This window comes from Mesorhizobium sp. B3-2-1 (assembly GCF_006439515.1).
GTDB lineage: Bacteria > Pseudomonadota > Alphaproteobacteria > Rhizobiales > Rhizobiaceae > Mesorhizobium.
Genome location: NZ_VFTI01000014.1, coordinates 54,721 through 112,251 on the forward strand (window position 1 = coordinate 54,721; position 57,531 = coordinate 112,251).

49 protein-coding genes, 3 pseudogenes and 1 other annotated feature (2 of these 53 cut by a window edge) are annotated in these 57,531 nt (G+C 62.5%); of the genes and pseudogenes, 23 read left to right on the plus strand and 29 right to left on the minus strand.

From position 1 onward, the window contains the following. From FJW08_RS16160 to FJW08_RS16170, 3 genes are all read left to right on the plus strand, one after another. Window positions 1–887: the 3' portion of a LysR substrate-binding domain-containing protein gene (locus FJW08_RS16160; protein WP_140811430.1), read on the plus strand. It extends 40 nt beyond the left edge of the window; only the last 887 of its 927 coding nucleotides appear in the window; its start codon lies off the left edge, out of view; its stop codon occupies window positions 885–887. Window positions 888–995: 108 nt separating this feature from the next. Then, window positions 996–3,020: an amidase gene (locus FJW08_RS16165; RefSeq protein WP_140811431.1), complete on the plus strand. Its 2,025-nt coding sequence runs from the start codon at window positions 996–998 to the stop codon at window positions 3,018–3,020. 52 nt (window positions 3,021–3,072) lie between these two features. Further along, window positions 3,073–3,420 (plus strand): VOC family protein, encoded by a 348-nt coding sequence (locus tag FJW08_RS16170; protein WP_246682368.1) that lies wholly within the window; start codon window positions 3,073–3,075, stop codon window positions 3,418–3,420. Between the two features lie 85 nt (window positions 3,421–3,505). Here FJW08_RS16170 and FJW08_RS16175 read toward each other — a convergent pair whose 3' ends face one another. The 3 genes from FJW08_RS16175 to FJW08_RS16185 are packed head-to-tail and all read right to left on the minus strand — an operon-like array spanning window position 3,506 to window position 5,610. After that, window positions 3,506–3,841, minus strand: coding sequence for a hypothetical protein (locus FJW08_RS16175; RefSeq protein WP_246682370.1), 336 nt, complete (start codon window positions 3,839–3,841; stop codon window positions 3,506–3,508). A gap of 53 nt (window positions 3,842–3,894) precedes the next feature. Then, complete coding sequence (locus tag FJW08_RS16180; protein WP_140811434.1) at window positions 3,895–4,539, minus strand: ThuA domain-containing protein; 645 nt, start codon at window positions 4,537–4,539, stop codon at window positions 3,895–3,897. Between the two features lie 48 nt (window positions 4,540–4,587). Then, window positions 4,588–5,610: an LLM class flavin-dependent oxidoreductase gene (locus FJW08_RS16185; protein WP_140811435.1), complete on the minus strand. Its 1,023-nt coding sequence runs from the start codon at window positions 5,608–5,610 to the stop codon at window positions 4,588–4,590. 121 nt (window positions 5,611–5,731) lie between these two features. On the opposite strand from FJW08_RS16185, the pseudogene FJW08_RS16190 reads away from it, so the two are divergent. Next, window positions 5,732–6,247 (plus strand): annotated as a pseudogene (locus tag FJW08_RS16190) (CaiB/BaiF CoA-transferase family protein); the annotation flags it as partial. 120 nt (window positions 6,248–6,367) lie between these two features. Here FJW08_RS16190 and FJW08_RS32940 read toward each other — a convergent pair. From FJW08_RS32940 to FJW08_RS16205, 3 genes and pseudogenes are all read right to left on the minus strand, one after another. Next, entirely contained in the window at window positions 6,368–6,646 is a 279-nt protein-coding gene (locus FJW08_RS32940; protein ID WP_140763821.1) for a hypothetical protein, read from the minus strand. Between the two features lie 115 nt (window positions 6,647–6,761). Then, window positions 6,762–7,121, minus strand: a complete 360-nt coding sequence (locus FJW08_RS16200; protein ID WP_140811436.1) for a hypothetical protein — start codon at window positions 7,119–7,121, stop codon at window positions 6,762–6,764. A gap of 19 nt (window positions 7,122–7,140) precedes the next feature. After that, window positions 7,141–7,357: pseudogene (locus FJW08_RS16205) on the minus strand (phosphoketolase family protein); the annotation flags it as partial. 282 nt (window positions 7,358–7,639) lie between these two features. On the opposite strand from FJW08_RS16205, the gene FJW08_RS16210 reads away from it, so the two are divergent. Beyond that, the gene (locus FJW08_RS16210) at window positions 7,640–7,933 is read left to right on the plus strand and encodes a hypothetical protein (RefSeq protein ID WP_246682371.1); all 294 of its coding nucleotides are present in this window, start codon (window positions 7,640–7,642) and stop codon (window positions 7,931–7,933) included. A 65-nt stretch (window positions 7,934–7,998) separates the two neighbouring features. Then, the gene (locus tag FJW08_RS16215) at window positions 7,999–9,189 is read left to right on the plus strand and encodes an NADH-quinone oxidoreductase subunit D (RefSeq protein WP_140811437.1); all 1,191 of its coding nucleotides are present in this window, start codon (window positions 7,999–8,001) and stop codon (window positions 9,187–9,189) included. A 61-nt stretch (window positions 9,190–9,250) separates the two neighbouring features. Here FJW08_RS16215 and FJW08_RS16220 read toward each other — a convergent pair whose 3' ends face one another. Continuing rightward, complete coding sequence (locus FJW08_RS16220) at window positions 9,251–13,453, minus strand: autotransporter outer membrane beta-barrel domain-containing protein (RefSeq protein WP_181182945.1); 4,203 nt, start codon at window positions 13,451–13,453, stop codon at window positions 9,251–9,253. Window positions 13,454–14,202: 749 nt separating this feature from the next. Next, window positions 14,203–14,258, plus strand: a sequence feature (sul1 is cis-regulatory element that is thought to sense ions involved in sulfur or methionine metabolism; They are found in Alphaproteobacteria). Window positions 14,259–14,323: 65 nt separating this feature from the next. On the opposite strand from FJW08_RS16220, the gene FJW08_RS16225 reads away from it, so the two are divergent. Then, window positions 14,324–15,814 carry a SulP family inorganic anion transporter gene (locus tag FJW08_RS16225; RefSeq protein ID WP_140811439.1) on the plus strand — a complete coding sequence of 497 codons (1,491 nt, stop codon included), beginning with the start codon at window positions 14,324–14,326 and terminating at the stop codon, window positions 15,812–15,814. A gap of 37 nt (window positions 15,815–15,851) precedes the next feature. On the opposite strand, the gene FJW08_RS16230 is transcribed toward FJW08_RS16225, so the two are convergent. Continuing rightward, the gene (locus FJW08_RS16230; RefSeq protein ID WP_140811440.1) at window positions 15,852–16,613 is read right to left on the minus strand and encodes a DUF4336 domain-containing protein; all 762 of its coding nucleotides are present in this window, start codon (window positions 16,611–16,613) and stop codon (window positions 15,852–15,854) included. Next, complete coding sequence (locus tag FJW08_RS16235) at window positions 16,600–17,151, minus strand: MarR family transcriptional regulator (protein ID WP_246682373.1); 552 nt, start codon at window positions 17,149–17,151, stop codon at window positions 16,600–16,602. The genes FJW08_RS16230 and FJW08_RS16235 overlap by 14 nt, the downstream gene beginning before the upstream one ends. A gap of 226 nt (window positions 17,152–17,377) precedes the next feature. On the opposite strand from FJW08_RS16235, the gene FJW08_RS16240 reads away from it, so the two are divergent. Further along, the gene (locus FJW08_RS16240) at window positions 17,378–19,153 is read left to right on the plus strand and encodes a chloride channel protein (RefSeq protein WP_140811442.1); all 1,776 of its coding nucleotides are present in this window, start codon (window positions 17,378–17,380) and stop codon (window positions 19,151–19,153) included. A gap of 215 nt (window positions 19,154–19,368) precedes the next feature. Here the strand turns inward: FJW08_RS16240 and FJW08_RS16245 are convergent, their stop codons facing one another. The 6 genes from FJW08_RS16245 to FJW08_RS16270 form a co-directional block, all read right to left on the minus strand. Continuing rightward, window positions 19,369–20,283, minus strand: coding sequence for a dihydrodipicolinate synthase family protein (locus FJW08_RS16245; protein ID WP_246682374.1), 915 nt, complete (start codon window positions 20,281–20,283; stop codon window positions 19,369–19,371). Between the two features lie 34 nt (window positions 20,284–20,317). Next, window positions 20,318–21,202 carry an NAD(P)-binding domain-containing protein gene (locus FJW08_RS16250; protein ID WP_140811444.1) on the minus strand — a complete coding sequence of 295 codons (885 nt, stop codon included), beginning with the start codon at window positions 21,200–21,202 and terminating at the stop codon, window positions 20,318–20,320. Further along, window positions 21,199–22,494 (minus strand): TRAP transporter large permease, encoded by a 1,296-nt coding sequence (locus FJW08_RS16255; protein ID WP_140811445.1) that lies wholly within the window; start codon window positions 22,492–22,494, stop codon window positions 21,199–21,201. Before FJW08_RS16255 ends, FJW08_RS16250 begins: the two co-directional genes overlap by 4 nt. Then, entirely contained in the window at window positions 22,491–22,988 is a 498-nt protein-coding gene (locus FJW08_RS16260) for a TRAP transporter small permease subunit (protein WP_140763794.1), read from the minus strand. The genes FJW08_RS16255 and FJW08_RS16260 overlap by 4 nt, the downstream gene beginning before the upstream one ends. Before the next feature lie 14 nt (window positions 22,989–23,002). Beyond that, window positions 23,003–24,001 (minus strand): sialic acid TRAP transporter substrate-binding protein SiaP, encoded by a 999-nt coding sequence (locus FJW08_RS16265; RefSeq protein ID WP_140811446.1) that lies wholly within the window; start codon window positions 23,999–24,001, stop codon window positions 23,003–23,005. Between the two features lie 142 nt (window positions 24,002–24,143). After that, window positions 24,144–24,839 carry a GntR family transcriptional regulator gene (locus FJW08_RS16270; RefSeq protein WP_140760811.1) on the minus strand — a complete coding sequence of 232 codons (696 nt, stop codon included), beginning with the start codon at window positions 24,837–24,839 and terminating at the stop codon, window positions 24,144–24,146. Window positions 24,840–25,263: 424 nt separating this feature from the next. Here FJW08_RS16270 and FJW08_RS16275 point away from each other — a divergent pair, with 424 nt between their 5' ends. Continuing rightward, window positions 25,264–25,692: a hypothetical protein gene (locus tag FJW08_RS16275; RefSeq protein ID WP_140760813.1), complete on the plus strand. Its 429-nt coding sequence runs from the start codon at window positions 25,264–25,266 to the stop codon at window positions 25,690–25,692. 189 nt (window positions 25,693–25,881) lie between these two features. Continuing rightward, window positions 25,882–26,448, plus strand: a complete 567-nt coding sequence (locus tag FJW08_RS16280) for an SH3 domain-containing protein (protein ID WP_246682376.1) — start codon at window positions 25,882–25,884, stop codon at window positions 26,446–26,448. A 75-nt stretch (window positions 26,449–26,523) separates the two neighbouring features. Here FJW08_RS16280 and FJW08_RS16285 read toward each other — a convergent pair. Continuing rightward, window positions 26,524–26,741, minus strand: a pseudogene (locus tag FJW08_RS16285) (GntR family transcriptional regulator); the annotation flags it as partial. A gap of 351 nt (window positions 26,742–27,092) precedes the next feature. Here FJW08_RS16285 and dctP point away from each other — a divergent pair. The 4 genes from dctP to FJW08_RS16305 all read left to right on the plus strand — a co-directional run bounded on the left by dctP (window position 27,093) and on the right by FJW08_RS16305 (window position 31,166). Then, window positions 27,093–28,211 carry a TRAP transporter substrate-binding protein DctP gene (gene dctP, locus FJW08_RS16290; protein ID WP_140811448.1) on the plus strand — a complete coding sequence of 373 codons (1,119 nt, stop codon included), beginning with the start codon at window positions 27,093–27,095 and terminating at the stop codon, window positions 28,209–28,211. A gap of 58 nt (window positions 28,212–28,269) precedes the next feature. Next, a complete protein-coding gene (locus FJW08_RS16295; RefSeq protein ID WP_140811449.1) occupies window positions 28,270–29,373 on the plus strand; it encodes a TRAP transporter small permease subunit in 1,104 nt (367 codons plus the stop codon). Window positions 29,374–29,376: 3 nt separating this feature from the next. After that, on the plus strand, window positions 29,377–30,747 hold the full coding sequence (locus FJW08_RS16300) for a TRAP transporter large permease subunit (protein ID WP_140760820.1): 1,371 nt from the start codon (window positions 29,377–29,379) through the stop codon (window positions 30,745–30,747). 119 nt (window positions 30,748–30,866) lie between these two features. Next, window positions 30,867–31,166: a hypothetical protein gene (locus tag FJW08_RS16305; protein ID WP_140811450.1), complete on the plus strand. Its 300-nt coding sequence runs from the start codon at window positions 30,867–30,869 to the stop codon at window positions 31,164–31,166. Here the strand turns inward: FJW08_RS16305 and FJW08_RS16310 are convergent. From FJW08_RS16310 to FJW08_RS16325, 4 genes are all read right to left on the minus strand, one after another. Beyond that, entirely contained in the window at window positions 31,163–33,769 is a 2,607-nt protein-coding gene (locus FJW08_RS16310) for a TRAP transporter permease (RefSeq protein WP_140811451.1), read from the minus strand. The genes FJW08_RS16305 and FJW08_RS16310 overlap by 4 nt on opposite strands. 87 nt (window positions 33,770–33,856) lie before the next feature. Next, on the minus strand, window positions 33,857–34,825 hold the full coding sequence (locus tag FJW08_RS16315; RefSeq protein WP_140811452.1) for a TAXI family TRAP transporter solute-binding subunit: 969 nt from the start codon (window positions 34,823–34,825) through the stop codon (window positions 33,857–33,859). A 48-nt stretch (window positions 34,826–34,873) separates the two neighbouring features. After that, complete coding sequence (locus FJW08_RS16320; protein WP_140811456.1) at window positions 34,874–36,220, minus strand: aspartate aminotransferase family protein; 1,347 nt, start codon at window positions 36,218–36,220, stop codon at window positions 34,874–34,876. Beyond that, on the minus strand, window positions 36,217–37,101 hold the full coding sequence (locus FJW08_RS16325) for a MurR/RpiR family transcriptional regulator (protein ID WP_140760831.1): 885 nt from the start codon (window positions 37,099–37,101) through the stop codon (window positions 36,217–36,219). Before FJW08_RS16325 ends, FJW08_RS16320 begins: the two co-directional genes overlap by 4 nt. Window positions 37,102–37,190: 89 nt before the next feature. Between FJW08_RS16325 and FJW08_RS16330 the strand changes: the two genes are divergently transcribed. Together FJW08_RS16330 and FJW08_RS16335 are read left to right on the plus strand one after the other, a co-directional pair. Further along, on the plus strand, window positions 37,191–38,033 hold the full coding sequence (locus FJW08_RS16330) for a 3-keto-5-aminohexanoate cleavage protein (protein WP_140811457.1): 843 nt from the start codon (window positions 37,191–37,193) through the stop codon (window positions 38,031–38,033). A 304-nt stretch (window positions 38,034–38,337) separates the two neighbouring features. Continuing rightward, window positions 38,338–38,586, plus strand: coding sequence for a DUF982 domain-containing protein (locus tag FJW08_RS16335; RefSeq protein ID WP_140811458.1), 249 nt, complete (start codon window positions 38,338–38,340; stop codon window positions 38,584–38,586). A 30-nt stretch (window positions 38,587–38,616) separates the two neighbouring features. Here FJW08_RS16335 and FJW08_RS16340 read toward each other — a convergent pair whose 3' ends face one another. The 4 genes from FJW08_RS16340 to FJW08_RS16355 form a co-directional block, all read right to left on the minus strand. After that, complete coding sequence (locus FJW08_RS16340; protein WP_140811459.1) at window positions 38,617–39,315, minus strand: ABC transporter ATP-binding protein; 699 nt, start codon at window positions 39,313–39,315, stop codon at window positions 38,617–38,619. Then, the gene (locus FJW08_RS16345) at window positions 39,315–41,165 is read right to left on the minus strand and encodes a branched-chain amino acid ABC transporter ATP-binding protein/permease (protein WP_140811460.1); all 1,851 of its coding nucleotides are present in this window, start codon (window positions 41,163–41,165) and stop codon (window positions 39,315–39,317) included. The genes FJW08_RS16340 and FJW08_RS16345 overlap by 1 nt, the downstream gene beginning before the upstream one ends. A 13-nt stretch (window positions 41,166–41,178) precedes the next feature. Next, window positions 41,179–42,054, minus strand: a complete 876-nt coding sequence (locus FJW08_RS16350; protein ID WP_140811462.1) for a branched-chain amino acid ABC transporter permease — start codon at window positions 42,052–42,054, stop codon at window positions 41,179–41,181. A gap of 202 nt (window positions 42,055–42,256) precedes the next feature. Beyond that, window positions 42,257–43,531, minus strand: coding sequence for a substrate-binding protein (locus FJW08_RS16355; RefSeq protein ID WP_224613538.1), 1,275 nt, complete (start codon window positions 43,529–43,531; stop codon window positions 42,257–42,259). A gap of 341 nt (window positions 43,532–43,872) precedes the next feature. On the opposite strand from FJW08_RS16355, the gene FJW08_RS16360 reads away from it, so the two are divergent. From FJW08_RS16360 to FJW08_RS16385, 6 genes are all read left to right on the plus strand, one after another. Next, window positions 43,873–44,565 (plus strand): Crp/Fnr family transcriptional regulator, encoded by a 693-nt coding sequence (locus FJW08_RS16360; protein WP_181182946.1) that lies wholly within the window; start codon window positions 43,873–43,875, stop codon window positions 44,563–44,565. 189 nt (window positions 44,566–44,754) lie between these two features. Further along, window positions 44,755–45,966 carry an amino acid ABC transporter substrate-binding protein gene (locus FJW08_RS16365; RefSeq protein WP_181178697.1) on the plus strand — a complete coding sequence of 404 codons (1,212 nt, stop codon included), beginning with the start codon at window positions 44,755–44,757 and terminating at the stop codon, window positions 45,964–45,966. A 31-nt stretch (window positions 45,967–45,997) separates the two neighbouring features. Further along, the gene (locus tag FJW08_RS16370) at window positions 45,998–46,861 is read left to right on the plus strand and encodes a branched-chain amino acid ABC transporter permease (RefSeq protein ID WP_140811465.1); all 864 of its coding nucleotides are present in this window, start codon (window positions 45,998–46,000) and stop codon (window positions 46,859–46,861) included. Continuing rightward, entirely contained in the window at window positions 46,858–47,805 is a 948-nt protein-coding gene (locus tag FJW08_RS16375; protein WP_140760849.1) for a branched-chain amino acid ABC transporter permease, read from the plus strand. Before FJW08_RS16370 ends, FJW08_RS16375 begins: the two co-directional genes overlap by 4 nt. Continuing rightward, on the plus strand, window positions 47,802–48,536 hold the full coding sequence (locus FJW08_RS16380; protein WP_140760851.1) for an ABC transporter ATP-binding protein: 735 nt from the start codon (window positions 47,802–47,804) through the stop codon (window positions 48,534–48,536). The genes FJW08_RS16375 and FJW08_RS16380 overlap by 4 nt, the downstream gene beginning before the upstream one ends. Beyond that, entirely contained in the window at window positions 48,533–49,267 is a 735-nt protein-coding gene (locus FJW08_RS16385) for an ABC transporter ATP-binding protein (protein ID WP_140811466.1), read from the plus strand. Before FJW08_RS16380 ends, FJW08_RS16385 begins: the two co-directional genes overlap by 4 nt. 78 nt (window positions 49,268–49,345) lie before the next feature. Here FJW08_RS16385 and FJW08_RS16390 read toward each other — a convergent pair whose 3' ends face one another. From FJW08_RS16390 to FJW08_RS16410, 5 genes are all read right to left on the minus strand, one after another. Beyond that, window positions 49,346–50,560 carry a virulence factor family protein gene (locus FJW08_RS16390; protein WP_210241196.1) on the minus strand — a complete coding sequence of 405 codons (1,215 nt, stop codon included), beginning with the start codon at window positions 50,558–50,560 and terminating at the stop codon, window positions 49,346–49,348. Window positions 50,561–50,687: 127 nt separating this feature from the next. Next, window positions 50,688–53,312: a bifunctional lysylphosphatidylglycerol flippase/synthetase MprF gene (gene mprF / locus FJW08_RS16395; RefSeq protein WP_246682378.1), complete on the minus strand. Its 2,625-nt coding sequence runs from the start codon at window positions 53,310–53,312 to the stop codon at window positions 50,688–50,690. Between the two features lie 49 nt (window positions 53,313–53,361). After that, window positions 53,362–54,321: an ABC transporter permease subunit gene (locus FJW08_RS16400; protein WP_140811467.1), complete on the minus strand. Its 960-nt coding sequence runs from the start codon at window positions 54,319–54,321 to the stop codon at window positions 53,362–53,364. Continuing rightward, the gene (locus FJW08_RS16405) at window positions 54,305–55,246 is read right to left on the minus strand and encodes an ABC transporter ATP-binding protein (protein WP_140811469.1); all 942 of its coding nucleotides are present in this window, start codon (window positions 55,244–55,246) and stop codon (window positions 54,305–54,307) included. Before FJW08_RS16405 ends, FJW08_RS16400 begins: the two co-directional genes overlap by 17 nt. Further along, entirely contained in the window at window positions 55,243–56,391 is a 1,149-nt protein-coding gene (locus FJW08_RS16410) for an NEW3 domain-containing protein (RefSeq protein ID WP_246682380.1), read from the minus strand. The genes FJW08_RS16405 and FJW08_RS16410 overlap by 4 nt, the downstream gene beginning before the upstream one ends. A 416-nt stretch (window positions 56,392–56,807) precedes the next feature. On the opposite strand from FJW08_RS16410, the gene FJW08_RS16415 reads away from it, so the two are divergent. Then, on the plus strand, window positions 56,808–57,531 hold the 5' portion of the coding sequence (locus tag FJW08_RS16415; protein WP_246682381.1) for an FAD-binding domain. It continues 458 nt past the right edge of the window; only the first 724 of its 1,182 coding nucleotides appear in the window; its start codon is at window positions 56,808–56,810; its stop codon lies off the right edge, out of view.

Here is a 57,531-nt window from a genome sequence, read left to right on the forward strand (position 1 = left end):
GCGTCGAGGCCTTCCTGAGCGTCGCCCGGCATCGCAATTTCCGCAAGGCGGCGGCCGAGCTCAAGGTGACGCCGTCGGCGATGAGCCAGGCGATCCGCACGCTCGAGGCGCGCATCGGCGCAGCTCTCTTCATCCGTACGACGCGCAGCGTCGGCCTGACCGAAGCCGGGGAGCGCTTTCTGTCGCGCGCCGGACCCGCATTCGAGGAACTGGTCGCCGCCAGCGAGGTGGCGCGCGATCTCGGCCAGCGGCCGACCGGGCTGCTGCGCCTCTCGGTGCCGCCGTCGGTGGTGCCGATCCTGCTGGAGCCGATCATCGCATCCTTCTGCCAGGCCTATCCGGAAATCGAGCTGGAGATCGTGGCCAGTGGCGAACTCGTCGATCTTGCCGCCGAGGGCTTCGACGCAGGCATCCGGCCCGGCGAGTTTATCGCCGCCGACATGATCGCGGTGCGCTTGACGCCGCCGCTGCCATTCGTGGTCGTCGCCAGTCCTGATTATCTGAGCCAGCGAAACGTGCCGCAACGCATCGAGGATCTGCGCGGCCATGCCTGCCTGCGCATGCGCCGGTCAAACGGATCGATCGCGCCCTGGCCCTTTATCGATGGCAACAAGTCGGTCGAGGCCATCGTCTCCGGACCGCTGATCGCGCATGATTATCCGACGCTTCTGGGCGCGGCGATGCGAGGCGCCGGGCTTGCCCAGGTACCCCAACCGCTTGCCAGCGTGCCGGTCGCTGACGGCCGGTTGCGGGAGGTGCTGGGACCCTTTGCCGTGACCTTGCCTGGGCTTTTCCTGTACTACCCGGGAAAGCGTCAGGTCCTGCCCAAGCTGCGCGCGTTCATCGACCATGTCAGGCGCCGGAGCGATGCCGAGGCGCGCGCCTGAGCCTACCTGGCCCGCAACGAATTGCGATTGGCGCTTGCCGAAGCCGGCGGCCTCGCTCATCCATGGCGTACAGACACATGGCGTACAGACAGTAGCCTGGGAACAATGATGACCGACGCCAGCTTTCATCTCGTCGAAGCAACGATCGAGCAACTGCGCCGCGCACTGGATGACGGCCTCGTCACCTCAGTCGAACTGGTCGCCGCCTATGTCAGGCGCATCGCGCATTTCGACCGGCACGGCATCGCGCTGAACGCCGTGCCCGTGCTCAACCCTGATATGTTCGAGGAAGCCGCCGCTTCCGACCAGCGGCGGCGCGCCGGCACCCTGCTCGGGCCGCTCGACGGCATCCCCTACACCGCCAAGGACAGCTACAAGGTCAAGGGCCTGACGGTCGCCGCCGGCTCGCCGGCCTTCGAGCATCTCATCGCCAACGAGGACGCCTTCACCATCGCCAGGCTGCGTGCCGGCGGCGCGGTGCTGATCGGCCTCACCAACATGCCGCCGATGGCCAATGGCGGCATGCAGCGCGGCGTCTATGGCCGCGCCGAAAGCCCCTACAGTGCCGGCTACCTGACCGCCGCCTTCGCGTCGGGCTCCTCCAATGGCTCGGGCACGGCGACGGCGGCCAGCTTCTGCGCCTTCGGGCTCGGCGAGGAGACCTGGTCGTCCGGCCGCGCGCCGGCCACCAACAACGCGCTCGTCGCCTACACGCCTTCGCGCGGCATCATCTCCGTGCGCGGCAACTGGCCGCTGGTGCCGACCATGGACGTGGTGGTGCCGCACACGCGCAGCGTACCCGACATGCTGGAATTGCTCGACGTCATCGTCGCCGACGATCCGGAAACGAGAGGCGATTTCTGGCGCGCGCAGCCTTGGGTCGCGCTGCCCAGGAGTTCCGAGACGCGCCCACCGCGCTACACGAATCTGACGCTGGAAGGGTCACTCCGGGGCAAACGGCTCGGCGTGCCCAGAATGTATATCGGCCGCGATACAGAAAACGACCGTCCGATCGAAACCCGCGCCTCGGTACTTGCCCTGTGGGAGCAGGCGGAGGCGGATCTGCGGCGGCTGGGGGCCGAGGTGGTCGAGGTCGATTTTCCCGTCGTCTCCAACTATGAGCGCGACCGTTCCGGCGCGCAAACCATGGTTGAGCGCGGGCTGGTGCCGCCGGACTTCGCCGGGCGCGAACTCTGGGATCTCTGCATCTGGGGCTGGGACGATTTCCTGCGCGCCAATGCCGACCCTGCCTTGCCCGACCTCGTCTCCGCCGACGGGCCGAAAATCTTTCCGCAGCCGCCGGGCACGCTGCCCGACCGCTATGAAGGCGGCTTCGATCTGGCGGAGTATGTCGAACGCGCGAAATCGGGCGTCGCGCCCTTGGCCGACATTCCCACGATCGAAGAAGGCATCAAGGGACTTGAAGCAACAAGGCGCATCGACTTCGAGGATTGGCTCGACGCCAACCGCCTCGATGCCGTGATCCTGCCGGCCGCCGCAGATGTCGGCCCGGCCGATGCCGACGTCAACGAGGCGTCCGCCGCGCTCACCTGGCGCAACGGCACCTGGGTCGCCAACGGCAACCTGGTCTGGCGCCATTTCGGCATCCCGACCGTCACCGTGCCGATGGGCACCATGGCCGACATCGGCATGCCTGTCGGACTCACCTTCGCCGGCAAGGCCTATGACGACGAAAGGCTCCTGCGCATGGCCGGCGACTACGAACGGAAGACCCGGCGCCGCACCCGCCCGCCGCGCACGCCTGAATTGCCTGACGATGTGTTTTCGCATCGTCCCGGCCAGGAGGCCGACGACGGCAACGCGCCAGCGCCCACCATCAAGCTTGCGGCCGAGACGCGGGCTTCAGGGGATCTGGATGAGATCGCCATCACGATCGAAATGATTGGCGAGGTTGCTGAAACGACCAGCATCAAGTTGCACGTCAACGGAGAGCCCGTCGCGATGCAGCAAAACGGCACGCGTCTCACCGGGCGGGCGCTCGTGCCGACCACTGAGCACCAGCGGTTCCACAGTGTCTGGCGCGGCTCCTACGGCTCGATCGTGACTGCGGTGGTGCGGCTGCGGGATGGGCGCATCGCCGGTGCCTACGCGGTTGCCGGCGGGATTGAGTGATGGTGCACTGTACGGGCCGCCTGCGCAGCCGGCCAGACCACGGAACCTAGCCATGATCAAAGTCAAGCAACTCGCCCATGTCTGCATCTTCGCCAATGACCTCGAGGAGACGCGACGCTTCTACGGTGATGTCCTTGGCATGGACGTCCAGTTCAACTTCCTGCGCGACGGCGCGATTTTCGGGTTCTACCTCAATTGCGGCGGCCGCAGCCATGTCGAGGTTTTCCAGAAGGATGGGCCGCGGTTCAGCGAGATGGACCAGATCAACCATTTCTGCCTGGAAGTCGAGAACATCGACGCCGCGATCGCCCACATCGCATCCATGGGCGTCGATGTCACCGCCAGGAAACACGCTTGCGACGACACCTACCAGGCCTGGCTGCGCGACCCCAATGCGTGAAGATCGAACTGTTCGAATACACCGCCAAAAGCGCGCAATTCACCGGCGGCGACCGCGTCGCCGACTGGTAGAGCCCGATCAAGATTTAACGCTTTGCGGCATAGGCAAGGTATGAGCGGATCGTTTCCAGCTTGTCTTGCGACAAGCCGGCGATGAGAGCTTCGTCCATGTGCCCTGCGAGAATGAGACGCGTAAACACGTCAAGAAGCTGAGAGTAACGGTAGTCGAACATCCAGTCGATCTCCGGTCGCTGTTCACGCAAAAAATCCTCGACCTCCCACATCTCGGAAGGTTGCGTCGCTGCACTGGCCTTGCTCTTGAACTCGGCCATCGTCTTTGCCAGCGCCACCTCCAGCGCCGCATCGAATGCACGGCGCGCGATCTTCTTTTCGGACGCTGACCAGCTATCCCGGGTGTCCACTCCGCGCATCTCCTTCGACCCTAGTCCAGGATTTCATGAAACCGCGCTTAGGGCTAGCGCGCTGCCCACAGCAAACCGCGCTCCATGATCAGCGCCATTTCCGGCACCGCGAACTCATCCGCCGTGTGGCCAAGCGAACTGTAAAAGACCTTGCCGGCGCCATAGCGGCGCTTCCAGACGACCGGCATGATGACGCCGCCAATCCCGGGGAAATGCGCGTCGGTGAAGGTGGTTGTCGCCAGCACCTCGTTGCCGGGATCGACATGCATGTAATATTGCTCCGACCGGTAGGCGAAACCACTGACGCCGCTGGTGATCGGGTCGTCCGGCCGGGTGATGACGACACGATAGTCTATGATGTCACCGGGATGCGCGACCCATTGGCCGCCGGTCATGAACTGGTAGTCCGGCTCATTGCGGAAACTGTCGCCCATCGTGCCGTGAAAACCGCCGAGCCCGCTCCCTTGGCGAACCGCCTGCGTCAGGTTCTTCAGTTCGGCTTTTTCGATCGTCGACATGGTGATGACGGGCACGATGAGATCGAATGAAGCAAGGTCCGGATCGGCGAACATCGCCGTGCCTTGGCCGAGCGTGACCGCGAACCCGTTACGCCGGAGCATGTCGCGCACGACATTGGCGCTGCGCTCCGGCGTGTGGCCTTCCCAGCCGCCCCAGGCAATCAAAGCCTTCTTCGGCATGCGGCAACCTCCCTCGATCTATGGACCGACGACCGCTCGCCGCATGGGTCAGCGCCAGCCGAGCGCCGGCGCGACATGGGTGAGGATCGCCTCGATGACATGGGCGTTGTAGTCGACGCCGAGCTGGTTGGGAACCGTGAGCAGCAGCGTATCGGCCTCGGCGATCGCCTCGTCCTGCGCCAGCTCCTTGATCAGCACGTCCGGTTCTGCGGCGTAGCTGCGGCCGAAGATCGCTCGCGTGTTTTCCTCGATGAAGCCGATCTGGTCGCGGCTCTCGTTGCCGCGCCCGAAATAGGCGCGGTCGCGGTCGTCGACCAGCGCGAAGATGCTGCGGCTGACCGAAACGCGCGGTTCGCGTTTATGCCCCGCCGCCTTCCAGGCCTCGCGATAGATGCGGATCTGCTCGGCCTGCTGGACATGGAACGGTTTGCCGCTCTCGTCGAATTTCAGCGTCGAGCTCTGCAAATTCATGCCGAGCTTGGCCGCCCATTCCGAGGTGGCGTTGGTGGCCGCACCCCACCAGATGCGCTCGCGCAGGCCCTGCGAATGCGGCTCGAGCCTGAGCAGACCGGGCGGATTGGGGAACATCGGCCTTGGATTGGGCTGGGCGAACCCCTCGCCGCGCAGCGTGTCGAGAAAAACCTCGGCGTGATGGCGCGCCATGTCGGCGTCGCTCTTGCCTTCCTGCGGCACGTAGCCGAAGTAACGCCAGCCGTCGATCACCTGCTCGGGCGAGCCGCGGCTGATGCCGAGCTGCAGGCGTCCGCCGGCGATGATGTCGGCGGCACCCGCGTCCTCGGCCATGTAAAGCGGATTTTCGTAACGCATGTCGATGACGGCCGTACCGATCTCGATGCGGCTGGTCTTGGCGCCGACGGCCGCCAGCAGCGGAAATGGCGAGGCGAGCTGGCGGGCGAAATGATGGACGCGAAAATAGGCGCCGTCCGCGCCGAGCTGCTCGGCCGCGACCGCGAGATCGATGGATTGCAGCAGCGCGTCCGAAGCCGAACGTACCTGCGATTGCGACGAGGGCGTCCAGTGCCCGAACGACAGGAAACCGATTTTCTTCATCGCCGTGAAGTATATGCGAGCGGCACGTGCTTCAATGGCAAAAGAGCGGGGTTACACACCGTCGCCCTCTCGGTGCCAAAGTTCGCAAAGCACCAAAGAGTTGACCGCTGTGGAGGATGGGATGCTCAGGGGAATCCGCATCGTCGAGATCGAGGCGCTGGGGCCGGCGCCCTTCGCCGGCATGCTGCTCGCCGATCTTGGCGCCGATGTCATCGTCGTCCATCGCAAGCTGGCGTCCATGCCGGGCGCGCCCAAGCGCTCGCTGCTCGATCGCGGTAAGCGCTCCATCGCCCTCGACCTCAAGGATGCCGGGGACGTGGCCGTGCTGATGCGCCTGATCGCCACCGCAAACGGGCTGATCGAGGGGTTTCGGCCCGGCGTCATGGAACGTCTCGGGCTCGGCCCGGATGCCTGCCTCGCCGACAACTCGCGCCTGGTCTACGGCCGCATGACGGGCTGGGGCCAGGACGGACCGCTGGCCTCCGCCGCGGGACACGACATGAACTATGTCGGCGTATCGGGCGCGCTCTGGTACGCCTCCTTGCCGGGAGAACCACCCATGGCGCCGCCGACGCTGGTCGGCGACATAGGCGGCGGCGCGCTCTATCTGGCGATCGGCATGCTGGCCGGCATCATGAATGCCCGCGCCGGCTCGGAATGGGGGCTGGCCGTCCTGGACAACGTCACGCCGGCCGCCTGTCCGCGCCGGCGCACCGTGTCCCGTTCGCACCGGGCTGGCCTGATGGCCGGCAGCCGATTATTTCCCGCAGTGGTGATCGTTGATCTTGTTTATCGCGAACGCGTCCGGTCCTGTCCGGTGGTAGGAACAGGCCCCGGCAGCCGTCGTGAACAACTGCTGGTCGTAATAGCGCGGGCCGCCGAACAGGAAGTCGATGAGATCGTCATTGGCCGGAACGTAGCGTTCCTGTTCGGCTTGTTGATAATGACGGTGCCTGGCCCCCGCGAATGCCGACGAGGACATGCCGCAGCCCATTGCGAGAGCAAGAGCGCAGATCGCTAACCGTTTGGTCGTCATCGCAAACACCCTTCTGTTCGGATTCGATCTTATATCCAAATCGTCAGGCGGCGAAAAGTTCCTGAGCAGTCGCCAGCTGGAGAGGCCAGTGTCGCCAGGGTACATCCTGCTGGACTCACATTGATCCGCCTGGAGCAGCTTCCAAGATTTCGTGACGATGATCTATTGGGCAAGTTAGCGTGGCACCAGCGGCGTTGCGCCGAGCGCGAGCCACCGCTGTGGTGACAACGGCAAACACCAGGAAGAAGAGGATGCCCGGATCGGCGCTGCCAGCTGACACAGAGCTGGCTATTATGCTGGCGAGGGATGCGTTTCTGACGCTTGTGACCACGGCATCCGTTTCCGGCTCCATCCACTGCCGCACGCGACCGGTTCCGCTGACCAGGACACCCAGCAAGATCACCATCATCAGCGATCCGAACAGGCCAAGCTGGGATAAGACCGCGATCGGCCAGGCTATCCCTATCTCATCCATCGCCTGACCTACCGTCGTGCCAACCATTGCAGGACCGGCAGGACGGCGCCGTCCGACGCCGGGTTCAGGAACTTGTTTGAATGCCACGCCGCGGCGAGTGGACCGGTCTCGGCTTCGCCGTCGCCGACGATGCAGGCGACTATCAGATCCGGATTGTCGAATGCCGCGCCGAAAGCATGGACCAGCGCATATCCGAGCTCCCCACCCTCGTGAATGGAGCCGGGTGTTTCGGGCGCAAAATCCAGACCAACCCATGGCACGATTCCGTAGGAGCCGTTCGGGCGGCAAGCGGAACGATTGAACAGGCGGAAACGATTGAAATCGCGCGGCGGCCGTCGTGGCAGGGAACCATCACTCGGCACAAGGGTTGTGTTCGACGTTTCGAAAAAATGCAGGGAACGACGATGCGGATGTTGATGATAGTTGCCGCGCTTTCCGGAGTGGTCGTCACGCAGCCCCTCTACGGGCAAGCCGTCAACCCGCAGGTTCCTCAGACACCCGTTCCTCAGATGACGCCCTTGGAGCCCCAGCCGGATCAGATACCGCTGCCCGGGCAAGGAACTGCTGACCAGAATTTCACCGATGTTGCCGTTGTCGCCGTCGAGGATCTACCCGCGGAAATCAAAGCGCAGGCGGAAGCCGTGATTACCCAGACCAGCGCGGAAGATCTGCTGCGGCTGCAGAACTCCATCGATGCATCGCCTCAGGCAACAACGGCGCTGAGGGCGAACGGGCTCAACTCTTCACAGGTCGTGGCCGCCAACATCGATGGTGACGGCACGCTGACCCTGATCATCCAGACGACAACTTGATCGGCACCCCGAACGATACGGCCGCGCCGTGAAGCAATGAAACGCAGATATCGCCGAGAGCCGCCATGGCCGAAGCCGCTGTTCGCAACTTCACCATCAATTTCGGACCCCAGCATCCGTCGGCCCACGGGGTTCTACGGTTGGTGCTGGAACTGGATGGCGAGATCGTCGACCGTGCCGATCCCCATATCGGCCTGCTCCATCGCGGCACGGAAAAGCTCATAGAATACAAGAACTATCTGCAGGCCCTGCCCTATTTCGACCGCTTGGATTACGTCGCACCGATGAATCAGGAGCATGCCTTCTGCCTCGCCGCCGAGAAATTGCTCCAAATATCGGTGCCAAGGCGTGGGCAGCTTATCCGCGTCCTGTTTTGCGAAATCGGCCGGCTTCTGTCGCATCTCCTCAACGTCACCACCCAGGCCATGGACATAGGCGCCCTGACTCCGCCGCTCTGGGGTTTCGCGGAGCGTGAGAAGTTGATGGTCTTCTACGAGCGCGCCTCCGGCGCCCGCATGCATGCGAATTATTTCAGGATTGGAGGCGTGCACCAGGACCTGCCTGCCGCGCTTCTTGACGACATCTGGGATTTTTGCGGCCCGTTCCTCAAAGTCTGCGACAATCTTGACGGCCTGCTCACCAACAGTCGTATTTTCAAGCAGCGCAATGTCGATGTTGGCGCGATTGGCCTCGACGACGCCTGGGCCTGGGGCTTCTCCGGCGTGATGGTACGCGGATCCGGGGCGCCATGGGACCTGCGCAAGGCACAGCCATACGAATGCTATCCCGAGATGGATTTCGATATTCCCGTCGGCAAGAATGGAGACTGTTACGATCGTTACCTGGTTCGCATGGAGGAAATGCGCCAATCGGTCCGGATCATGAAGCAATGCCTGGAAAAGCTGCGCGCGCCCGAAGGCCAAGGGCCTGTGGCAATTCCGAACCAGAAGATCACACCGCCACCGCGCGCCAAGATGAAACGATCGATGGAAGCGACCATCCACCATTTCAAACTTTATACCGAGGGCCTTCGTGTGCCGGCCGGAGAAGTCTACGCCGCCGTCGAAGCGCCGAAAGGGGAATTTGGCGTCTATCTGGTTTCGAACGGAAGCAATGTTCCCTATCGATGCAAGATACGCGCGCCGTCCTTTGCCCACCTGCAGGCGATGGATTTCCTATCCAGGGGTCACATGATCGCCGATGTCGCCGCAATCATCGGATCCCTCGACATCGTGTTCGGCGAGATCGATCGCTGATCAATGCGCGGATCCGCGCCGCATCGCTCATCATCAACCCGAAAGTCGCAGCAGCGCTCGCCTACCAGCGCACGCTGAAGCCGAGCTTGGCGCCGATGGAATTGCTGTCGCCGAACTTCTGCAGACTGGTTTTGGCGATCGCCTCGCCGAAGACCGCGTATTTCCCGTCGCCAAAGTCGAGCGAGCCGCCAAGGCCGGCACCACCCCACAGCGTCTGGTTCTGGCTGATCAGCCGCGCGCCGGAGACATCGACATCGGTTCCGTCGAGGAAATCGTAGTAGAGGTTGGCGATGCCATAGATGTGTGTGCGGCTGACCTGCCCGGCGCTGTCGGCCCACTGGTCCTCATAGTCGGCGGAGACACCGAGGCGGCCGATCAGGCTGTCGTCGCTGCCATGCGATACGACCGCGCCGAACTTGTCGGTGAAGGTGTCGAAGCGGACCGACGAGTAGGCGAGTTGCGCCTGTGGGGTCAGCGACCACTTGCCAGTGAGTGCAACCTTCTGTCCGGTCTCGACGCTCAGCGCATAGCCGAAGCCGTTGTTGCCGTCGGCAAACGTGGTGCCCAGCGTGGCGGAGCGGATGTCGCTGTCATACCAGGTCGCCTGCGCCTGCGTGTCGACATAGAAGCCGCTGTCGCCAAACCAGGTCAGCGAGCCGCCGACGCCGTAGCCGGTGGCCTTGATCGAGCCGACGCCGAAGGTCGACGAGACATCGGATGAGGCGGTGCCGTAATTGACCACGATCCCGCCGATCAGGACGCCGGCCTCACTCTCGTGAAGCTGGCCGTCGACACCTGCCTGAAACTTCCAGGTCGTCACGTCGTAGTCGGTGCCGGAGGTCGACGTCTTCGGATCGAGCTTCGTATGAGCCGCCTCGATGCGGGCCCAGATGGCCTTGCCATCGACCGGCCCCTGTCCCGGCACGTCGGCCCCTTCCGGCGTCGCGCCCTCACCCCACGATCTGTTGCCGATGCGCTGCTGCAGTGTGCCGAGCTCGTTCAGGCTCTGCAACACGCCGGCATAGGCCTCATAGATCGGCACCGCCGGCGAATAGAGCGGCTGCGGCTGACCGTTGATCAGGGCCGAGCGCAGATACCAGTCGCCGTCCGCAGGCGTGCTCACCCCGTTCTGGTAGAGCCGGTAGGCATAGGCGCCGCCGACCACCGCCTGGTCGCCCTGGAAGACATAGTCGCCGGCAAGCGAGAAGGTGCCGGCCGAGGTGCCGCCGACATCGATGATCTTGATGCCTTCCACCGTCTGCGCGCCGCCGCCGCCGAGATTGGCCACCTTGAGCGTGGTGGTGCCGGACGTATTGCCGGTGACGACCAGCCGGTCGGTGGCCGAAGCATCGCCGCCGAGCACGGTCTCGATCTCCAGCGTGCCGCCATTGCCGGTGTAATTGCCGGCGATGGTAAGCGTGCCCGGCACGCCCGCATTGCCAGCGGCGATTGTGCCGCCTGTCGCGTTGGTGGTGTCGCAGACCGTGCCGGTGCCTTCGAGCCGCCCGCCGGCAAGCACGTTGACCGTGCCGCACAGGCTGCCCGAGACATTCACCGTGCCGCCGCCGATCGCCGTGGTGCCGGTGAAGCCGGAAGAGTCGGCCGTCAGCGCCAGCGTGCCGGCGCCGCTCTTGGTCAAGGCGCCGGCGCCGGAGAGCACCCCGTTCAGCGTCAGCGTCGTGGCGGCGTCGGTCGAGATCGTGCCCTGGCCGAGAACGTCGACGGCGCGGCCGCTGGCGAAGCTGGCGGTGGTGTCGAGCGTGCCGCCGTTGAAGGAGAGCCCGCCCGCCGCATCGCCGAGATTGGCATCGGCGGAGACCCGCAGCGTGCCGCCATTGATGGCGGTGCCGCCGGTGTAGCTGTTGGTGCCGGTCAGCACGAGCGTTCCGGCGTCCGTCTTGACGATCTGGGTGTCGCCACCGAGCGCCGAGGCGATGGTGGCCGTGTAGCCGGCGCCGGCGCTGGTGCCGTCGCCGACCCTGATCGTCGACTGTGGCCCGACGAGCCCGATGTCGCCGCCCTGGATGACATAGCCGTCGGTGGCGAACTGCATGCCGGCGGCCGTCACCTGGCCGAGCCGGTTGTCCACCGTCACCATGCCGGCGGTGCCGGCGAAGATGGCGAAGGCGCCGTCCGAATAGGCGGCGTTGACGACGCCGGTCGTCTCGGTCCAGTTGTCGTTGCCCGACGAACCCTGCCAGGTGCCGTTGCCGCCATTGACGGTGCCGTCGAACTTCGGACCGGCGTCACCATCCCAATAGTTCAGGTCGAGCCCAGCCGTGTTGACGAGGTTGACCTGATGGTCGACCGAGGTCTGGACGAAGGTGTTCGACGACGGGATGGACCCGATCGCAAGCCCGTTGTTGGTCAGCGTGCCGCTGTAATCGAAGACGCGGTAGATGCCGGGACCGAAGCTGCCGCCGGCCGGCACGTCGACATTGAGCGTGCCGTCGAGGACGAGATTGCCGCCGACCGTGGTCAGGTCGTTGAGCGCGCCGCCGGCGACATTGGCCTCGCCGAAGGAATAGTTCAGGATCGAGCCGCCGGAGAGCGTCAGGTCGCCGGCGATCGCCAGCGTGCCCGGCGTGCCGTCGGCCGAGCCCGGCGACAGCGTGGCGCCGTCGGCAACGCTGACGTTGCCGCCGATCGTGCCCTTGCCGCCAAGCGTGGCGCCGATCTGCACCGAGGTCGGCCCGGTGGCCGCACTCTGGTCGCCGTCGACATAGAGGCCGCCCGCCGCGACCGTGGTCGGTCCGGCATAGCTGTTGGTGCCGGTCAGCACCGTCGAACCGCTGCCGATCTGTTTCACGCCGCCGGTGCCCGAGATCAGCCCCGCGAAGGTATAGGCGTCCGACCGGTCGAAGGCGAGTGTGCCGTTGTTCGTCACATCGCCTGTGATCGAGCCCGAAGTGCCGTCATTGCCGAGTTGCAGCGTTCCCGCCGAGATCGTCGTCCCGCTCGAGACCGTAGCGGCACCGCTGAGGATCAGGCTGCCGCCGTTGACGGCAAGCGTGTTGGTGGCGAGGCTGCCATCAATCTCGGCCGAGCCCGAGTTCATGGCGGTGCTGTTCATGCCGGTGATCGCGTAGGCGGCGGCGTAGGTGAAGCTGCCCGAGCCAAGATCAAACTTCAGGGCACTGTTGCCGCCACCGCTGATATTGCCGTTGATTGCTCCGCCGGTGATGTCCAGTACATTGCTGGCAGCGCTGAGGTTGATGTTGCCGGCTACACTGCCGGCCGTGGTGATGGTGGCCGCACCGCCCGTCTGGTTGAGGGCGACGCCCGAGGCCCCGGCGTTGACGGTGGCGCCCGAGCCGATGGTGATGGTGCCGCCCGCAATGGCGTCGCCATGAATCGCGGCGCCCGTGCCCGAACCGCCGGTCACCGTGCCGCCTGTGACGCCGATGTCGTAAGTTCCGGCGCCTTTGTTGCTGGCGAAGAGGCCATCACCACTGCCGTTGTTCGTGACGGTGCCGCCGCTCACGGCTATGCTGGCGGTGCCGGTGGCGGCAGCATTGTTGACCACGGCGCTGAGGGCGGGGTTCGTGCCGCTTTGGGCCTCGACCGAGCCGGCCGTCATGGTGACGCCGGCGTTGCCCAGTTCCGACTGGCTAAGGATGCCCGTGCCCGAAGTTGTTGTGACGGTTCCGCCGCCAATGGTGACGCTGGCCGCGCCCACAGAAGCGGTATTGGCGATAATGGCGCGCAGGCCGCCGCCCGTGATGGAACTGACCGAGCCGCCGGTCATCGTGATGGCGGCATTGCCCGTGCCCGCATTGCGGGCGCTCACGCCATACCCTGCACCCGTATTGCTGACCTGCCCGCCATTGAGCGTGATCAGGGCATCGCCGGTACCGGCGCTGTTGGTGATATTCGCAAACAGCGTGCCCCCCGTGATAGCGGAGACCGACGTCGCGGTGCCGGTGTCCATCCGGATGATGGCGTTGCCGGCGGTGCCCTGGTTCGCGACATTGATGGCGGCCGCCAAAGGTTGGGTCGTCTGAAGCGATTGGAAGCTCAGCGCGTTGACGACAACGTCATTGACGTTGATTGCGCCGCTGAGCAGGTAGACGGCGCCCCCGCCGGCGGTGGTCTTCTGGGCAACCAGATTGGGATTGTCGAGGATTATAGTCAGACCATTCACGTTATAGCTGATGCCAGGCGAGGGATAACTGCTCCCCGAGCAGGTGACCACGCCGCCGACAGGCGCGCCACATTCGTTGGCCGCAAAAGCGCTGCGCGGCGCGGACGCCAGCATCGCCATTAGGGCGATCAGCGATGCGGAAGAAAGCGCGGCCCGTAGATTGCAGTTCGGAGAGCCAACTGTCTCCCTGTGGACAGCGCGGACCCTAAATGACGGCATGCCTACTCCTTCGATTCCGCTGTGTGATTTGTGTTTGATGCCGCAGCCAATCCGACCGAGCGCCGGCAAGCTGGCTGCCTGCCTGCGCTGTCAAATCTGAAAAGGAACTATCTTCGGCAGGCCCTTGCATCAGCAGGTCGACCAAAGGCAGCGCATCGCAGCCCGCCTAGCCAGGCCGCGCCGCGATCGAGCAAATCCACGATGCCCCGCTGCTGGCATGATGTGCTCCAGCATCCCCTCTGCTCAACCCCATCGTTCCGCTATGCAACCGAATCGGAGATATAAATCAATACCTTCACCAACATCACACATCATGTGACTTATAAAGGGATTAATAGAGTTGTTTCGGTTCTACCAAAGTTTATATTAGCCATACAAAATATAATCTCGATCTTACACATGACAGAAGAGCAGCCGGCTTAGCATCGGCGGCCCTGATCGGAAGGCGCGCGGCGCGGATGGTCATATGGAAAAACCCGAGCCGACCGAGCCCCTGGGCCAGCGGAACGCGGAGGCGAAGAAAGCGTGCACCGATGTAAGCGCATAATCCGCCGGACCGCCGACGCGCCCGGCACCGAAATGATTTTTTCGCCTTCCGGGCTCTTCAATGTTGCGTTGCAAAAATACTCCACTATAACCTCGATCATTCGATTGGACCCGGTGAAATTCCGGGTGGCTCTTCCGGCCGCCGATCCGCCGGATCACGCAACAAAAGTGACAGACAGTCGGCCGCCATGAGCGACGGCTTGCACCTTTGCGGATTCCCTCTCCATGGCTACTGCTTCCTCCCTTCATCGCGACTGGTTTTCCAACCTGCGTGCTGACTTGCTTTCAGGCATTGTCGTTGCGTTGGCATTGATCCCCGAGGCGATCGGGTTCTCGGTTATCGCTGGTGTCGATCCCAAGGTCGGGCTCTACGCCTCGGTCGTCATCGCCTGCGTTATCGCCTTTGTCGGTGGGCGGCCGGCGATGATCTCGGCCGCCACCGCGGCGACCGCTGTCCTCATGGGCCCGCTCGTGCGGGAGCATGGCGTGCAGTATCTCTTTGCCGCCACCATTTTGATGGGCATAATCCAGATCTTCGCCGGGGTTTTGAGGCTCGGACGGGTAATGCGGTTCGTCTCCCAGTCTGTCATGACCGGCTTCGTCAACTCGCTTGCCATCCTGATTTTCCTGGCGCAGTTGCCACAGCTCATGGATGTGCCGAAGGCGACATATGGGCTTATCGCGCTCGGGCTCGCGATCATCTACCTCTTGCCCCGGGTGACGAAGACGATCCCGTCGCCGCTGGTGGCAATCGTCGTGATCACGATAGTTAGCCTTGCACTCAAGCTCGACGTGCGAACGGTAGCCAGTCTCGGCCAGCTTCCAACAACCCTGCCCAGCTTCGGCGTGCCCGACGTGCCGCTTACGCTCGAGACGCTCCATATTCTGCTGCCCGTGGCGCTGACCCTTGCTGCTGTTGGACTGCTGGAATCGTTGCTCACGGCGCAGATCGTCGATGACATGACAGACACCACCAGCGACAAGAGCCGCGAGTGCGCGGGGCAAGGCATCGCGAATATCGCCTCCGCGTTCTTCGGCGGCATGGGCGGCTGCGCGATGATCGGGCAGTCGGTCATCAATGTCTCCTCCGGCGGGCGTGGGCGGCTCTCGACGCTCACTGCTGGCGCCTTCCTGCTGGCGCTGCTCGTGCTGCTGCAAGACGTGCTGGCTGTCGTACCCGTGGCAGCGCTGACGGCGGTGATGATCATGGTTTCGATCAACACATTCTCCTGGCGTTCGCTCGCGCGCCTGCGCACGAACCCACTGCCGTCGTCCATTGTGATGCTGGCAACGGTGGCGGGAGTGGTGACGACGGGCGATCTTTCCGTCGGTGTGATGATCGGAGTGTTGCTCTCAGGCGTATTCTTCGCGGGAAAGGTCTCGCGGTTGAGCCGCGTCACTTCCACGCTCTCGGCCGACGGGCGCGTGCGCACCTACACGGTCGAGGGGCAAGTGTTCTTTGCGTCGGCGGCCACATTCGTCGAGTCCATCGATGTGGCGGACCCTGTGGAGAAGATTGTCATCGATGTCAGTGCCGCCCACTTCTGGGATATATCCGCGGTGGGTGCACTCGATCGCGTTGTATTGAAAGCACGGCGGCGTGGCCGTGAGGTCGATGTCGTCGGTCTGAATGCAGCCAGCTGCACCATGGTCGATCGTTATGGGGCTCACAAATACGTCGGTCCAATCAGTCCTGTCGTGGCGCAAAATCAGTAGATACGGACGCGTTCCGCACTTCCTGTAGGCACCGCCGTCACAGCACCCAGCGGAAGGCGCGCTTGAGTTCCTTGACGCCATCCGCCTCATACCAACGCCCGTGTGAGATGATCACGCGCTCGGGCTGCCAGTTGATCATGCGGCGAACAGCCGACCGCAATGACTTCTGGTGTCGGAAGAAACTCAATCGCATGTCGAATGGGGCTTTGCCGTCCGGGTCGATAACGCCGCCGATTTTCATGAGGGCGCGATAGAACCAGCCATGGATGCGTTTTGGCTCGAAATTCTCGATCAGGTCGGTGAGAATCAGGGTTCGTGAAGCGCGATGAAAAAATACCGCCTCCGTGAGCACGTCGCCACTGACAATCAGCATGTCGATTTCTTCCGGCCAAGGCGTATCATGGCCCGTCAACTCAATGTCGACGACGACGCGGCGCTTGGCCCCCTTTTGCAGGCCGGGTACCGCCAGGACCGTTGCGCCCGGCAAACGAGCTTTCCAGTCCGGCAGCCACCAATAGTGAAGCGAATTCGGTGCGATGAGATAGCGGATCGGCCCCAACGCCTCCACCGCCGTCTGGAGGGCCGCTGTGTGACGCACAGGCGAATGAAGAACCAGGTCGCCGCAATGAAGCCGAACAACCGTCATGCGGGTGGTGAACGGCACTTTCAGCCAGCCGAGACCAAACTCGATTTCTGGTCCGTCGACAATCCAGACATCGGCGGCCGCCGGTTTGAGGACATCGATCGGCGCGTATGGTTCCAGCCAGTTATGTTCGCGAGAATGGCTATGAGGTGTCACCCGATCGTTCCATGCTTCTCAGTCGCCTGAGGGACTCGGCGAGCAGCGGCTCGTGTTTGGACATCTCCTGGAGGTGATCGGCGGCCAGGCGTTCAAGCAGCGCCGCCCCTTTGTCCGTCATGACGACAAGCACGCTGCGGCGATCCGTTGAGGATTGTCGGCGTTCGGCGAGGCCAGCTCCGACAAGCCTGTCCACCAATTGCACCGCGCCATTCGGTTGAAGCAACATCTGCCGTGCGAGTTCCTTGATCATAATGGCTTGATCAGGATGTACCCGGATAGCCAGCATCGCCTGGTATTGCTGCGACGTGACTCCAGCCGCCGAAGCGGCAACTTCACTGAACGCCAAAAACCGGCGAAGCGCATGACGAAATCCAGCCAATCCTTGGTAGGCATTCTCATCCAGGCTCCGCGAATGTTCATCGGACGGATCCACGCTACTGGCGTCAGGGGGCGTTTTTTCCAACTTGGCGCGCCCACGCTTGGTGCCCTTGCCACGGGATGGCTCCGAAAAAGCAGGAGGATCAGTCGCCGTCACTCTTTTCAATGCTCCCAATGTATGTCATGGCATGACATATATATCAAGCTGAGCTTGATCACCCAGCGGGTTCGGTTGGTAAGGCCCAGGCCTTCATCCTCCAGTCCATCTTTTCCGGGGCGCATCTTTTATGGCACGCGGCGACACGGCAACGTCCAGCAACTCGAAACCTGGTGAATCAGACGACGGCAAACCTTCCGCGCAAGATGCCTCGCATCGCGCGGGGATGGAAGACGAAGAAAGCCACCGGCTTAGCCTGCTGGTTCTCACCGTCCTCGCGCTCGGTCTTGGCATTGTAACCGGTTTCGGCGCGGTCCTCTTCCGGGAATTGATAGGGCTGCTCCACAATCTCTTCTTCAACGGCACCTTCGCGGTCGGATATGACGCGAACGTGTTCACGGCGCCCAGCCGGTGGGGCGGGTTCATCATTCTGGCACCGGTGATCGGTGCCGTCCTGGTCACGTTCCTCGTCAGCAATTTCGCGCCCGAGGCAAAAGGCCACGGCGTGCCCGAGGTCATGGACGCCATTTACTATCGGGAAGGGAAAATTCGGCCGATCGTGGCGTTGGTCAAGTCGCTGGCTTCGGCCATTGCCATTGGCAGTGGCTCGTCGGTTGGCCGCGAGGGTCCGATAATCCAGATCGGATCAGCGCTCGGATCGACATTGGGGCAGATCATCCACATGCCGGTCGGCCAGCGTATCGCGATGGTCGCCGCGGGTGCCGGTGCGGGTATAGCGGCTACGTTCAATACGCCGATCGGGGGCGTGATGTTCGCGATCGAGTTGATGATGCCCGAAGTGAGTGTGAGCACTTTCCTTCCGGTCGCCATAGCAACTGGCGCCGCGACCTTCGTGGGGCGCTGGTTCATTGGCCCGCAGCCTGCATTTGCCGTGCCGCCATTGCAGGCCCTGACCACGGATGGCAATGCAGTCGTGCTGCTTGTGCTCTATGCCGCCCTCGGAGGTGTGACCGGAGTGGCGGCCGCCGGCTTCATCCGCAGCCTGCATTTGGCCGAGGACTGGTTCGACAAAATCCCCGGGCGATACACGCGCCACATACTCGGAATGCTGCTGCTAGGGCTCCTGATGTATGTTCTCTTCATCACGCTCGGACAGTATTACGTCGATGGCGTGGGCTATGCGACGATCGAGAGCATCCTGGTCGGTCACACCTCGGCTGTATGGCTGCTCGGTCTTTTGTTGGCTTGCAAGGCGGCAGCCACATCGATCAGTCTAGGCTCGGGGTCTTCCGGCGGCATCTTCTCGCCTTCGCTGTTCATGGGCGCCACTTTGGGCGGCGGCTTCGCCGCGCTGCTGCAGGCGACAGGCATTCCGATCCCCCTCAGCATTCCGGCCTTTGCCATGGTTGGCATGGGGGCGATGGTCGGCGGCGGTACGGGGGCTGTGATGACCGCCATCACCATGACCTTCGAGATGACCCGCGAGTATGACATCGTCATGCCGATGATCCTGGCCGTTGCCACCAGTGTCGGCGTCCGACGACTGCTTTCGCGTGAAAACATCTACACGTTGAAGCTGGTCCGCCGGGGGCGTGCCATTCCCAAGGCGCTGCACGCCAACATGTTCCTGGTCCGCCATGCCCGCGAAGTGATGGATGCGGACATCCTGGTGCTGCCGGCGGAGCACAGTTTCGATGGTTTTCTGCGCGAGCATGAAGCGGAGGGCAGACTTCGTCATGTGGTGGTCATCAAAAATGGCCAGATCTTCGGTGTGCTCCGCGTCAACACCGGGCTGCGGCGCGGGCTCGAAGGCGCGCATACCGGTGTCACGCTCGCGGACATCGCCAGCCGCGACTACACGATTGTCGGCGAGAACATGATCGTCTCCGACGTGATCGAACGGATCTGGCGGAAGAACGCATTCATGGCCGTCGTCGTGCAGGGACACGGAATTCCTCGAGAAGATGACGTTGTGGGCGTCATCACCAGGGAGCATGTCGCCAACTCCGTAGCCGACGGCCTGAAGATCTATCCCAGATGACGATCGGGATTGCAGCGAGTCATTTCGCAGGCGGAGGTGGCAAACGGTCGGACCAGCCCTCCAGTGGCGGTTTAGTCGCCCGGGGATTGGATATGCGATCCTCTCGACCGATCTACAGCATGTCGCCGCGAATGGGATTCGCCCGACCTGCTGTAAGCTTCTGATTTTATGCATGTCGTTATCCCGGAACCGAGGACACTTCCGGGCGACATGCATTAGCCAGCGCTTGGCGACGCTCTGCCTTCCGCCGGCCGCAACCGATCTCGAACCAGCACGGCTATTTCTTCGCAAGCCTTCAAACCGCCCACGTCATGGATCGGGTCGAGGGGCGCGCGCACGCGTGCCCAGACAGGGTCGCCCGTCGTTACGGCCAGAACGGCCTTGACCGCCGGCACGACCGGCAATTTGAGCAATCTTTCGAGAATGCCATCGATCAGCGGGACGTCCTCCCCGCGCACCAGCGTCGCGATCAGGTCGGGAGCGAAATTCGCCACGCCGCTGATCGAGCCGCTGGCGCCGGCCCGCACGGCGCGCGCCAGATCTCCTTCGTGGCCGACGAGGATGGCGAGATCCCGGTGTTCCGCCAGCAAAGCGGTCGTCTGCTGCCAGTCGCCACTGGAATCCTTGACGCCGGCGATGGCTTGCGGAAACGCAAGCCGTAGTCGGGCGACGAGGCTTGGGCCGATGCGCACGCCGGTCAAACCTGGAATGTTGTAGAGGATGACATCGCGGCAAGCCGGTCCGACACGTTCCAATACTTCCGCGAACCAGCGGTAGACACCTTCCTCCGTCGGCTGCTTGAAATAGAAAGGAGGTGTCAGAAGGATGCCGGCGCAACCCGCATCGAGTGATCGCCGGGCATGGTCGCCCGCATCTTGCGACGACGGCCCGTAAACGCATTCGACCAGACCGCCCGCGTCGACCCCGGCGGCGGCCATGCGCTCATAGAGCGGAGCGCGGGCCGAGGTCGAAATGGAAATGCCTTCGCCGGTCGTGCCGAAGGCGGTCACCACCCGCATGCCTTGCCCCAGAAGGTATTTGGCGTGGGCGCCGAAACGGGGCCAGTCGATTGCGCCTCTATCGTCGAACGGCGTCGCCAGTGCCGCGCTGACACCGATTTTCTTGCGCATGGGATGATCGTCGAACACTGCGGATAATCCTTGGTCAGTTGGGAGGTGTTTCGAGAAGCATTCGGCGCAAGGCGCCAAGATCGGCCGGCACCTGTCCAGTGAAGATGCCGAAGGCGTCGATGCCTTGATGGAAGAACAGTTCGTAGCCGCTGAGCACCTCGAGGCCCGCCGCCTCCGCCTGCCGTTTGAACAGCGTGTTGACCGGCGTGTAGACGGCGTCGAACGCCCAGCGCTGCGCTCCGAGCAATTCCGGCGGGACCGGAGACCCAGGATGGCCGATCATGCCGAGCGGCGTGCAATTGACGACGCCTTCCGCTCCGCCCATCGCCGTGCGGATAGCATCGCTGGATGACGTTTTGACGGCGCCATACGAGGCTGTCGCGATCGCGGTCGCAAGCGAGCGCGCCTTCTCTGCATCGCTGTCGACGACAGTCAGGGCCTCGGCGCCGAGCGCCAGCAGCCCGAAGGCCACGGCCTTGCCGACACCGCCGGCTCCGATCAGGCAGACGTTGCCCGGCGCCGTGTCGCCAAAAGTCTCGCGATAGGCGGCGATGAAACCGGTATGGTCGGTATTATAGCCGCTTGCGCCCCGCGGCCCGAACAGCACCGTGTTGACCGAACCTATCCGTCTGGTCAGGTCGTCGTCTATGCGCAGCCTGGAGGCCACCATCTCCTTGTAGGGATAGGTGACATTGATGCCGCGAAGACCGCTGTCGCGGCAGGCGTCGAATACGGCGTCGAAATCCTTGCCCATGTCGCGCGGGATGAAGAGGTCGTAGCTGACGTCCAGACCGAGGAGTCGGCCGGCGAGACGATGCAGGTCCGGCGAACGCGAGCGCTTTATGTTGTCGCCGATCAGCCCAAGCCTGACCGGGCCGGTGAGGCCGGCACTTCGGCCATCGTGTGGAGCCGTGCTCATCCCTGGTATCCGAACTGCCTCGGCAGCCACAATACGATTTCCGGAAACAGCATCATCAGCAGCAGCGCAACGACCAGCACGCCGATGAACAGCCAGATCTCGCTGATGATTTCGCGCAGCGGAATGCGCGTCGTCGCATTGATGACGAAGAGCACGACGCCATAGGGCGGCGTGATCAGCCCGATCATGGTATTGACCACCACGACGACGCCGAAATGCACCAGGTCGATCCCGAGCAGCCGGCAGGTCGGGATGAACAGCGGTACGATGACCAGGATGATCGTCGATGCGTCGAGCAGACAACCAAGCAGCAGCAGCAGCACGTTGACCATGAACAGGAAAGCGAGCGGGGATATGTGCAGTCCCTGCAACGAGGCTGCCATGTGGGCAGGAATGTTTTCGCTGGCGACGATGTAGTTGAAGATCAGGGCGCCGCCGATGACCAGGCCGACGGCCGCGGACGAGCGCGCGCTTTCTGAAAGGATGGCGTAAAGTCTCCGCCAGCTCAGCGCACGGTAGAAGACGCCGGCCAGGATCAGCGCATAGGCGGCCGCCACGGCCGCCGCTTCGGTCGGCGTCGTCGCGCCACCATAGATGCCGTAGAGCAGGATGACCGGCATAAGCAGCGCCGGAAATGCATTGAGCGTCACCTTCGGCAAGGCTCGCAGAGGCACGGCTTCCTCGACCGCGAAATCGCGCTTGCGGGCGACCCACGCGTTGAGGCCCATCAGCACCACGCCCATCAGCAGGCCGGGCAGGATGCCGCCGAGGAACAGGAAACCGATCGAGGCATCCGAAACCAGCGCGTACATCACCATCGGGATCGACGGCGGGATGATCGGTCCGATGGTCGAAGCGGCGGCGGTGATGGCGGCGGCGTAACCGCGCGGATAACGACCATCTTTCGTCATCATTTCGATGATGATCTTGCCGAGGCCGGCCGCATCGGCAACCGCCGAACCCGACATGCCGGAAAAGATCAGATTGGCGACGACATTGACATGCCCGAGCCCACCTCGCAGGCGCCCTACGATCGCCATGCAGAAGGCCAGCAACCGCTCGCTGATCGTGCCGGCGTTCATGATGTTGGCGGCGACGATGAACAGCGGCACGGCCAGGATGATGAACCCGTCATAGAGCCCCTGGATGATCTGCTCTGCGGCAAGCCCCAGATCCTGGCCCTTCACGGCAAGGTAGACGATCGCCGCCACGATCATGGAATAGGCGACCGGCGTGCCGATCCCGGCAAGGACGAACAGCGCCAGCAGGCAAAGGGCGAAGGCGACGGTCACAGCGGTGTCGCCTCGTCATGCTGTTCGGGCGCGCCGCCGCGAGCAAGTTGCCATATGCGCAGGGCGTAACGTACGATGACGGCGACGGCGAACAGTCCGTAGACGCTGAACACCACATCGAGCCGAATACGCAGCGTGGCGCTCTTCTTGATCTTGTAGAAGGCGATGTATTCGTATGTCGCCGGCAGCGCCGCCAGGAACCCGGCGACGATCGCCGCCGCCGAAATCAGCGCGAAGACGCGCTGCATGCGGCGGCTGGCGATCAGGTAGAACAGGTCGAACGTCACATGGTCGCGCTCGGTGAGCACGAATGCGGAACTCCAGAACACCAGCCACAGCCATGTCGTCAAGCATACTTCCAGTGTCCATCCGAGCGGATCGTTGATCACGTAGCGCGTGAATATCTGCAGGATGAAGGCGATGAACATGGCGGCGAGAAGCGCCACCGCCACGTTATCGGCCCGCGCCTGCAACCAGCGGATGGTTGCCGACATCGGTCTTTCCCGGCTCAGAGGGCGTTGATCTTGTCGACCATGCCTTCCGGCCAGTCCTTGGCGAAGTCGGAGTCCAGATAGGCCTTCTGCACATGTTTGCGGAAGGCATCGACGTCGGGTGTGTAGACCTTCAAACCCTTGTCCTTGAAGAACTGCTCGAGTTCCGATTCCAGCTTCAGCTGCTTCTGCCGTCCGGACTCGGCTGCATCGTCCGCCGCCTTCTGCACCGCCGCCTGCTGATCCGGTGCAAGGCCGTCCCAGACCTTCTTCGAAAAGGCGAGGTAGTTCAGGTCCACGAGGTGGCTGGTCAGGCAAATCTGCTTGGTGACCTCGTAGAATTTGGAGTCCTTGTCGGATGGCAGCGGATTGTCCTGCCCGTCGATCGCACCGGTCTGCAACGCGGTGTAGATTTCGGTGAACGCCACGGGCACCGGATTGGCGCCGAGCGCCTTGCCCAGAAACTGCCAGGCGTCGGTTCCGGGCATTCTGAGCTTGACGCCGGCCAAATCGTCCGGGGTCTTGATTTCCTTGTCGATGCGAAGGTTCAATTGGCGGCGGCCGAGATACATCACCGTCAAGAGCTTGACGCCGAGTTCATCTTCCACCTTCTTCTTCATCGGGTTCATGAAGTCGGCCGCGAAAACCTTCTTTTGATGCGCGGCGTCACGATGCAGATAGCCGGCGGTGAATATCCCCCATTCGGGATAGAGCGAGGCCAGTTCCTGCGCCGAGGTGATCGACATTTCGAGATTGCCGCGGGCGATTGCTTCCAGCTCGGTGCCTTGCTTGAACAGTTCGGCGTTCCAGTGTGGCTCGAAAGTGGCGAAGGCGCTGACCGCGGGGGCGAAAACGTCGGTCAGCGCCACCGCGCGCTGGTCGCCAGGCGTCGCCGGCGAGGAGAGTCGGAGTGTGATCTTGTCCTGCGCCCTCGCGCCGGACGACATCACGGACAAGGCGGCAAATGCCATTGCGGAGCCGCCGAGGAACCGGCGGCGATCGAGGGTGATGGTCATGCTTTCCTCCCTGAATTGCATGGGCGGTGGTCAAACCGTCTGGGCAAACCATGCCACGTTCATAATGGTGCTTCAACCCACGAACAGTGCAATCATCATAGATTTGTCATTTTATCAGACACAATATCGCTTGAGCTGGGCGTTACGCCGAACCGGCCTTCTTCTTCTGGAATTCGGGCGCGCTGGCCAGCAATCCGCGCTCGACGCCTGCCTCGACATGCTTGCGCAACACCATTTGGGCTGTGATGGCGTCGCGCGCCAACGCCGCATCGAGCATCTGCCGATGCTCGTCAGCGGCGATCTGACCGCGAAACGTCAATGAAACCATTTGATACCGCAGATATTTATCGAATACGGCGGCATGCGTATCCATCAGCACCTTGGAGCCGCAGGCAGAGATCAATGCCTGGTGGAACTCCCAGTCATAGCGCTTCCATTCCTTGGCGATCGAGTGGTCGCCTGAAATCATGCGCCTTTCCATTTGCTGAAGCTTGTGGTGCGCCGCGACCACGCGGCCTTCCCAATCCATGTCGCCGGAGGCGAACGACAACTCCATCGCATAGCATTCGAGCAGTTGCCTCAAGGCGGCGATTTCCTTCAGATCCTGAGGTGACACTGGCGCGACCTCGAAACCACGCTGCCCCTCGGCGGTCACCAGCCCGTCGGAGGACAAGCGGTTTAGGATTTCGCGCAGGGTAGAGACGCTGGCGCCATAAAGGTTTTTCAGCCTGTCAAGCTTGAGTTTTTCGCCGGGTGTGAGTCGGCCGAAAATAATGTCGGCGCGAATCTGCCGGTACGTTGTTTCAGATATTGTCGAATTCTGCGTGTTTTCATGCATTGCAAAAAAATATCATAAATTTTCTGAAATACCATAGATCATGCCGCTGAACCGGTCACCTGGCCAGCCTGGCCATGCAGGCGTACAGCCAGCATGTCGGCGTCCTACCATTCACAAAATTGCGACTGGCTTGGAATAGTTTCCGATCGGCCTCGGTATATGGAGCATCAAGGCGAACTTCGTCCGCCCTTCTCATTTGGAGGATCTCCAGGTGCCCGAGCGCTACGTCGCTATGCTGAAATGCTGGGTCTAGTGCGAGCGTTCGAAGACCGGCGCCAACGGATTTTTGCTCGCGTCCGGAAGCTCCGCCCGTCAGAACCGGTTCCCCTTCCCCGTTCCCCAACTGCTGGCCGCTTCCCGCGGCAACGTTTCACCAGCCCGAACGATCGGGTTGCGTTCAGGTCATAATCGAAAGGAGAAAGCCATGGAGGACAATCAAACACTGTCGCAACGCTTCGACGACTACCAACCTTCCAAGACAATCTGGTTCTGGTCGGTAGTAGGCGCCGCGGTGCTGACGATGATCGTCGGTTTTACCGCCGGCGGTTGGACCCTGGCAGGAACAGCGGCGGAAATGGCGAAGACCTCAGCCATCAAGGCGAGGGCGGAACTGGTCGCCAATCTTTGTGTCCAAAAGTTCGTCACGGCGTCCGACGCGAGCCAGAATCTGGCCAAGCTAAAGGAAACATCCTCTTACCAAAGAGATGGTTTCATCAGCGATGGTGGGTGGGTCAAACTGGCCGGCATGAAGAAGGATGCTCCCGGCGCCGCGGATCTGTGCGCGGACAAGTTGGCTGCGATGGATGCGATACCCGCTCACGACGTTTCCCAGAATCAGACGAACGGTTCATAGCCCAACGCTAGAGTTCGCCCGGCAGCGAGAGTTTGCCGGGCGGCGGTCAGAGAAGCTCAAGCGCCGCAAGGACGCTTTCAGCGACGTTCCCAACACGCCAGAGCCGGAAGCACGGCTCGGGTGGCCCCCTTCCATGGTTTCTGATGGTGCCGGGCGGTGATGATCGACCCCTTCTACATTCGATGGTGAATGCGCATGAAATCGAGAGCTGCTTTCGGTTTCCCAATGGTCGGCGGGGAGATCAGACATCACTTGTATGTCGCGCTCGCCCGCTTCATTCTGGCGACCGCATCGCTTGCAGCATCCGCGACGACGACGGGACTGCGAGCAGAGGCCGGTGCTCTTCCTCTACCCCGCTTTGTCTCGCTGAAAGCTTCGTCCGCCAATCTGCGTGTCGGGCCTGGTGTCGGCTACGACATTGAATGGGTCTTTACGCGGCCGGGCATCCCGCTGGAAATATACCAGCAATATGGCAATTGGCGCAGGGTAAGGGATTGGGACGGAACCAGCGGATGGATCTATGGACCGCTGCTTTCAGGCCGCAGGACCGGCATCGTCGCGCCCTGGGCCAAGGACGACGTTGCGCTGTGCAAGAAGCCGACAATTGACAGCCCCATAACTGCCTTGCTCCAACCTCGCGTTCGCGTGGAACTGACGCGCTGCGACGGGCAATGGTGCGCGGTGGAGTTGGGCCCGATGTCTGGCTTTGTCAGGCAAATCGGTTTGTGGGGCGTTTATCCCGGCGAGGTGCTGTAAAAGGGCGGCACAATTCGACCGGGGTCGTCCAAACCAACCAACAAGCGATCACCCCGACGTGCTGATCATCCTGATTTCCATCTGGTGGAGCTTGTGATGGGCCGACACGACCCTGCCCTCCCAGTCCATTCGCCAGCGGCGAAGGACAATTCCATCGCATGGCATTCCAGCAATTGCCGCAGCGCCGCGATCTCCTTGAGATCCCCGGGCGAGACCGGCGCGACCTCGAAGCCCCGCTGCCCTTCGGCAACGACCGGCCCATCGCGGCGGAGCCAGCGCAACAGGGTTTCGCGCGACAACATGCCGAGGATCAGCAGCGGCAGCGCAGCACCGATGTCGAACAGAACCATGGTCGCAGCCGCCTAGCAGAGATTTATGAACCGGGACAATCGGCAAGATCCGCGCCAAAAAATGCCGCCGGAAGCTTGTGCTGAGCGCATGGAGGTTGAAAATGTTCGCGCCACGCTATGTTACTTACTGGCTGTGGGGTTTCTTCCGCATCTTTGACGGCACTTGCAACTCGGCCGGAAAGGATTGCGAGGGGGCAGGTCTCAGCCAGCTAAGGGTGTCTTGTGTTATTGTCTAACATTTGAGGTCGGCGGCGTGTCCACCATGTGTCCGTTGCCGCATAGGGAGGAAAGACAATGGACGGAGAAACGCATTCCAAATCAAGGCGAAGCTTTCTGAAGTCGAGCGGACTTGTCGCCGGGCTCACGGCGACGGCGGTTGCGGCTCCCTGGGTTCGCAGGGCCGGAGCAGCGGATACCATCACCTGGAAAATCCAGACCTCGTGGCCGGCGGGCGTCGGGCTCGAAACCTTTCAGAACTGGTGCGGGACCATCAGGGACAAGACGGGAGGCCAGCTCGCATTCCAGCCTTTCAAGGCCAAGGATATCGTTGGCGATTTCGAGCTTTTCGACGGCGTGAAGAACGGCGTTCTGGAAGCGATGAACTCGTTCTCGCTATACTGGGCCGGCAAGCTTCCGGCGACCGCCTTTCTTTCGTCCTACACGATGGGACTGCGCTACCCGCATGAGTGGGACATCTTTTTCTATTCAAAAGGTGGCCTGCAGGCTGCGCGCGACCTTTATGCCGCTCAGGGCCTTTACTACGTCAACCGCATTCATCACGGCCCGAACATCATCCATTCGAAGACGCCGATCCGTTCGATCGAGGATTTCAGGGACCTCAAGCTGCGCGTGCCGGGCGGCATGATTGCCGAGACGTTCGCGAAGGCCGGCGCCAAGACAACGCTGCTGCCGGGCGGCGAGGTGTTCTCCGCGCTGGAGAAAGGCACGATCGATGCCGCCGACTACACAGGCCCGGCGGTGAACTGGGCACTCGGGTTCCAGCAGGTGACCAAGTACATTTCCATGGGGCCGCCCGGATTGATGTCGGTGTATCAGCCTGTCGACCTGATGGATTTTGCCGTCAACATGAATGTCTGGAACCAACTCCCGGACAATCTCAAGAAGTTCGTCGAAGACGAAATCCAAGTCTATTCCAATATCCATTTCGGAGCCATCCAGAAGGCCGACATGGCGGCCTGGCAGAAATTCCTGGATGCGGGAATTGAAATCAATCGGCTTGGACCCGACGATTTGCAGAAGTTCCAGGAAATCGCCGTTCCGATCTGGTTCGAGTGGGCCAACAAGGACAAGGACGCGGCGCGCATCTTCAAGCTGCAGCTTGAGGTGATGGAAAACCCGACCGTCGGTTACGTCACGCCGGACATGTATCAGGGGTTGTCGATCAACCTGTGAAGCCACTTGGCGTCCGTCGGTGACGGCGGACGCACTCTCCTTCAACAGGCGTTCACCTATGCCCTCACTCACTTTTGTGCTGCCGCACTGGCTTTACTGGTCGAGCCTCGTGCTTTTCCCGCTTGCCGCGGTCTTCTTTGTCTACCGCGAGCGGGCACAACGCGACGCGGGCCGCGCCAACCTGTTCCTCGCCTATTTCTTTCTGATCACCGCCGGATTTCTCGGCATGCATCGTTTCTACCTGAAGAGCCGCTGGGGGTTCTTGTTCATCCCGTTCTTCGTCGCCGTGCTCTGGACGAGTGGTCAGGTGCGCGACGGACGCGAGGCATTGTCGCTGGCGCGGTCGCAGGCCGAGCATGCCGAAAGGGTCTTGACGCATGCCAAGGCGGACGTTGCATCCGGCAAGGCCGGCGCCGCCGATCGCCTCGCCAAGGCCGACGCGGATGCGGTGAGCGCCCGCGACAACAACGCTGCCGCCATTGGCGGGCTCGTCCGATCGAACAACCTCGCGCGAATTGCCGGAATTCTCCTCGGCATCGTTCTCGTGGGCGACATCTTTCTAGTGCCCGGCCTGGTTCGCCGCGCCCGGGAACGTGAGGGGCAACCGGCCCCTACCGACGTCCACCCTCTCGTGACCGACGTGCCCGTCACACCCGTCAAACAGCCACTCGCTGTTTTCCGGCCCGTTGACTGGCTGGTCAGGGTGACGGGCGAGTTGGTCGCCTACTGGGCAGTCCTCGCGGTCATCGCCTACTACTACGAGGTCGTGGCGCGTTACGTTTTCAACTCGCCGACGAACTGGGTGCACGAGAGCATGTTTCTCATGTTCGGCATCCAGTACATGCTGGCCGGAGCCTATGCCTATCGCGACGAAACCCATGTCAGGGTAGACATCATCTACAGCCATCTCTCGGAACGTGGCCGTGCGATCTGCGACATCATCACCTCGGCCTTCTTTTTCCTGTTCACGGGCACCATGCTCGTCACGGGCTGGCGTTTTGCCAGTGACGCAATGGCGGTTGGCGAGCGTTCTTTCACCGAATGGGGTATCCAGTACTGGCCGGTAAAGCTCGCCATCCCCATCGGGGCGGCGCTGCTGTTGCTTCAGGGTCTGTCCCGGCTGATGCGCGACATCGCCATTGCCACCAGAAGGATCGGCTGAGCGATGGGTCTCGAACTTCCGATCCTGTGGCTCAGCATATTGATGTTCGGGGGCCTGGGCGTACTTCTGCTGCTCGGGCTGCCGATGGCCTTTTGCACCGGCAGCCTTGCTGTGCTTTTCCTCTTCCTGTTCGGCAATTCGGCCATGCTGAACATGCTGCCCTCCCGGGTCTTCCCGTTCATGACGGATTACCAGCTCTCGGCGGTGCCGCTCTTCATCTTCATGGCCGCGATTCTCGAGAAGGCGGGTATCATCGAGGAGTTGTTCGACGTCGTCTACAAATGGCTGGGCGGGCTGAAGGGCGGGCTCGCCTCGGCCACTGTGATCTCCTGCACGCTGCTGGCCGCGATGGTAGGCGTGGTCGGGGCGACGGAAGTGACGATGGGCATGATAGCGCTGCCGGCGATGTTGCGCCGAAACTACGACGCCAAGCTCGCCTGCGGCTCACTTCTCGCCGGCGGGACGCTTGGCATTCTCATCCCACCCTCCGTCATGGCGATCGTCTACGCCGTCGTCGCGCAGCAGTCGCTGGGCGAACTTTTGATCGGGTCGGTGTTTCCCGGGCTACTGCTGTCGGGAATGTATGTCGCTTACGTTACGGCGCGCTGCTACATCAACCCGAAGCTCGGACCCGCGTTGCCGCCGAACGAGCGCATCGCCTTCACCGAAAAACTCAAGCTTTTGCGCCGCACGTTCATGCCGATACTGCTGATCCTGCTTGTGCTCGGGGTTATCTTCATGGGCATTGCCACGCCTGTCGAGGCCGCCGGCATCGGTACGTTCGGTGCCTTCATCGTCTGCGCCGCACACCGGCGCCTGACCTGGGGCACGATCCGCGACGCCAGCGTATCGACCCTGAAGGCGACGGCGATGGTCATGTGGATATTTTTCGGCGCCACCATGTTCGTCGGCTTTTTCATCTTGAAGGGCGGGCAGAACTTCGTGGCCGAGTCCATTCTGGGAACGGGTCTGGCGCCCTACGGCGTTCTTATTCTGATGATGGCGATCCTTTTCGTCCTCGGCATGTTTCTGGACTGGGTGGGAATCCTCCTTCTGACCGTGCCGATCTTTCTGCCCATCCTCAAGTCGCTTCAGTTCGGCGGCGCGTTTGGGTTCGCCGGCGTGGCTCCCGAAGACGTCCCGCTTTGGTACGGCGTCATATTCATGGTCAACATGCAGATGGCTTTCCTGAGCCCGCCGTTCGGCTATTCGCTGTTTTACCTGAAGAGTGTTGCGCCGCCGGAGATTTCAATGGCGACGATCTTCAGATCCGCGGTTCCCTTCTTGTGTCTGCAAGCGATCGGAGTGGGCCTGTGCATTGTGTTCCCCTCCATCGTCGTCTGGCTGCCGAAGGTCATGTACGGCGGCAATTGACTGGCTTGGCTATTCGAGGCCGGCGGAACAATCGAATTTGATAGTTTGCGCTTGAATGGCGCCATATTTTTGCGTTCCTTGGCACTGTGTCGAGACCGATTTTTGAAACCATACTGGCTGTGAGTGCTGGCGTTGCACTGTCGACCAGTCTTGGCTATCTCGCCTACGCCGCGCCGGGCGACGCGGTGTCCATGCTGGACTGGCTTACCAGTCCGCTCACCTTCAGCACCTTCCTATGGGCCGCTCTCGGGGCAATATTCGGGCTCAGCGCCTTGCAATTCCGGCGCGGCCGCGGATCCGTCAGCCGCATCGCCCGGCCCGTGACCAGGAAAGGCGATGACGGACAGAAGCCAGCGACATGCGTGAGGCAGAGGCCCGAACCGCGTCGCATGAATCCGCTCGAACGCGACGTGCTTTAAGGTGCTGCTGCAGCCGCCAGGCTATCCGCCCTCCGGCGTCTCTGCAGCCAGAAAACCAGCCCGAACAGCAAGAGCGCCGGAAGCACGAACCAGTAGCGTGACGGCCGGCTGCTCGGCACCATGACCCCGATGATTTCGTCTCCGGGCTGCAGACCGAATTTTGCCGCCTGGCTGCCGAGACGCACGATCCCGACTGTCATCGTGTCGCCGAGCGCACTCACGGTCAATCCCGCGCTTTCCAGCCGCTCCGCCGCATTTTTGCCTTCGGCGAGATCGAGCCTGATCAGTTTCTCGATCTCGTCGCCGTTGATGTTGACCGTCTTCAGCTTGACACGAACCGCTTGACCGGCGGGCGTGGCATCGATCGTCTGGTTCAATTGCGATACGGGTTTTGCAACAAAGGGCTCATCAACCAGATCGAGCCAATAGCCCGGCCGAAACAGCGTGAAGCAGATCAGCAACAGCGCAATGGCCTCGTACCACCGGTTGCGAACCAGGAACCAGTTCTGCGTCGCCGCCACGAAGGCCACCATTGCCAGCGCCGACGTGGCGATGACCATGATGAAATCCAGCGGCCCCTGGATGTCGATCATCAGCAGGCCGTTGTTGAAGATGAAGATGAAAGGCAGCAGTGCCGTCCTGATTTCGTACTTGAATCCCTGAAAGCCGGTCTTGACCGGATCGGCGCCCGAAATCGCGGCCGCGGCATACGCCGCCAGACCGACCGGTGGCGTCACATCGGCCATCAGCCCGAAATAGAAGACGAAGAGATGCACGGCTACCAGCGGTACGGCCAGGTCGTTCTGCGCGGCGAGGTCGACCATCACCGGCGCCATCAGCGTGGCGACGACGACATAGCTGGCCGTGGTCGGCATGCCCATTCCCAGAATGATGCAGATGAGGGCGGTGAACAGCAGCATGACGATGAAGCTGCCGGCCGAGATGAATTCGACGAGTTCGGTCATCACAAGCCCGACACCGGTCAAGAGCACCGTGCCGACGATGATGCCGGCCGTCGCCGTGGCGATGCCGACCGTGGTCATGTTGCGCGCCGCGGCCGACAGTCCCTCGATGAGATCGACGAAACCTTCGCGCCAACGCGGCATGAGATCTTGCTTGCGAAAGAACGCCGTCAGCGGGCGCTGTGTGACGACCAATACCATCAAGGCGGCGGAGCCCCAGAAGGCGGAAAGGCCGGGCGAAAGCTCCTCGACCATCAGGCACCAGATGAGGAGCACCACCGGCAGCAGGAAATGCAGGCCCGTCCGTGCCGTCTCACCGAAATGCGGAATTTCCAGGATATCGCCCTTGAGGCTGTCGAGCGGCAGGTCGGGATGCTTTGCCCTGTAAGCGACGAGACCGACATAGACGACGGCAAGCGCCGCGACGATCATCCAGGTCGCGGCGCTGCCGAACACGGTCTTGGTCCAGCCGATGCCGTAATAGACGAGTCCGGCCAGGATGACGAAGGCGCAGATGCCCATCAGCGAGCGCAGCGCCCCTTGCAAGGCGGGATGGCGGCTGCGCGACGGCAGGCCCTTCAGGCCCATCTTCATCGCTTCGATGTCGACGATATAGAAGAGCGAGCCGTAGGTGAGCAGCGCGGGAAAGAAGGCGTGCTTGACCACCTCGGCATAGGAAATGCCGACATATTCGGCGATGAGGAAGGCGGCCGCCCCCATCACGGGCGGCATGATCTGCCCGTTGACGCCGGCGGCGCATTCGATGGCGCCGGCTTTGACCGGCGTATAGCCGACGCGCTTCATCAGGGGAATGGTGAAGGTGCCGGTGGTGACGACATTGGCGATCGACGATCCGGAAATCATGCCTGTCAGGCCTGAGGCGACGACCCCGGCCTTGGCGGGGCCGCCGCGATATTTGCCGAGGATGGAGAAGGCAAGCAGGATGAAATAGCCGCCTGCCCCGGCACGCTCGAGCAGCGTTCCAAACAGCACGAACATGAAGACGACGTTGGTCGAGACGCCGAGCGCGACGCCGAACACGCCCTCGGAAGTGAGCCACATCTGCGAGGCGGCGCGCGACAGCGTCGCGCCTTTGTGCGCCAGAAGGCCGGGCATATAGGGGCCGACGAAAATGTAGATCAGCATCAGCCCGGCGATGACGGTGATGGCGGGACCGACGGCTCGCCGGGCGGCTTCCATCAGTATCACGATGCCGATGATGGAGATGACGAGATCCGCGGTCGTGGGGAGCCCGGGCCGGGTGGCGATCTCGCCGTAGAAGACGACGAGGTAAAGCGCCGCCGCAGCGCCGGCTATGGCAAGGATCCAGTCGGGCAATGGAACGCGGCTGCGTGAAGAGCTTTTGAAAGCGGGGAAGGTGACGAGCGCCAGGAACAGCGCAAAGGCCAGATGAATGGAACGCGCAATGCCGTCGCTGACGACGCCGAAACCGAGCATGAAGGGGATCGGCGAGGAGTACCAAAGCTGGAACAGCGACCAGGCCAGCGCGACCGCCAGGACCAGATGCGCGGCCAGACCGGTAGGCTTGCGGCCGCCCGTATCCGCTTCCGCGACAATCTCGTTCAGTCTGTCGATATCGACGTCTTCAGGTGCTCCTGCCTTGCGGAACTGGTCTGTCATTGTTCCCCTCGACCAATTGTTTTTTCATTTTGGTCTTTTCGGCTCCGTGGCCGGACCGCCCCTCGGGCAGCCCGGCCCTGCTGAAGCTCAGAGCCAGCCTTTTTCCTTGTAGTAGCGCTCGGCGCCGGGATGCAGCGGCGCCGAGAGGCCGGCCTTGATCATCTCCTTGGGGTCGAGATTGGCGAAAGCCGGATGCAGCTTCTTGAAGTCGTCAAAGTTCTCGAAAACCGCCTTGACCATTTCGTAGACCACGTCGTCCGGGGTCTTGGCGCTCGTCACCACGGTGGCGCGCACGCCGAACGTCGTCGTCGGATCGGGATTGTTGGCGTACATGCCGCCGGGGATGGTCGCGACCGAATAATAGGGGTGCGCCTTCACCAGCGCGTCGACGGCGGGGCCGGTCAGCGGAACGAGCTTGGCGCCGCAGGCGGTCGTCGGATCCTGGATCGCGGCTGACGGATGTCCGACGCCATAGAAGAAGCCGTCGATCTTGTTGTCGCAAAGCGCACTGCCCTGCTCATCGGCCTTGAGCTCGGCGGCTAGCGAAAAGTCCTTCAGGGTCCAGCCCATCTGCTTCAACAGCTCTTCCATCGAGGACCGCGTGCCGGAACCGGGATTGCCGACATTAAAGCGTTTGCCTTTGAAATCCTCGAAGGTCTTCACGCCCGCATCGGGCCGCGCCAGCACGGTGAACGGTTCGGGGTGGACCGAGAAGACCGCGCGCAGATCCTTTACCGCCTTGCCGTCGAAATTGCCGACGCCGTTATAGGCCTGAAACTGCACGTCGGACTGGGTAAGGCCGAAATCGAGGTCGCCGGTATTGATCGAATTGACGTTGAAAACCGAACCGCCGGTCGATTCGGTCGAGCAGCGTATGCCGGTCTTCTGCCTGTCCTTGTTCATGAGCCGGCAAATGGCGCCGCCAACGGCATAATAGACGCCGGTCACGCCGCCGGTGCCTATGGTGATGAACTTCTGCTCGGCGAACGAGGGTGTGGCGGCAAGCAGACACCCCGCCGCGCCCGCGGCTATCAGGGTTTTCAGCAGACTACGCATTTCGACTACCTCTCTGGTGGTTTGGTCCGGCCTTGCGCCGGGCTCTGGTCAGGCGCGTCCCGCCAAGTCGGGAGCGCGCAAGGCTGCATCGACGGCATCGCCGAGCCGTTCGACGATGGCATCGATGTCCTGGCTGGTGGAAATGAACGGCGGCGCGAGCAGCACATGGTCGCCTCTGACGCCGTCGATCGTGCCGCCCATGGGATAGACCATCAGGCCGTTGTTCATGGCTTCGCGCTTGATGCGGACGTTGAGCTTCAGCGCCGGATCGAAAGGCTCCTTCGAACCGCGGTCGGCGACCAGTTCGATCGCCTGGAACAGGCCACGGCCGCGAATGTCGCCGACATGATGATGATTGCCGAAGCGTTCGCCCAGGCGCCGTTGCAGATGCATGCCCATCGCCTTGACGTTGTCGAGCAGATGGTCGCGACGGATCACCTCCTGGACGGCAAGGCCGGCCGCCGCGGCCATCGGATGACCCATATAGGTGTGGCCGTGCTGGAAGAAGCCGGAGCCGTTGGCGAAGGCGTCGAAGATATGCTGGCCGAGCAGCACGGCGCCGACGGGCTGATAACCGCCGCCTAGCCCCTTGGCGATGGTCATGAGATCGGGAACGACACCGTCCTGTTCGCAGGCGTGAAGCGTGCCGGTGCGGCCCATGCCGCACATTACCTCGTCGAGGATGAGCAGCACGCCGTAACGGTCGCAGATGGCGCGGACGCGCTTCAGGTAGTCCGCCACCGGCGGCACGGCGCCGGCGGTCGCGCCGACCACCGTCTCGGCGACGAAGGCGATGACCTCGCCGGAGCCGAGTTCGAGTATCGTGTCCTCCAGGGCCTGTGCTGCCCGCGCTGCGTAGTCGGCATCGCTTTCATCAGGCAGTTGATGGCGATAGGCGAAACATGGATCGATATGATGGGTTTCGATGAGAAGCGGCTGAAATTGCCGCCGCCGCCATTCATTGCCGCCCGTGGCGAGCGCGCCAAGAGTGTTGCCGTGATAGCTCTGGCGGCGGGCGATGACGTGACGCCGCCGCGGCTCGCCTTTCTCGACAAAATATTGCCGCGCCATCTTCAGCGCCGCCTCCACCGCTTCCGATCCGCCGCTCAAGAGATAGGCATGGCTGATCCCAGCCGGGGCGTCTTCAACCAGCCGGTCGGCCAAACGTTCGGCCGCCTCCGTACTGAAGAAGCCGGTGTGGGCATAGGCGATGCGGTCGAGTTGTTCATGCAAGGCGGCGATGACGTCGGGATGGCCGTGGCCGAGACACGACACCGCCGCGCCGCCGGATGCATCGATGTAGGAGCGGCCGTCGCTGTCGAATATCTGGATGCCTTTGCCGCCGACGGCGATCGGAAGCGAACCTTTGGTGGTGCGATGGAGAAGATGGGTCATTTCTTGCCGAGCCGCGGTTTCAGATGAACATTGAGCGCCGCATGGTGTTCGTCGGTACGTCGTATCTCCGCCAGCGCCTGCTCGCCGCCATGGCCGGCGACGACCGCTGCCAGGATTTCCGCTACGGCGAAGGCCGGCGCCATGGTGTGGAGGAAGGATGGGGTCTGCGTTGGAACGAGGATGACCTCGGCCGCGATCTGGGCGAGCGGCGCCACCTCGCTGTCCGTGATCGCGACGACGCAGACACCGCGTCCGGCCGCATATTCGGCGACCTCGACCGTCTGGCGGGTGTAGGGGAGCACGCTCGCCACGAGCAGCACATCGTCATTGGTGGCGCGGCCAATCGCGTCGGCACCGGTTCCGGCCACGCCGTCGAGCAGCACCGATTTCTCGCCAACGAGCGACAGGACATAGTGGATATGCCAGGCGACAGGATGGCTGGAGCGCAGGCCGAGGCAATAGATCCGGCGCGCGGCCGAGAGCCGTCTCGCCGCAGCCACGATGCGGTCCAGCCTATCTGGCCTGGCAAGCTGGGCGAACTGGGCGGCTAGCGAGTCCAGCATCTCGGCGGCTTGAGCGCGGTCGCCCTTGAGCTTCTGGCTGCGCAGCTGGACCCCCGCTTTTCCTGCAAAGCCGGGATATCCGCTGCGCACCGCCGCGGCGTAGGAATCGCGCACGACATCATATCCTTCGAAGCCGAGATGCTGGGCCAGACGCGTCATGGTGGCCGGCTGCACCCCCGCCTGCCGCGCCTGCTCGCGCATGGAAAGCAAGGCCACGTCGCTCGGATGGTCGAGCATGTAGCGAGCCGCGGTCTGCAGCTGCGCCGACATGCCGTCAAACTCCGCGACGATGCGTTCCGCCAAAGGCCCCTGGTCCATCGAGGCAGTCTGCCGCGCATCGATTTTGTTTGCAACAAGTGTTTCACAAGTTATGTTGGTGATCCAATTGTCCAGCCACCGGTATGCGCATGCAGTCCCAATCCTCGGACAGGCCCGTCGCGATCGCCGTCGCGCCGAATGGCGGCAGACGCAGCAAGGCCGACCATCCAGGCTTGCCGATGACGCCGGCCGAACTGGCGCGGACGGCGGCCGAGTGCCTCGAGGCCGGCGCGGCCATGATTCACCTGCATGTGCGCGACCGGGATGGCCGGCACATTCTCGACTCCGACGTCTATCGCGCCGCCACCGCTGCCATTCGACAGACGGTTGGCAATGCAATGGTGGTGCAAATCACCAGCGAGGCGCTTGGCGTCTATCAGCCCGGCAGGCAGATGGAAGCGGTGCGCGAGACCAGGCCCGAGGCCGTCTCGCTGGCACTGCGCGAGCTTGTCCCGGACCGGGATGCCGAGCCGGTTTTCGCCTCGTTCCTCGACTGGCTGAAGCGCGAACGCGTGTTGCCGCAGATCATACTCTACGATCCCGGCGAGGCACTGTACCTGTGCGATCTACAGCGGCGGGGCATGATCCCCTGGGATGACGTTCCCGTGCTCTTCGTCCTTGGCCGCTACACGACATCGCAGCAATCGGCGCCCACGGATCTGCTACCGTTTCTTTCGCCAGGTATTCCGGCCTTCAGTTCCTTCATGGTCTGCGCCTTCGGCCGCGACGAGGCTGCCTGCGTGTCCGCCGGGGCGCTGCTGGGTGGAGATGTCCGGGTCGGCTTCGAGAACAATCTTCTGCTGCCGGACGGTTCGACGGCGCCCACGAACGCATCTCTGGTCGATACGGTCGCGCGTATGCTCCGAGGCTTTGGACGGCCAATCCAGACCCCCGCCTCATTGCGCCATGCCTGGGGCATGGGCCACCGGTGAATGGATGATCAATCGTCCATCGCAAAGTCGCAGGATCGTCATGAGTATGGGGAGCCATGGAACCCATGTCAGCCTGGCCATCCTGGGTAGCCAATGTTCCGACACAGAGAATCGGCCTTGGAAATTCGAACACCTTGTCGGGCGCCGCTCTCATGCATATATGTCATGCTGTGACATAAATTCCGCATCGAAGACAGCCCCAACGGTCAGTTAGCCGGCTTTGATTCCGGAAGGCAAGAAACCGTTGGTCCGCCCAAGCGAGCGGTTCTGTTCATGTCTGCGATGTAACGTACGAGGTCTGGTTATGGCTCAGGGTTGGTTTGCCGCTCCTGTATCGGTGACGGTGGGCATCTTCGGAAGCATCAGAAACATCATTAGCGCGCGCCAGGCGGATGAACTGCTCCGTGAAAGGCTGTGCCATGGCGGCTCACCCAAAATTCTGGCCGCTCATCATGCCTGTCGAGCCGCGATGGAAGATGAAGCAAAGGCGGAAGCCGCCCGAATGGCATTCATCGAGGCCGCACGGGAAGCGCGCCTGTTGCCCGGCAACTGAAGAAAACTGTTCATCGCGGGTCGGCACTGTCTATACGCCGAGGTAGCGCTGCAATAGTTCCGGCTGCGCCTTGATCTCGGCGGCCGGTCCTTCATGGGCAATGTGGCCGTTGTTGATGATATAGACGCGCTTTGCAAGCGCCAAGGTCGCGGCCAGGTTCTGTTCGACCAGAACGATGGTCTGCCCGGCCTCGGCCAGTTCGCGACAGGCTTTGACGAGATCCTGGACAATAACCGGGGCAAGCCCTTCGAACGGTTCGTCCAGCAGGACGATCTTCGGGTCGCGCACGAGCGCGCGGGCGATCGCCAACATCTGCTGTTCGCCCCCGGAGAGGTCCGTGCCCCGGCTGGTGCGCCTCTCCTTCAGCCGCGGGAACATCTCGTAGATGCGCTCGAGCGGCCACCTGTTATCGGCGGTCAGGCCGGCAAGGATGATGTTGTCCTCGACATTCAGGCTGCCGAAGATGCGGCGATCCTCGTGCACGAGTTGCATGCCGAGTTGCGCGATTCTGTGCGCCTTCCTGCCCGCCAGTTCCTGGCCATCGAACTTGATGCTGCCTGTGCGCGGCGTGACGACACCCATCAGGCTCTTCAGCGTCGTCGACTTGCCGGCGCCGTTCCTGCCAAGGAGCGCGACAACCTCGTTTTTCTCCACGCGCAGCGACACGTCGAACAGAATGTGGCTGTCGCCGTAGTAGCTGTTCAGACCTTCGACCTCGAGCAGGCTCATCAGGCAATCTCTCCGTGAACGCCGCCGAGATAGGCTTCCTGCACTTTTGGATTGGTCTTGATCTGCTCCGGGATGCCGTGAGCGAGGATGCGACCCTCTTGCAGCACAGTGACCGTCTCGACCAGTTCAAACAGCGAATCCATATCGTGGTCGATGATGATCATCGTGCGGCCGCGCGCGATCGACTTCAGCAGCGCAACCGTTTCGACGCGTTCGCGCGGACTCATGCCGGCCAGCGGCTCGTCGAGCAGCAGCAGGCTCGGCGAAGTCGCCAGCGCCAGCCCGATCTCCAGCCGGCGCTTCTCGCCATAGGCGAGTTGCGAGACCAGCGTGTCCGGGCAGTGCGTCAGGTTGACCAGCGCCAGCGTGCGCTCGACCTGCTCGTCGAGGCCCGGGATCTTGCGGATATTGCGGAACAGGTCGAGCCTGAACTTGCCGCGGATTTCGCCAAGCGCGGCGATTGTAAGGTTCTGCCTGACGGTCAGCCGGTCGAAGAGCTGGTTGATCTGGTAGCTCTTGGTCAGTCCGAGCTGGCAGACATCCGTCACGCTCATACCGGTGATGTCGCGGCCCTCGAACACGATTTTGCCCGAGGTCGGCGACACCTCGCAGGTAAGCATCTTGAAGAAGGTGCTCTTGCCGGCACCATTTGGTCCGATGATGCCCCGCGTCTCACCATGGTTGATGGTGAAGTTGATATCGCTGTTGGCCATCAGGCCGCCGTAGCGTTTGCTCAATCCCGTAGCCTGCAAGATGGGACCGGAAGCGTGGTCCGTGGAACGGTGGCGCGCCGGCATCGCCTCGACGACGACCGGCGACGAACACGGCGCGATCGGCGGGGTGATTGCTGCCGCCTCGACGGGCTCAACGGTTTTCCTGGCGCCCGTCGCCAGGTCGTAGACGTCCGCGATGGCGCCGACGATACCGCGCCTCAGGAAGACGACCAGCAGCACGAAAACAATGCCGAGCACCAGCTTCCATGTCGCGCCAAGGTGGAGCGTGTTCTGGAAGAAATCGCTGAGGAAAAGCCACACGGTCGCTCCCACCAGAGGCCCGAACAGTGTGCCGGCACCGCCTATCGCGGTCTGCATGACGAGTTGACCTGATGTATCGAACATGAACGCATCCGGCGGCATGAAGCCCTGCATGACGCCGAGCAGGCCCCCGGCAAAGCCGGCGTAGATCGCGGCGACCACGAAGGCGGTATGCTTGTAGGCGTGGATGTTGTGGCCGAGCGCGGCCGCGCGCAGGGGATTGTCGCGGATGGCGGAAAGAATGGCTCCGACCGGCGAGCGCACGATACGCAGGGCAATCACCAAGCCGACGAAGTACCAGAATGCCAGGAAGGTATACGTCGCCCAGTCGGAATCGAACCTAAGCGTGGTGAAACCGAGAAAGACGCTCGGCGTCGGCACGCCCGGCAGACCGTTCTCCCCTCCGGTATAGGCCGATAGCGGGTTGAACTCGACGAAGAAGAACACTTCCGAGATCGCCACGGTGATCATGGCGAAATAGATGCCGGTGCGCCGGAGCGCGACCATCCCTACGAGATAGCCGACGAAGCCGGCGACGACAGCGCCGATGACGATCGCCACCATGACGTAAGGAAAATTCAGTTCGGTCAACAGGTAGGCGGCGAACATGCCGCCGGTGCCGTAGAAGGCGGACTGGCCGAAGGAAAGCAGGCCGGTGTAGCCGAAGAGGATGTCGAAACCGAGCCCGAACAGGCCCCAGATCAGGATGCGGTTGATGGTTGTCGGCGCGAAGCCGAGATGCGGCAGGACGAAAGGCGCGGCGATCAGTGCGATCACCGTCAGCACCTCGACGAGGAAGGAGCGTTTCATGTTCATGAGCGGACCGCGTTCACTCGCGGCCCGCCGTCCCGAGCAGTCCGTAAGGACGCAGCACCAGCACGAGAGTCATCGCCACGAAAAGCATGACATAGGCATAGCCTGGATTGAACATCGAGGTGATGGAGATGATCTCGCCTGCGATGATGCCGCCGAGCACCGCACCCGGGAACGATCCGACGCCGCCGATGACCACCACGACGAAGGTCTGCACCAGGATCGCCTCGCCGACATCAGGCGCGATCGATACCACCGGCGCGTTGACGATGCCGGCGAAGCCCGCCGCCATGGCGCCGATGCCGAACACCAGCATGAAGACCTTGTAGACGTCGATGCCCAGCGAGCCGACCATGACCGAATCCTCGATGCCAGCGCGCACGATCATGCCGATGCGGGTACGGTAGAGCACGAAATAGAGCGCCAGCAACGCCACGGCAACGATGCCGAGCAACGCCAGACGATAGGTCGGGTAGACCATGAAGCCGAGATTGGTGATGCCTTGGAACAGGCTCGGTGGCGGCACCGTCTTTGACAGGCTGCCGAAGAAGAAGCGCACCCCCTCGACGAAGACGATGCCCAGTCCGAAGGTGACGAGGATCTGATCCTCCTGCGGACGAGCGTAGAAGTAGCGGATGATAAGCCGCTCCATAAGGACGCCGACCATCATGACGAAGAGGGAGCCGGCGATGAGCGCAACGATGAAGGAGCCCGTATAGTCATAGGCGACCCAACCGGCATAGCCGCCGAGCATGAACATCGCGCCATGCGCAAAGTTGAGCACGCCGAGCGTGCCGTAGATGATGGTCAGACCGGAGGAAATCAGCGCCAGAAGCGCGCCGAGCACCAGCCCGTTGAAGCATTGCGAAATGAAATTAGCCCAATTGACCACGCTGCCGCCCGCTTTGAGGTTGATGAATAGCCTGTCGCGTTGCCGTCCAGCCCGCCATCATGACAGGCAATGCGTTGCCATGCGATAGTTAATCGGCCAGACCTCAAGCGGCAAAGACACTGCTTCGCGCCCTCTTTGGTCTGCCGTAAACGGGATGAAGTCCTTCTCCGCATCGATGACGCGGAGAAGGCAGTTGTGACCGTCAGGTGTAATCGCCAAGCTTGCAGCCGAAGGCGTCCGGCTTCTGCATCAGCCCTTCGCCCGGCACGACGTCGAGCACCTCCCAGAAATCCTCGTCGTTCTTCATGTCCTTCGGCGCCTTGCCGCGGACGATGACGACGGGACGGATCAGCTGATGGTCCTCGGGCCGGAACTTCACGTCGCCGACCATGGACGGGAAGGTTTCGCCCTTCTCGTATTGTTTGATGACGTCCGGCGGATAGAAGGTGCCGGCTTCCGAGACCATGCGCGCCCAGATGGCGAACTGCATGTAGCTGTTCTCGGCGCCCCATTCCGGCCGGTAGTTGTACTTCTTCTGGAACTCGTCGACGAACATCTTGGCGAGCGGATACTTGTCCTCCATCGTCCACCAGAAATCAGTGGCGGCAAACACGCCTTCAGTGAGTTCGGCACCGACCTCCTTGGCCAGGAACGGAATCTGGTAAGGGATCACCATCTTCATGTTCGGCGTCAGGCCGAATTGCTTGGCCTGCTGCACCGACAGCACGGCGTCACGCCCCCAGTTGACGTTGATGATGAACTCGGCACCGGAATTGGCGATGTTGGTGAGATACTGGCTGAAGTCCTGCGTGCCCAGCGGCGAGATCTGATTGGTCACCATTTCCCAGCCGCCATTGGCTGTCAGATAGTCGTTGACCGACTTGGTTACCGTATGGCCATAGGTGTAGTCGGGCGTCATGAACGCCGCTTTCTTGCCCTTGCCGAAGTTCTTCAACAGCACCGGGCCTATAGCGTTGGCGCAAGTCTCACCATAGACGCACTGGCGGAACGAGTAGCGTGCGCAATCCTTGCCGGTGGTGTCGTTCGAGCCGGATATGGCCACCAGATAGAGGATCTTCTCACGTTCCGCGAACTTGTTCAGCGCCACCGCGACTGCCGACGAGGTCGACCCCGTCATGGCGATGATCTTGTGGTCGTTGATGAACGTCTGCTGAGACTGCACGGCATTGTTGGGCTTGGCACCGGAATCGGCGACGACAAGTTCCACCTTCTTGCCGAGCACACCCTTGTCGACCTTCGGCGCGATCTGCTTGAGCAGATCGCTACCGGCGTTGATGTGCTCGACGGCTAGCTGCATACCCTTGAGCTCGTCCTCACCCTGTACGGCATAGGCGCCAGTGCGCGGCACGGTGGCGCCGATATAGACGGTGTCGCCCTGTGAGCCTGCCGGCCATGTGCCGATTGCCGGCTTGTCGTCCGCGGCATAAACCGGACGAATGAAGGAAGCCGGCAACATGAAGCTGCCGGCAAAGCCGGCACCAGCATGAAGCAAGGTACGGCGGGACAGGTTGGCTGGTTTATGATCGTCGAATAGCATCGGATATTCCTCCCTCGGCAAGACCTCCAGGGGCACTCGTTGTTGCCCCATTTTCCTCCGGCCGTGGAAACAAGCCGGATCGCACTGGCATTCGCAGCCGCGGGAGCGGTTCGGTCAATGCAACTTTCGTTGGATGATTTGGATTAATGATCTAGATTAACAAGCCACCGCAGGATGCTGTGGACGATCGGCCTCTCGCAGTTTGGAACATTGGTATGCCACTGACCGGTCACGCGATCATGACCAGACTGACGCGCGTCATGAAACTGGACGCGGCCGACCTCGCCAGTCTTGAAGCAATCTTCGAACGCGACGTGACTGTCAGGAAGCGAGAGGAACTCGTCATCCATGGGTCGCAGTTCCGGAGCCTGTGCTTTATCAAAGAGGGCTACGCGATCCGCTACAGGCTGCTGCGGAGCGGCAAGCGACAGATCCTCAAGCTCATCCTGCCCGGCGACGTCATCGGGTTTCCGGTCAGCTTTTTCGATCGGTCCACCTATGCTGTCGTGGCATTGACGGAATTGACGTGCACCGTCTGCTCGCTCGATTCCTACATCCGTCTCTGCTACGAGCAGCCGCAATTCGGGCTGGTCTTGAGTTGGCTCGCCGCGCAGGAGGCAGCGAACTACGCGGAGCACATTGTCAATCTCGGCCGCCGCACACCGATCGAACGGTTGGCCCACCTTCTTCTCGAGATTCATGCGCGCCTTGTCGAGGTAGGACTTGCGCCAGAGACGAGTTTTGATCTGCCCTTCTCGCAGGAGGTCATGGCGGACGCACTCGGGCTGAGCGTGCCACATCTCAACCGGGTCATGCAGCAGCTGCGCGCCGAACAGCTGATCACCAGCAAAGCGCGGCTCATCGCGTTGAGCGACCCCGCGGGTTTGCGACGACTGGCCCAGTATCAGCCGCAGAACCTCGTGCCGATCCCCTTGCTGGAACGGCACCACTGACGACAGAGGCCACGCCTGGCGACGGTCGCGCGTCAAACGAATGTCGTATCGCCCCTCTTGCCCCGGAGCGCTTGAACTCCAGTTTCAGGCTCTAGCCAATGGCGTTCCCGAACGGCTTTGGTTGATGCCACCACCAGCCTGCGGCTCATTGCCGATGGCACAACAAAAGACGCTTAGGGAGGAGACACCATGTCAAACAGCATGCTTCATCTGGCCGGCGCCTTGCTGGCCGGCGCGGCCCTCGCATTTTCATCGGGCGCGGCATCCGCGGACGACATCGTGCTTGGCGCATCGGTGCAGTTGACCGGCGCCTCGGCCAATACCGGCCGCTATTACAAGGACGCCTACGAGTTCGCGATCGACAAGATCAACGCAGCCGGCGGTGTCACCGTGGGCGGCGAGAAACACAAGCTGGCGCTGAAAATCTACGACAACCAGTCGGATGTGAATTTGAGCGTGCGGCAGTACACGCAGTTGGTCTCGCAGGACAAGGTCGCCCTGCTGCTCGGGCCGTTCGCGTCGAATTTCGCGCTGGCGGATTCGGCCGTTTCGGAAAAGTACCGGATACCGATGGTTCAGGGCGGCGGCGCGTCCGACCAGATTTTCTCGCGCAAGTTCAAATACATATTCGGCACGCTGGCGCCGGCGAGCAACTATTTCGGCTCGACGGTGAAGATGCTGAAGGAACTCGACCCGGCACCCAAATCCGTCGCGCTTCTCTATGCCGACGACGCTTTCGACGTCTCGGTAGCGGATGGCACGCGGCCATTGCTGAAGGATGCGGGGCTGACGATTGCCATGGACGAGAAATACAGTTCCAACGCCAGCGACTTCAATTCGCTGCTGTCACAGATCAAGAGCAATGGCGCCGAGGTCGTCCTGGTAGCCGGCCACGAAACCGAAATCCTCAATTTCGTGCGCCAGGCGAAAAGCCTCGCCGTCGCCCCAAAGCTCTACTCCTTCACCGTCGGCGTACCGAGCGAGGATTTCCGCAAGGCGCTGGGCGCCGACGCCGACTATGCCTTCGGCATGACCGCCTGGCTGCCTTCGGCGGAGCTGAAGGACAAATGGTTCGGCAATGCCGCTACCTTCGCCAAGGACTACAAGGCGAAATACAACTACGATCCCGATTACCACGCCGCGTCGGCCGCGGCCGATGTCGAGGCACTGGCACAGGCGATCGAGGATGCCGGTGGCACCGACCCCGCCAAGGTGCGCGATGCGCTCGCCAAGCTCAACCTCGACAGCCTTTACGGCAAGATTGCCTTCGCCGAAAACGGTCAGATCAACCTGTCCCAGACGGTGATCCAGGTTCAGGGAACGGAGCTCAAGGCGATCTATGGCGCCAACGGTTTCGTCGAGAAACCGAAATATCCGATGCCGGCCTGGGACAAGCGCTGACCTTTGACAAGGTCGGACTGAGGGGAACGGCGTGGATCTGCTGGCGCAAATCCTGATCAACGGCATCCTGCTGGGCGGCCTCTACGCCATCATGGCGCTCGGGCTCGCCCTTGTCTGGGGCGTGCTCAACATCGTCAACTTGGCGCATGGCGCCTTCATCATGCTGGGCGCGTACCTGTCCTGGCATCTCTACACCTATCTCGGCATCGACCCTTTCCTCGGCCTGCCGATGACGGCCATAATCATGTTCACGCTCGGCTACGCGGTGCAGCGCGGTCTGCTCAACCTTGTCGTGCGCGGGCCGATGTTCAACACGTTGCTGATCACCTTCGGTTTGGAGGTGGTGCTGACCTATCTGGCACAGCTTGCCTTTTCCGCCGACTTCCGCACCATCAACCCGCCCTATGCCGGCAATAGCATCGCGCTCGGTCCGGTCGTACTGCCGCAGGCGCGACTGATGGCGTTCGGCGTCGCCGTCGTGCTGACGCTCGCCATGTGGGCTTTCCTGCTGCGCTCCAAGCTTGGCCGCGCCATCCGCGCCACCGCGCAGAACCTCGTGGCGGCAAGGCTTTACGGCGTCGAGCCGCGTCACCTTTATGCCGTGACCTTCGGCATAGGCATCGGACTTGCCGGTGCTGCCGGCGGGCTTTACGGCACGGTGTCGCAGATAAATCCCTATATCGGCGCGGCATTGACCGCCAAATGTTTCGCCATCTCCATCATCGGCGGACTGGACAATCCGTTCGGCGTCCTGATCGGAGGGCTGTTCCTCGGCATCATCGAGTCACTGGCGGTGCTCTATATCGGCGCGACTTTCGCCGACGTGGCAAGCTTCGGCGTGCTGGTCGCCGTACTGATCGTGCGGCCGAGCGGCCTGCTGGGCAAAACCGCATGACCGCTCTCCGCATAATCATCGCGTTGGTCGTGATCGCCGCGCTCGCCACCGTGCCGTGGTTCGGTTCGGACGTGCTGGTCCAATTCGGCATCAATGCACTGCTGCTGGCTGTTCTGGCGCAAGGCTGGAACATCATCGGGGGCTATGCCGGCTATGCCTCGTTCGGCAATTCGGTGTTTTACGGCCTCGGCAGCTACGGCGTCGCCATCGCCATGGTCCAGTGGGAACTGCCCTTCGCCATCGGGCTGGTGTTCGGCGTGGCGCTGGCCCTCGTCTTCGCTTTTCTGCTCGGCCTGCCGGTGCTCAGGCTCAAAGGGCATTATTTCGCGATCGCGACCCTGGCTCTGGCGCAGGTCATGATCGCCATTGTCTCCAATATCGAATTGGCCGGCCAGAATATCGGCCTCGTGCTGCCGCCGCTCAACAACGACCCGTTGTTCTACGAACTGGCGCTCGGGCTGCTGGTGCTGACGACGCTGACCATCTTCTGGCTGACACGGAGCCGCTTTGGTTTCGGACTGATCGCCATCCGGGAGAACGAGGAAGGTGCTGCCGTCATGGGCGTCAACACGACGCTCTACAAGGTGCTCGCCTTTGCCCTCTCCGGCATATTCAGCGCGCTCGCCGGCGGCATTCACGCCTACTGGATCACTTTTCTCGACCCCGAAAGCGCCTTCGACATCAGCCTCAACGTCAAGATGATCATCATGGCCGTATTCGGCGGGCCGGGCACCATCCTTGGCCCTGTCGTCGGTGCCTTCACCCTTTCAGCGGTGTCGGAATTCCTGTCGAGCGAGGTGACCAGTGTCGCCGGCCTGTTCTTCGGCATCGTGGTGGTGGCCGCCGTGGTGCTGATGCCGCGTGGGCTGGCCGACGTGGTGCGTCGTTTCCGCAAGTCGGGATGGCGCTATTTCATCGAGAACATCCGGGCACATCGCATATGAGCACGATCCTCCAAATCAGCCATGCCACGCGCCGCTTCGCTGGGCTGATCGCCGTCGACGATGTCTCCTTCACGCTCGACGAAGGCGAAATCCTCGGCGTCATCGGGCCCAACGGCGCAGGCAAGACGACGCTGGTCAGCCTGATCAGCGGCACGCTGGCGCCAAGTTCCGGCGATATCATTTTCGCCGGACAGTCGATCGCCAAACTGCCTGCTTACCGGCGCGCTCGGCTCGGTATTGGCCGCACCTTCCAGATCATGCGGCCCTTTCCCGGCCTGTCGGTTCTGGACAATGTCGCCGTCGGCGCGCTGTTCGGCCACGGCGGTGGCGAAGCCGATCTCAACCGCGCGCGCGAAAGGGCGCGCGGCTACCTCGACTTCGTCGGGCTTGGCAAATCCGTCGACCAGCGCGCCGACGAACTTGGCGGCCCGGGCCGCAAGCGGCTGGAACTCGCCAAGGCGTTGGCCATGCAGCCGAAGCTTCTGTTGTGCGATGAGGTGATGGCGGGATTGAACCACGTCGAGATCGACGAGGTGATCGACGTCATCCGCAAGGTGCGAGATCAAGGCATCTCCATTCTGGTGATCGAACACGTCATCAAGGCGATCAAGAGCCTGTCGGACCGGCTGCTGGTGCTGCACCATGGCGAAAAGATCGCCGACGGCGCGCCGGATGCGGTGCTCTCCGACAAGACGGTGGTCGAGGCCTATCTCGGCAAGAGGCGCGCATGAGTGCCGCGGCGAAGAAAGGCCAGGCGCCGCTGCTGAAGGTCGCCGACCTTGGCGCCGGTTATGGCGGCATGCCGGTGCTGCGGAACGTTTCGCTTGAAGTGCACAAGGCCGAGATCGTCGCCCTGGTCGGCGGCAATGGTGCCGGCAAGACGACATTGCTCCGCGCCCTGTCGCGTGTGATCGCCGCCACCGGAAAGATCGAATTTTCCGGCCGGGATCTGGTGCCGATGACCTCGGACGAAGCGTTTGCGTCAGGGCTCGTGCAGGTGCCGGAAGGCCGACAATTGTTCGATCGCATGACCGTCGAGGACAATCTCTTGATGGGCGCCTACCGGCGCAGCGACAAGGCGGCCGTGCAACGCGATCTCAAACGCATGTACGGCCTCTTTCCCCGGCTTGGCGAACGCAAGAAGCAGCTTGCCGGATCGATGTCGGGCGGCGAGCAGCAGATGTGCGCCATGGCGCGCGGGCTGATGGCGGCACCCGTCCTGCTTATGATCGACGAGATGAGCCTTGGCCTGGCGCCGGTCGTGGTCGAGCAGTTGATGGCGGTGCTGGCGACCATCCGCGACGAGGGCGTGACCATCCTTCTGGTCGAACAGGACGTGCATCTGGCGCTGTCGGGCGCCGACCGTGGCTATGTCATGGAGACCGGCCATATCGTGCACCGGGGCGCGGCCAAGGAACTCATCGACGATCCCGAAGTTCGCCGCGCCTATCTGGGGCTTTGAACCCGGGTTGGTCTTCCGCCTTTCGGGCACACGAAAGCCTGACCGGTACACAATGACGAAGCCGCCAACATTTGGGAGCTACTTTTGCTTCGCGGCATGGCGCTCGAAGGTAGCCAAGATACGTTCCGCCAGCCTCGAATAGTCACCGTCGAAATGGTGACCGCCCGCCGTCCGAATGACCTCGGCGCCCCGGGAGACCAATTGCGGGCAAAATGAGTCGGTCTCTTCCTCACCGTAAAAGCATTGAATGGCCGCAGCCGGCATGCGCCCGACGGCTGGTTCGACGGGAGTGGCTTTCGCGCTCGGCGGGGCTCCCAGCCACCCGGCGACGGTAATCTTCCAATCGGCCGCGCCCGCGAAGCCCAATAGCGAAACAATCGCGACACGCTGCCTGAGATCGGCGGGCAACCCGTCATAGGCGAACGGCAGGACGTCCGCCCCAAACGAATAACCGATCAACGCCACCTTGTCGGCATGCCACTTCGCGCCATAGGCTGAAATGACACTCGCCAGGTCGGCTGCCGTTTGCTCCGGCGATTTCTCGTTCCAGAAATAGCGAACGCTGTCCCAGCCGACCACGGAAACCCCTCGCGCCTGCAGATCCTCAGCTATGGTCTTGTCGAGGTCGCGCCAGCCTCCGTCGCCCGACAGCACGATCGCCATCAGCCCCGAGGGTTTCGAAGCCGGCAATTCTATAAGTGGCAGGGCGGCCACGCCCTGGGCCGTTCCCTGGTCCAGATGCGGTCCGACCAGCCCAGCCAACATGTCATCGCGACTACCGGAGTTGACTGACTGGAGGGTCAATGGCGTAGCTGCGGCGCGAAGCCGGTCGAAGTGTTCTCTCGCGCTCGCGGGCTCGGACGCCGTCAGCCCGACGTCCCAGAAGCCGTGCAGCGGTGAAATCGGCCCATAGGTGTAGCCGCCGGCGCCGAGCGTCGACGGTGCGCCCGCGCAAACCGGGCGCTTGCCGCTCAAGCCGATGCTGGGGTCCAGCGATACGGCGCCCGCCAGCGTGTTGACCGGCGCTTGCGCCAGAATGGCCCCGGCAAGGGTGCCGCCTTCTCCGGCGCCGGCGAGGATCGGAAAGTGATATTCAAGGCCGCCATGCGTGCGCTGCAACTGGCGGCTGAGTGCCTCCACGTCGCCGACGAGATTGTCACATGGGCGATCGCCATCGGCGATTCTGTCGAGATAGAGCTTTGTATCGACGCCGACCGCGAGTGCCCCGTTCTTGCCCAGAGCGTCCAACGTAGTCTGATCGGCAGCACTCCAGCCGCCGATATCGGAAAACACCAGGACGTATCCGCGCATCGGTCCCTCGGGCAAGGCGACATGGACGTCGCCGAAGCGGCCACCGTCAAGCGCCAAGACGGGTGTGGCAGAAAGCATTGCCGCTGCGGCAAGCAGGCAGGCGAAGAGCCTATTCACGGTTCGAAAGCTCCTTTGGTCTCTTGAACCCCCTGCCGATCAAAGTGGTGGCATCGGCAAGGGCCATGAAAGGACTGAGCGTGCCCGACGCCGCCACATAGCGTGGCTCCCATATCGGATTGAACTTGTCCTTGAAAAGTCTCAGGCCGCGAAAGTTGTAGAACGGGCTGCCATAGTGCCGGATGATGGCCCCCAGCCTGTTCCAGCGGGAAGAGAGGGGTGGAGACTCGATGCCGCTGAGCGGCGCCATGCCAAGACTGAGGCAACGGCAATTCAGTTCCTTGAGCTGAAGCATCAGATTCGTGAACAGGAATTCCATCGCGTATGGTGACGTGCCGCGTGCGTGCCGCATCAACCCTGTCGATGCTTCCCGAACCGAACTGGTCGTCATCACGGTGACGAAAGAGGTGGGCACGCCATGTTGACGGACGAGCGCGACCCATTGGGACTCGAGATAGCGTGGTTCGAACGCGGCAACCGAGAAGCCTTTTTCGCCGTTCCGCCGTGTTTCGAGCCAATCCGACGAGATCGTTTCCAGCGCGGCGAGGATGAAAGCCACACGATCCGGCGGCACCAATTCGAAGGTTAGTCCATCGCGCTCGCCACGTTTGAGCGCATAACGAAGATGGGCTTTCGCACCGCCCTGGAGACTGAAGTCGGTGAGCGGCACACATGCTTCCTCGCCGAGCTTCATGACGGTCAGGCCGGCATCCAGGTAATATGGCAGGCTCTCGGGGCGTATCTGGTAAAAAGCCGCCCGCCCGCCATGGCCGTCAGCGAGCCCGATGAAACGCCGGATCAGTTCCGTCCATTCCTCGCACGGGCCGACGGGGTCAAAAAGCGCAAGCCAACTGCGCCCGCGCTTGCCGTACATGATGAAAGCCTTGCCGGAGGTGGAAAAGAGCAAGCTCTTGTCTCCCATCATCGCAAGCAGGCTTTCGCTGCGGCCCTGCAGGTCGATGATGCGCGATGCATGCGCGAGCGCGGCGGCATCGGGCGGCGAGGCAAGGCCCTTGGGCGGGCGAAGCAACTCCCACAGGCCAAATGCTATCGCGATGACTGCTGCTCCGAGCAAGGCGCGCAATGCCCGCGGAGCCTGCGCGTCGAATTCGAACTGCCACCAAAGGTCGTGAGCCGTGTAGTCGACGTCGCGGAAGGCCAGAAAAAAGATCAGTTGGGCAGCGACCAGGATGACTGCCACCGCGACGAACCAGCCAATCGTGAATGGTTGTTCGAGCATCGAGGCCGGACGATCGAACTGCCGCCGCGTCGTGAGAAGAAGAGCAATCAGGAAAGAAAGGAAACCTGCCTCGCCATAGGCCAGCCCCTTGGCGAGTGACAGACCCAGGCTCGCGATTGCCAGCGCCAGTGCAATCCACCAGGCGCCGTCCCGCCGCTCGAAGAGACCGCGAGCGACAAACAGGAAGACAAGGCCCAACAGACTGCCGAGGAAGTGCGATGTCTCGACAATCCACAGCGGCAGCCGCATGGACAGGATTGCCAGCCGGTGCCCGAAAGTAGGTGTTGCGCCGGAAATGAGCAGCATCACTCCGGCCGCGAAAGATATGACGCCCATGAAGCGCGGTGCCAGACCGGCGGCGGCTCGGACAAGGCGATCGTCGCGGGATCGTTCGTGGCCGATGGCAAGGCGGGTCTCGAAGATTGCCAGCAGTGCCGCGGAAAGCGCCAGCGGCACGGCGAAATAGATGCCGCGATAGGTCAACAGGGCCGCCGCAATCGAATCGGGAGAAGCCTGTCCTTTGAGAGCCCAAAGCACGACCGCCTCGAAGACCCCAATCCCGCCAGGCAGATTGCTCACCGCGCCCAAGGCGGTGGCGGCCGAGAACACCGCGGCAAAGGTCAAGAAATCGATCGGTGCGCCGGGCAGAAGGATCCACAGCGCCGCCGCGGCACCGGTCAGGCGCGTCGCGGCCAGCAGCAGTTGCGCCGCCGTGAGCATCCTGCTCGGGCCGGCAATTGAAAACGCGCCTATTCGCAAGGTGCCGCGCGGACCGAAGAACACGATGGCCACCGCCGCCGAGAGAGCCATCGCCGATATCAGTCTCAGCAACTCCGGCCGCCATCCCAAGAGATGCGCGACCGGTACCGGCTCCATCAGCCCGGCGAATCCGCCGAACCCGGCAAGTCCCAGTCCGAAACCTCCGGCAATGAATAGCAACAGCCGGGCAATGTCGCGCGACCTGATGCCGACAGCGCCATAGATACGATATCGAACCGCCGCGCCGGTGAGGGTGCCGAAGCCCACGGCATTGCCCAGCGCGGTGCCGCAGAACCCCGCCAGAAACGGTGCCAAAAGAGGAGTGCGACCGCCAACATAACGAACCGCACAGACGTCTCTTGCGACGAGTGCGGCAAAGCTCAGGATCGTCGCGCAGATCGACCAGCCGATGGCGGCGGCGGGCATGTGACGCATCGCCCTGACAAGAGCTTCGTAATCGAGGTCTTGGACGACATCGCTGAAACCGGCGATGGTCAGTCCGATGGCCACGAAGACAGTGAGCGACGCCGCGATGCGGCGAAGCGGTCCGCCAAAGTGGCGCGCCCGCGCGACTTCGCAGCCGATCGTCGGGTCCGCCGACTTCAAGATACTGTTCACGGATATCCCGGTATTGCGCGGTTCGAAGGCAAGTGCCGCGCTCGCGCCGTCATGCCCTTATCTCCTGACGCTGGAACGATACGTATGCGATCGTGAACAGCAGAAGAAGCACCGCGATCATGCCGGCAAGCTGCGGCCAGATGAGCGCCATGCTCAGCGAAAACGGCAATGGCGCGCCCATCACGGCGCCGCTCATCTGGTCGGCGAACAGCAGGCCGAGCGAGCGTGTCGCCGGGTTGAGCAGCGCAAGCGTGGCTTCGCCGTAAAGCGTGTTGGGCGAGACGCGGGCGATCGCCTGCTCGAGACCGATCTGGTGCACCGCCGTCATCGGATCGAGGGGATCGATCGGCACGACCACACCTGCGATCAGGGGCGCCAGCATCGGCCAGAATACGGTGAACAGCAGCCAAACGGTGAGTGCGCACAACGCCGATGTCGCCGGCGATCTGACAAGGGTGGAGAAAGCCATCGCCATTGCCAGCCAGACGCCGGCATAGACAAAGGACGCGAAAAGGAAGGCAAGTCCGCGCGCGACTTCCTCGCCGCTCGGGGGTAGGCCGAGCAACAGCATGCCGAGGCCGGTGACCAGCAGCCACAATGCCAGCAGGCAGATGGCGATGACCAGGAGCCCTCCCAGAAACTTGCCGGCAAGCAGCGCGTCGCGGTAGATCGGCTGCGACAGGATGCGCGACAGGGTGCGGCGGCTGTATTCGCCGTTGATGGCATCGAAGCCGAGCGCGATCGCCACCAGGGGAATGAGAAAGCCGAGGAAGGAGACAAACGAAGGCAGCGGCGGCTGCGCCGTGGTGAACAGGCGCAGGAACAGGAACGGGTCCTCGCCCAGCGTCGCCTTGATCTGGCCGATGGCCGCATAGACCGAGCCGATCGCCGTCAGGGCGACGAGGAGCATGACCAGGTGGATGCGGACGCTGGTCATATGATCGGCCGCTTCCTTGAGCGCGACCGTCGACAGGCCGACAAAGGGCGACCCTTCACGCCGCTGCGTCATGGCTCTCTCCCTCGAAAAAGCGGACATAGACCTCGTCGAGACCGGACTGGCGAATGCTCATGGCATGAAGCGCGCCTCCCGCCGCCACGACCAGCCGGGCAATGTTGGCCCTGATGTCGGCGTCGGTGTGGACGCGCCATCGCCCCGGCCTCAGAGGTGTCACCCCCAACACATGCGGCGTGCCCGCCAGTACGAGGCGCAGATCGGCTTTCTCGGCTTCCACCTCGACCACATGCGTGCCGCCGAGCACCTCCGAGGTCAGGTCGTCGACCCGGCCGATGAGCCCGATGCGGCCCTTTCGGAAAAGTGCGACACGGTCGCAGATCGTCTGCATCATGCCAAGCAGATGCGAAGAGAGCACGATTGTGACGCCGTCGGCGGCAAGCTCGCGGATATGGTCCAGCAGTTCCTGCGTCGATTGCGGATCGAGACCCGAGGTCGGCTCGTCGAGGATGGCGATCTCGGCCTGCTTGACGAGCACTTCGGCCAGGCCGAGCCGCTGGCGCATGCCGCGCGAGAAGGTCGCGACGCGGCGATCGGCGACATCGGCCAGCCTTACACGCTCCAGAGCCGCGGCGATGCGCCGGTTCGCCTCCTCGGCGACAAGGCCCGCGAGTCTCGCCGAGTAGACCAGGTTTTCGCGCGCCGTAAGCTGGTCGTAGAAGCCTATCTGATCCGGCAGATAGCCGACCCTGCGCTTGACCGCCAGCGGCTGGCGCAGCGGGTCGAGGCCCAGAACTCGAATTGTGCCGGAAGTCGGTTCGGTAAGACCGAGCAAGAGCAGGATCGTGGTGGTCTTGCCCGAACCGTTGGGGCCGAGCAAACCGAAGACCTCGCCCTTGCCGACGCCAAGATCGATGCCGTCGACGGCGGCAATGCGGCCGTAGCGCTTGACCAGGCTGGTCGCTTCGATGACCGTGTTCATCGCCGGCCATACCGGGTTACGGCAAAAGCCAGCATCAGCGCCGAGGCGCCGATGACGCCGAGGCCGGTGACTCCCCACAGCGTCGAGGTGCGCACCGTGACGCGGAAATTGGCGTCGTCGGAAGTCCCTTCGCCATTGGCACGGACCGAAACCATGTAGTCACCGGCAATCGCCTGCGCGGACGGCGTCATCGAGACGCCGACATCGGACGTAGCGCCAGGCGCGATCTCGTCGACCTTTTCGGGGCTGAAGGCCACTTTCCATCCAGAAGGCGGGCTTGCCGTCAATTTCAGGTCGCGGGCGGGCGCCGAGCCATTGTTGGAGAGCGTGAAGGTGAAGGTCCGTTCCTGACCCGCCGTGGCGTTGCCGGAAAGCCGACCTTGGGGACCGGAAAGTGAGATCGTTGGCCTGCCGGTAACGTCGAGGACCAGCTTCGTATCGGCACTGACATTGCCGCCGCTGGCGGCGATGTCGACGGGGTAGTGGCCCGCCTGGGCATTGTCCGGCGGCTGGACACCGACCGAGAGCGTCTTCGACTCACCGGCCTTCAGCGGCAGGCTGGTCAATTCCTGCGATCCGTAGCCCTGCTTGAAGGTCACCTGAAAGCCGGATGGTGCCCGCGACAGGAGATTGACCGTCGTGTCCTCCTGTCCCTCGTTCTTAATGTCGACCTGGAAGTCGAATGCCGACTTGGCCGTGCCGCGCAACGCCGGCAGCTTCGGCTCCAGTGTCAGCTTCGCCGGCTCGGTCTTGGCAAGGGTCAGTTGCATGGGCAGTTTGAGGGCCTCGCCACCGGACTTGCCCGAGACGGCGAAGTCGATCGCCTTGACGCCACCGGCCGCCGGTGGCGTCAGTTTCAGTGTCAGGCCGACCGTATTGTCGGCGCCGGCGATCGCCGCGGAGACTGGTTTGCCGCCGCCGTCGATTTCCCATTTCCAGCCGGTCGGCAAGCCATCGACGCCAAACTCGACACGCTGGGGCGGCAGGCCATGGTTGGCCAGGCTCAGGGGAACGCTCACCTCCTTGCCGACCTGGGCGGAAAATTCCGGATAGGGCGTCGTCAGCCACAGGCCGGTCGGCATCTGGCCGGCAAGCGCCGCGCCCGAGGCCGCGGCCTGCTGGGCGCGCGCCGGGACGACGTTCAACAGCAGACCGAGGCCTATCAGAGCTGTAGCCAGTTGTGTCGTCGGGTTGGGAAAAGACATACGAATAGATGCAGGATTCACATCCGCCTCCCGCGCGATGTTGGCAAATAGTCGTTTTCTTGCAAAGCCTTAGGCAGCTTGATGCAACGAGGAAAACTAGCGATCCGTTTATGGCGCCAATGGGGCGAATCGACTCATCGGCGGGATCCTCACGAAATTGTAACCGAACGTGTTGTTGCGTGATCGAAGCAGGCCACGAGATGGGCACGGCGATCGGCGTGCCGAGATCATGACACCGTGGCAATGCGATGATTGAAGAGGCGACGGCGGCCGGAGGCGCTTCTGCGACCGTCGGTCCATGGATCCCTTGCCTCGAACGTGGCGCCCGCTAGCTTTTTGGCATGGATAGCCGAACGGTGCTGATTTCCGGCGGAGGAATTGCAGGGCCGGCCCTCGCCTTTTGGCTCGATGCAGCTGGGTTCCAGCCAACGCTGATTGAGCGAGCGCCAAGGCTACGCACCGGAGGATATGTCATTGACTTCTGGGGCCTCGGATACCGCATCGCCGAACGAATGGGACTTGGTGCCGACATCGACCGTGTAGGTTACCACGTGCGCGAGGTTCGCATCGTGAATGATCGCGGAAAGCGGCTTGCCGGTTTTGGCACGGGCGTCTTCAGCGATCTGACGGATGGGAGATATGTGACGCTCGGGCGCAGCGATCTCTCGCGATTGCTGTTCGAAAAGATCAAGAACACGACCGAGGTCATTTTCGACGATGAGATCGTCAGGCTTCAGGAGCAGTCAGACGGGGTGAAGGTTCGGTTACATGGTGGAGCCGAGCGTCAGTTCGATCTGGTGATCGGCGCCGATGGGTTACATTCGGCCGTTCGCCGGCTGGCCTTCGGCCCCCAGGCCAGGTTCGAGAAGAAACTCGGCTACGCTGTCGCGGCCTTCGAGGCGGGTGGCTATCGTCCGCGCGATGATGACGTATACTTGATGTACGCGCGGCCTGGGCAAATGGTCGGCCGTTTCACGCTTCGTGACAACCGCACGCTTTTTCTGTTCGTCTTTGCCGTCGACAGCGATGCCATGCCAGTCGCGCTGGCCATGCAGAAGAAAATGCTGCGGGAGCGTTATG

Coding starts and splice junctions, on each gene's coding strand:
- FJW08_RS16165 (WP_140811431.1), top strand. CDS start 996: ATGACCGACGCCAGCTTTCATCTCGTCGAAGCAACGATCGAGCAACTG.
- FJW08_RS16170 (WP_246682368.1), top strand. CDS start 3,073: ATGATCAAAGTCAAGCAACTCGCCCATGTCTGCATCTTCGCCAATGAC.
- FJW08_RS16180 (WP_140811434.1), bottom strand. CDS start 4,539: ATGCCGAAGAAGGCTTTGATTGCCTGGGGCGGCTGGGAAGGCCACACG.
- FJW08_RS16185 (WP_140811435.1), bottom strand. CDS start 5,610: ATGAAGAAAATCGGTTTCCTGTCGTTCGGGCACTGGACGCCCTCGTCG.
- FJW08_RS32940 (WP_140763821.1), bottom strand. CDS start 6,646: ATGACGACCAAACGGTTAGCGATCTGCGCTCTTGCTCTCGCAATGGGC.
- FJW08_RS16200 (WP_140811436.1), bottom strand. CDS start 7,121: ATGGATGAGATAGGGATAGCCTGGCCGATCGCGGTCTTATCCCAGCTT.
- FJW08_RS16215 (WP_140811437.1), top strand. CDS start 7,999: ATGGCCGAAGCCGCTGTTCGCAACTTCACCATCAATTTCGGACCCCAG.
- FJW08_RS16220 (WP_181182945.1), bottom strand. CDS start 13,453: ATGGCGATGCTGGCGTCCGCGCCGCGCAGCGCTTTTGCGGCCAACGAA.
- FJW08_RS16225 (WP_140811439.1), top strand. CDS start 14,324: ATGGCTACTGCTTCCTCCCTTCATCGCGACTGGTTTTCCAACCTGCGT.
- FJW08_RS16240 (WP_140811442.1), top strand. CDS start 17,378: ATGGAAGACGAAGAAAGCCACCGGCTTAGCCTGCTGGTTCTCACCGTC.
- FJW08_RS16245 (WP_246682374.1), bottom strand. CDS start 20,283: ATGCGCAAGAAAATCGGTGTCAGCGCGGCACTGGCGACGCCGTTCGAC.
- FJW08_RS16250 (WP_140811444.1), bottom strand. CDS start 21,202: ATGAGCACGGCTCCACACGATGGCCGAAGTGCCGGCCTCACCGGCCCG.
- FJW08_RS16260 (WP_140763794.1), bottom strand. CDS start 22,988: ATGTCGGCAACCATCCGCTGGTTGCAGGCGCGGGCCGATAACGTGGCG.
- FJW08_RS16265 (WP_140811446.1), bottom strand. CDS start 24,001: ATGACCATCACCCTCGATCGCCGCCGGTTCCTCGGCGGCTCCGCAATG.
- FJW08_RS16270 (WP_140760811.1), bottom strand. CDS start 24,839: ATGCATGAAAACACGCAGAATTCGACAATATCTGAAACAACGTACCGG.
- FJW08_RS16275 (WP_140760813.1), top strand. CDS start 25,264: ATGGAGGACAATCAAACACTGTCGCAACGCTTCGACGACTACCAACCT.
- FJW08_RS16280 (WP_246682376.1), top strand. CDS start 25,882: ATGCGCATGAAATCGAGAGCTGCTTTCGGTTTCCCAATGGTCGGCGGG.
- dctP (WP_140811448.1), top strand. CDS start 27,093: ATGGACGGAGAAACGCATTCCAAATCAAGGCGAAGCTTTCTGAAGTCG.
- FJW08_RS16295 (WP_140811449.1), top strand. CDS start 28,270: ATGCCCTCACTCACTTTTGTGCTGCCGCACTGGCTTTACTGGTCGAGC.
- FJW08_RS16300 (WP_140760820.1), top strand. CDS start 29,377: ATGGGTCTCGAACTTCCGATCCTGTGGCTCAGCATATTGATGTTCGGG.
- FJW08_RS16310 (WP_140811451.1), bottom strand. CDS start 33,769: ATGACAGACCAGTTCCGCAAGGCAGGAGCACCTGAAGACGTCGATATC.
- FJW08_RS16315 (WP_140811452.1), bottom strand. CDS start 34,825: ATGCGTAGTCTGCTGAAAACCCTGATAGCCGCGGGCGCGGCGGGGTGT.
- FJW08_RS16320 (WP_140811456.1), bottom strand. CDS start 36,220: ATGACCCATCTTCTCCATCGCACCACCAAAGGTTCGCTTCCGATCGCC.
- FJW08_RS16325 (WP_140760831.1), bottom strand. CDS start 37,101: ATGGACCAGGGGCCTTTGGCGGAACGCATCGTCGCGGAGTTTGACGGC.
- FJW08_RS16330 (WP_140811457.1), top strand. CDS start 37,191: ATGCAGTCCCAATCCTCGGACAGGCCCGTCGCGATCGCCGTCGCGCCG.
- FJW08_RS16335 (WP_140811458.1), top strand. CDS start 38,338: ATGGCTCAGGGTTGGTTTGCCGCTCCTGTATCGGTGACGGTGGGCATC.
- FJW08_RS16340 (WP_140811459.1), bottom strand. CDS start 39,315: ATGAGCCTGCTCGAGGTCGAAGGTCTGAACAGCTACTACGGCGACAGC.
- FJW08_RS16345 (WP_140811460.1), bottom strand. CDS start 41,165: ATGAACATGAAACGCTCCTTCCTCGTCGAGGTGCTGACGGTGATCGCA.
- FJW08_RS16355 (WP_224613538.1), bottom strand. CDS start 43,531: ATGTTGCCGGCTTCCTTCATTCGTCCGGTTTATGCCGCGGACGACAAG.
- FJW08_RS16360 (WP_181182946.1), top strand. CDS start 43,873: ATGAAACTGGACGCGGCCGACCTCGCCAGTCTTGAAGCAATCTTCGAA.
- FJW08_RS16365 (WP_181178697.1), top strand. CDS start 44,755: ATGTCAAACAGCATGCTTCATCTGGCCGGCGCCTTGCTGGCCGGCGCG.
- FJW08_RS16375 (WP_140760849.1), top strand. CDS start 46,858: ATGACCGCTCTCCGCATAATCATCGCGTTGGTCGTGATCGCCGCGCTC.
- FJW08_RS16380 (WP_140760851.1), top strand. CDS start 47,802: ATGAGCACGATCCTCCAAATCAGCCATGCCACGCGCCGCTTCGCTGGG.
- FJW08_RS16385 (WP_140811466.1), top strand. CDS start 48,533: ATGAGTGCCGCGGCGAAGAAAGGCCAGGCGCCGCTGCTGAAGGTCGCC.
- FJW08_RS16400 (WP_140811467.1), bottom strand. CDS start 54,321: ATGACGCAGCGGCGTGAAGGGTCGCCCTTTGTCGGCCTGTCGACGGTC.
- FJW08_RS16405 (WP_140811469.1), bottom strand. CDS start 55,246: ATGAACACGGTCATCGAAGCGACCAGCCTGGTCAAGCGCTACGGCCGC.